This is a genomic window from Streptococcus taoyuanensis (genome assembly GCF_029589235.1).
Taxonomy (GTDB): domain Bacteria; phylum Bacillota; class Bacilli; order Lactobacillales; family Streptococcaceae; genus Streptococcus; species Streptococcus taoyuanensis.
This window is the reverse complement of record NZ_JARQVW010000017.1, coordinates 1-45,240: the sequence shown is the minus strand read 5'-3', so window position 1 is coordinate 45,240 and position 45,240 is coordinate 1. Positions and strand designations below refer to the sequence as shown.

Sequence of the window (45,240 nt, the reverse complement as noted above, 5' to 3'; positions counted from 1 at the left end):
CACATTGGTTCGTCTTGTTCAGTTTTCAAAGGTCTTTGTCGCTCTCGCGCGACAACTATATTAGTATATCATGACCTACCCTTACTGTCAACACTTTTTTAAAAAATTTTTTATTTTTTTGAAAGTTTTTTTGAAATAAAAAAATAGAGAGGGAATCCTCTCTATTTATATTCTTGTCTGTATTTGTTTTCTTCAGCTTTGTTAGCCCATACATAATGACCTGGTTTAATTTCAACCATTTGTGGTTTATCTTCAGAATAATCATGTTGTTCTGGATCGTAGATTTTTAGAACTTTTTTACGTTCTAGAATTGGATCTGGAATTGGGACCGCTGAAAGTAGGGATTGGGTGTATGGATGGATTGGGTGGTTAAATAGCTCTTCAGTTTCTGCCACTTCTACAATAACCCCTTTATAGATAACTGCAATACGGTCAGAAATGAAGCGCACAACTGACAAGTCATGGGCAATAAAGAGATAGGTCAAGCCTAATTCTCTTTGGAATTTTTTCAAAAGGTTCAAGACCTGTGCACGTACTGAAACGTCAAGGGCTGAGATTGGTTCATCCGCAATGACAAATTCTGGTTCCATGACAAGTGCACGGGCAATACCGATCCGTTGACGTTGACCACCTGAGAATTCGTGAGGATAACGTGTCAAATGTTCTGCTAGAAGTCCAACCTCATGCATAATATTTTTTACTTTTTCCTGACGTTCTTCTTCACTGTTAAACAAATGGTGGTTGATCAAACCTTCAGAGATAATATAATCAACTGTTGCACGTTCATTCAAACTTGCTGCTGGGTCTTGGAAGATCATTTGAATTTTTCGGATCAACTCTGATTTTTCACTGTGAGAGTTTCTTCCGTTGATCTTGCGACCGTCATAAATAATTTCTCCAGCACTTGTATCATTCAAACCGATGATCGCACGTCCAATTGTCGTCTTCCCACTTCCTGATTCACCAACAAGAGAGAACGTTTCTCCCTTATTAATGAAGAAGTTGGCGTTCTTTACAGCAACAAATTTTTTACTTCCTTCACCGAAGGAAATTTCTAAATCTTTAATTTCAACTAATTTTTCAGTCATTTCCTTCCTCCTATTCTGTAATGTGAGTAAAGCCCATTTTTGAGCCAATCTTTTCGTGAAGGTTTTCGATTACTTCTGGTTTATGAACTGTCGGTGCATCTGGATGGAGCAACCATGTCTTAGCCCAGTGAGTATCGGTTACTTTGAAAGCAGGTGCCTCTTCTTCAAAATCAATCTGCATCGCATAGTCTGAACGAAGTGCGAAAGCATCTCCTTTAATCGGAGCATACAATGAAGGCGGAGTTCCTGGAATAGAGTAAAGATCACCATCTGAGGTTGACAATTGAGGCAAGCTTGAAAGCAAGCTCCATGTGTATGGATGTTTTGGATCGTAGAAAATTTCTTCTACTTTACCAAACTCAACAATTTCTCCAGCATACATAACGGCTACTTTATCTGCAATACTTGCAACCACACCTAAGTCGTGGGTGATAAAGATAACTGTAAATTGGTATTCTTTTTGAAGGGATTTCAACAAATCAATGATTTGCGCTTGAATGGTTACGTCAAGGGCTGTTGTTGGTTCGTCACAGATTAAGATATCTGGACGGCAGGCCAAGGCGATGGCAATAACGATCCGTTGACGCATCCCACCTGAATATTGGAATGGATACTCATCAAAACGACGTTCCGCATCTGGAATTCCAACTTTCTCCATATAGTCCAAAGCCATTTCTTTGGCTTCTTTAGCTGTTTTCCCTTGGTGTTTGATAATGACTTCTGTAATTTGTGAACCAATTGTGTTGATTGGGTCCAAACTTGTCATTGGGTCTTGGAAAATTGTAGCGATCTTAGATCCACGAATATTTTCCCAATCTTTATTCGATTTCAAATCTGTCAATTCTTGACCACGGTATTTAATCGAACCTTGGGCAATACGGCCGTTATCTTCTAACATTCCGGTGAACGTTTTTGTCAAAACTGATTTCCCTGAACCTGACTCACCAACTAAGGCAAGAACTTCACCTTCTTCTAGCTCAAGCGATACGCCACGAATAGCTGTCAATACGCGATCGCGCACGTCAAATTCCACTACGATATCTTGAGCAGATAAAATAATATTGTTATTTGATGTCATATCTACTCCTCCTATCTATGTGTACGTGGGTCGCTGGCATCGGCCAAGTTTTGTCCGACGATAAAGAATGACAAGGATACTAAAATCAAAACAGTAAGCGGAATCCAGAATAGGTAGGCATTTGTAGTTACGTTTTGAGAATAGTCAGAAATCAACCGTCCCAAACTTGGAACTGTGATTGGAAGACCAAGTCCGAAGAAGGAAAGGAAAGCTTCGTAAGAAATAAAGCTTGGAAGTAACTGTGATGTTTGTGTCACGATAACAGATACCAATTGAGGCAAAATATTTTTCGTAACAATTTTCAAAGTTGGTGTTCCTAATGTTCGGCTGGCCAAGTTGTACTCCAAATCACGGTAACGCATGATTTGGACACGAATGGTATAGGCAATTCCGATCCATCCAGTTAAGGACATGGCAAGAATCAAGTTCCAGAAACCAGATCCCATTGAGTAAGTCAAGACGATAACGATCAACATAAACGGAATGTTTGAAATAACGTTATAAACTTCCATCATGATACGGTCGATGGATTTTGAGATCCCCCAAATTCCACCAACGATAACTCCGACAACCACGTTAATAACAGTGGCGATGAAGGAAATGATAATTGAATTCCGAGCACCAAACCAAACTCCATCAAAGAGGGATTTACCGTTATTATCTGTACCAAAGAAAGCTTTGGCACTTGGTGGATTCAAACGTGCTGAAAAGTCATTTACCTTACTTACGTCGTTGTAATCAAAATTTGAAAACATAGGATAGACAAAACTCATCAAGAGAATCCCAATCAAAATAGCAAGCATAATGATAGTGGTTCTTTTTTTCAAGAATTGTCTGAATACAGATTTCCAGTATGAATACGCTGGAGCATCGATTACTTCAGAGGCAAAGTCATCACGTTTTACAAACTGAAATTTATTTTTATCGATTGTAGCCATTATTTGCCTCCTTTCGTATTCGTTAATTTAATCCGTGGATCAAGCACTGTCATCAAGATATCACCTAACATGGCAGCAAAGATACCAAGTGATGTGAAGATGAAGACAAGTCCGATGACCATGGTGTTGTTTGATGCTTTAATAGAGTCAATCAACATTTTACCCATACCTGGGAAAGCGAAGACTGTTTCAGTCAACGTCGCACCTGAGATAACTCCAATGATAGCCCCTGGAATTCCAGAAACTAGTGGAACCATCGCATTTTTGAAGATGTGTTTTCTTGAGATCTCACGTTCTGACAATCCTTTTGAACGAGCAAAACGGACGAAATCCTGAGAGTGAATATCGATCATATAACGACGAATCCAAACGGCGATAAATGGCGCACTCAATAAACCAAGAATCAGAGACGGCAATACATATGAACGCCAGTCCTGTGCTCCAAGTACTGGGAATGAGTCTGGAAGTCCAAAGAATGAACCTGCTAGACGCACGATATAGACAAGGGCAATGGTTGGGAGAGACATCATAAATGTCAAGGCCGCAGTAGAGATGCTATCAAACCATGAGTTCTTGAAAAGAGCCATATAAGATCCTAATGGGATCGCAATCAAGTAGGCAATCGCAATACCAATCAAACCAATGATTGAAGAAGATGCAATCATGGATGGATTCTCATAGTTGCTCAACGTTGCTGTATAGGCATCCCCTTTACCAAATCGACTGATATCTTGTGAGTCTGCCTTACTTGGTGATTTGTAGGTACGTGAGTAGATATCGATGGAAGATGTCTTTTTACCTGTTGGGAAGTTCACTTCACTCTTCTTAGTCGTTCCTTGTCCTTGGGTAATAACTTGAAGAACAGGGGTATTTGAATAAGTTGGATATGAATTTCCAAGGTTTAAGGTCACAAAGTTTTGGTGTACATATGGGAACTGACCATTAAAGTACAAGAGGTATTTGTGTTTCGTACCAGAACCCACTACAGACCATCCAATAGATGGATCATTTTCAATACGGATATAGCGTTTGAGATTTGGATTTGAGGCATCTTTCACCCAACCTGGATGATCAAACTGAATCAAATTCGCATAGAAGCTGATGACACGTTCAAAAACCGGAATTTCACGCACCGCATAGAAAGACTTACTTTCCGGGAAACGTTTCAACTGCCAACCATGACCTAATTTTTCAATATATTTTTTGTAGATCTTTTCATTAGCAGTTGTCGCATCAACCGTTACGGAAGAATCTTCTTTACTTGCTTTTTGTTGCAAGCTCTTTGAATCCATGTATTCCAAATAACCCATGCGATCGTAGACAGTATTTTCGTAGTTGATCTTCGAATCTTTTGTCTTCGCTACTTTATTGTAGTTGGGGTCATTTTTAAAGATGAGATTTCTCGGTGTTAGCGTATAGATAATCATGTAGGTTAATGTCGTGACGAGAAAGATCGACACTAACGAACGCAAAATACGCATAAAAACATATTTTTTCATATTTCATTCCTTTAATGTCCAAAAGAACTTTCTCCCCTAGAAGAGAAAGTTCTAATGAAAAGCAATAATTTAATTATTTAACGTGTTTTTCAAGATCTTGTTGAGCTTTTTTGTTTGACTCAGCTTTTTCTTTTTGCCATTTCTTAAGAGCTTCATCGTATTGTTTCTTAGTAACAGGTTCATCTTGAACTTCTACATATTTGAAGTATGCTGAACCTTTGTTACCAGCTTGAGCTGAAGCACCAGAGAATGGTACCACTTTAGAGATAACAGTTGCTGCGCCTGATGATGACATTGTAGGTACTACAATCGCGCTATCTGTCAACCAAGCTTGAGCTGCTGCATATTTTTCATAACGTTTCACAACATCTTGTGTTTCGTTGTTTGCATCGTCAAGAAGTTTTGCAAACTCATCCAAACCGACAGCTTTAGCTGATGGGTTATCTACACCACCTGCAAAACCAAGGTAGACTTTTGTTTGGTCTTCAGAAGATGGTTGGAGAGTATCAAGGTAAGTTGATGGATCTTGATAGTCTGGGTTCCAACCGACCATACCTTGAAGATCCCAATCTGCATCTGCAGCTGATGGAACATTCAATGTGATGTTCAACACTTCGTCTTGGTCCATCATTTGAAGGTCAACAACTACGTTGTCTTTACCAAGAGTTTCTTCTACCGTTTGTTTCAATGATTGCATACGTGTAACTATACTTGTTGCATTTTGAATAACAGGAACGTCAATATGAATTGGGAATTGAACGCCGTCTTTTTGAAGTTCAGCTTTGGCTTTTTCAAGTTGTGCTTTCGCTTTATCTTTGTTGTAAAGACCATCTTGACCATCTGCAAGGTTGATACCTTTCCATTGGTCTCCATAAGTAGTCAACTTATCTGCAACTACATTTCCGAAGTCTTTTCCATCTACTTGTACGAATGCAGGTGCAACATATGTATTACGGATAGCTGGTTTAGCAAATTCTTTACCATTGACTTGTGCTGAGTAGTTTTCACGATTCAAGGCAAAAGTGATGGCTTGACGGAAATCTTTGTTCAAGATTGCTTTCTTAGTAGAAGATTTTTCAGCATCTGATTTCTTTGCAGTATGTTTGTAAGATTGACGATCGATGTTGAAACCAAGGATTGCTACACCTGAACCAGCTGGTGTGTTATAGATATTGTCCTTGTATTTTTTCTCTACTGTTGCAAAGTTTGAGCTTGATGGGAAAAGACGAGCAGCTGTATAAGCTCCATCAGAGAAACCACGTGCCAATGAATCTTGGTCTGATCCATCGTAATAAGTAAGTTTTACTTCCTTGACGTGAACGTTTTTCTTATCCCAGTAGTTGTCATTCTTTTCAAATACAACAGATGATTTTGATGTAATAGATTTCAAAAGGAATGGTCCGTTTGCAAGTACTGATTTCACATCGTTTGGTTGACCAAAATCATCTCCCTTACTCTTCAAGAAATCTGTGCTAATTGGGAACAAGATTCCGTTTGTTGTTTTAGAGTTCCAGAAGGTTTCAGGTTTGTTCAATGTATATTGAAGTGTGTAATCATCAACCGCTTTGACACCAACTTGGCTGAAGTCTGTAGTTTTTCCTTGCACATAATCATCCAAGCCTTTGATTGAGCCTTGAACTAGTGGAAGTTCTTCTGATTTTTTATCAGCAGCATGTTTCAAACCAGTCACGAAGTCTTTGGCAGTCACTTCACCGCGTTCTTCACCATCTGCATCGTACCATTTAACACCCTTACGAATCTTGTAGGTATAAGTCAAACCGTCTTTTGAAACAGACCAATCTTCCGCAAGTGATGGCACAAGATTTCCATACTTGTCATTTTCCATCAAACCGTCTACGATGTTTGTAGTGAGATCTTGAGTGGCAGATTTAGAAGACACAGTATAGTCCAAAGTTGTTGGGTCAGTAGTGTAGACATAACCATAGTTTTTGTCTTCGCCTGAGCTTGCTTTGCTAGTATTTGAACTAGAACATGCAGCTAACAATCCAGCTGCAAGGAGTGTTACTCCGGCAACTGCGAATACTTTACCTTTTTTCATAGGAATTCTCCAATAGTTTTTTTAGATTTGTTTAAGATTATATCACAAGTAGAAAAAAAAGTAAACTAAATTTTCTGAATATTTGATTTTTCACTATTCAAAAACCTTGCTATGACTGACTTTTTAGGCTAATTGATGATTTTACAATTTTCCATTAATCATTTGTATGATACAATAGAGAGGACTAAGCAACGAGGAAACAACTGTGAAAAAATTCTTTCTTTCTTTTTTAACCTTCATCCTGCTGTTATGCAGTTTACCTTATCATGTCGTTCTAGCAGACGATCTAGATCTTCCTGCTCAAAGTGCTATTGCTGTTGAAGCTGATACAGGTAAAATCTTATATGAAAAGGATTCAGAGAAAAGGCGAGATGTGGGGGGACTATCTACACTCTTGACCACTTATCTGATTTTCGAAGCCATTCATGAAAAAAAACTTTCTCTGAAAGATCCTATTAAATTGTCTGAGAAAGCTCTGGCCTTAAATGATATCGAAGGTGCTGGTACTCTTCCTATGGAGGCGAACCAATATACGGTTGATCAGCTATTGACTGCTCTTTTAGTTGGAAATTCTAGCACCGCTGCCTTGGCCTTAGCTGAGAAAGTGGGGGGCTCTGAGAAAAGCTTCGTTGAAAAAATGAAGCAAAAACTTTCTGAATGGGGCATTCAATCTCCTCATTTAATCAATGCTACCGGATTAAATACTCAAACCATCAATGGAGATCCTGACGGGAAAGAAGACGAAAATCAATTGAGTGCTTATGATATTGCTGTTATTGCCAAGCACTTACTCCAGGATTTTCCTGAAGTGACCAAATATACTTCAAAACCCACTGCTCTTTTTTCAAACACGCAGATTGAAAACCCCAATCTGATGCTAGAAGGCATGCCGAATTACCGTTCAGGCGTTGACGGCCTTCGGGTCAGCAACTCTACCAAAGGAGGCATCACCTTTGCTGCATCAACGACGCAAAATGGCATCCATATGATCACAGTTGTCATAGGAGTTGAGGCAGTTGACGGTGATCCATACGCACGCTTTGTGGCTACTTCTTCTCTGATGAACTACGTGGTACGGACCTTTGTTTCTTCCATCGTCGTCAAAAAAGGAGATCCCTACGGAAAAAGTAAGGCAACTATCATGGATGGGAAGTCAGAGACTGTTTTAGCTGTTGCAAAAAAAGACTTCTATATCGTCGAAAAGCAAGGCAGCCAAGCGGAACCAAAAATTCAATTCAAGAGTAACCAAGAATCATTCCGAGCACCTGTCAAATCAGGCACAAGTCTTGGAAAATTACACTACACTGATCCAGATAAAATCGGACGTGGCTACTTAGAAGATCAAGAACCAACAGTCGATATGGTAGCAGGAAGAACCATTGAGAAAAGCTTTTTCTTAAAGGTTTGGTGGAATGAATTCGTCCGTTATGTCAACGAAAAATTATAAGCAAAAAAATCACAATGGAGTCAAATCCATTGTGATTTTATTTTGCTATTAAAACGAATTATCCTACAGATCCTTCCATTTCGTAGCTAATAAGTCGGTTTAACTCAACGGCATATTCCATTGGAAGTTCTTTTGTAAAGGGTTCTACAAATCCCATGACAATCATTTCTGTCGCTTCTGATTCAGACAGACCACGACTCATCAAATAATAAAGTTGCTCTTCTGAGATTTTTGAAACCTTAGCTTCGTGCTCCAAAGCAACTTGTGAGTTGTGGATTTCATTAAATGGAATCGTGTCTGATGAAGATAAATCATCCATGATAATAGTGTCACACTCAATGTGAGAAACTGATTTCTTAGAGTTCTTGTTGAAGGTCACTTGTCCACGGTAGTCTACCTTTCCGCCACCCTTCGCGATGGATTTGGATACGATAGACGAGCTAGTGTGAGGGGCATTGTGGATCATCTTGGCACCTGTATCTTGGTGTTGACCTGCATTCGCAAAGGCAATGGACAACATGGTCCCACGCGCTCCTTCTCCATCCAGATAAACAGATGGGTACTTCATGGTTGTCTTCGCTCCTAAGTTCCCGTCGATCCACTCAACTGTGGCATCTTTTTGAGCTTTGGCCCGCTTGGTGACCAAGTTGTAGACATTGTCCGACCAGTTTTGGATGGTCGTGTAACGCATATAAGCACCATCTAAGGCAAAGATCTCAACAATCGCTGCATGCAGGCTATTGCTTGAGTAGGTCGGCGCTGTACAGCCTTCCACATAGTGAACACTTGCTCCCTCATCCACGATAATCAAGGTGCGCTCAAACTGACCTGTATTTTCATTGTTGATACGGAAGTAAGTTTGAAGGGGGACATCTACTTTTACGCCTTTTGGTACATAAATGAAGGTTCCACCAGACCAGACTGCTGAGTTGAGGGCAGCCAATTTGTTATCCGTTGGTGGCACTAACTTCGCAAAATACTGTTTGAACAGGTCTGGATATTCTTTTAGGGCAGAATCCGTATCGGTAAAGATAATCCCCAACTTTTCAAACTCTTCTTTCATATTGTGGTAAACCACTTCTGATTCATACTGAGCAGAAGCCCCCGCTAAGTAAGCACGTTCTGCTTCAGGAATCCCGATACGCTCAAAGGTTTCCTTGATTTTCTCTGGAACTTCGTCCCATGAACGGGCAGGTTTATCCGAAGGTTTTTGATAATAGATCAAATCATCAAAGTCAATCTCTGATAGATCGGCTCCCCAGGTTTGCATGGGCATCTTTTTGAAGGTTTCAAAAGATTTCAAACGGAATTCGAGCATCCATTCGGGTTCATTTTTTGCTGCAGACAATTCACGAATAACCGCTTCATTCAATCCCTTCCCGGTAGAGAGAATGGGTTGAACATCATCGTGAAATCCAAATTTATATTCACCGAGATCAATTGGTTTCGGTTCGACTCTTTCTTCAGCCATAATTTCCTTTCTTTCTCTGTTTCTTCTTTTAACTATTTGCTACGTTCGATCGCTTTTTTAAGAGCATTCCATGAGAGGGTCGCACATTTAATCCGTTGTGGGAATTTTGAGACTCCAGATAAGAAGGCTGCGTCTCCCAATTCCTCTTGGCGAGGATCTGACTGGCCTTGGACCATTTCTGAAAAGACCTGCGCCAATTCTTCGACTTCCTCTTTTGTTTTTCCCATTACAGCATCCGTCATCATACTAGCTGAAGCGGTTGAGATCGTACATCCTGAATTAACAAAGGCGATATCTTCCACCCTGTCATTCTCATCAAATTTCACACTTAACTGGATCACATCTCCACAAGTTGGATTGTTGAGTTGGATCTGATCAACATCTTCAATCTGGCCCTGATGGTGAGGGTGTTTTGAATGGTCAGCTACGACCGCCATGTACAGCGAATCTAATTTAGAAAGTGCCATTGAAAAACTCCTTTGCTTTGATCAATGCCTCAATTAATTTATCACAGTCCGCTTTGGTGTTGTAGATATAAAAACTTGCTCTCGTTGTCGCTGGAACTTGTAGGTATTGAAGGAGCGGTTGTGCACAGTGGTGACCTGCACGAACAGCAATCCCTTCATAATCTAATGCTGTTGCTAAGTCATGCGGATGGAGATCTCCTAGATTGAAGGAAATGACGCCAGAACGTTTTGCTAAGTCTTGGGAACCATAAATGGTCAAGCCTTCGATCGCCTGTAATTTTGGAAACACATAGGCAATCAATTCTTGCTCATGCGCTTCTACCTGGTCCATCCCCAGCTCTTCTAAGTAATCGATTGCTGCACCGAGACCAATTGCTCCCGCCATATTAGGTGTTCCAGCTTCAAATTTCCAAGGCAATTCCTTCCAAGATGCAGATTGTTCGTAAACAAAGTCAATCATCTCGCCCCCAAACTCGATCGGAGACATTTGCTCTAAGATTTCTTCCTTCCCATAGAGGACACCAATCCCTGTTGGTGCAGCCATCTTATGGCCAGAAAAAGCAAAGAAATCCGCATCTAAGTCTTGTACATCAATGGCCATATGAGGGGTTGATTGAGCCCCATCTACGACCATGATCGCTCCAACTTCATGAGCTAATCGAGCAATTTCCTTGATCGGATTGACCACCCCTAAGACATTCGAAGCATGGGTGATGGAGACAAATTTTGTCTTCTCACTAAGCTTGCTCTTTAAGTCCTGCATATCCAGTAAGCCATCTTTTAGATAGACATAGACCAGTTTTGCTCCTGTCTTCTTGCAGGCTTGCTGCCAAGGAATGATATTGGAGTGATGTTCCATGATGGAAATCAGGACTTCATCCCCTTCCTTTAGGACTTCTTCTGCATAGCGGGCTACCCAGTTGAGCCCAGTCGTTGTCCCTCTTGTAAAGAGCACTTCCTTGGTTGATGAAGCGTTGATAAATTTTCTGACTTTCTCACGCGCCGCCTCATAGGCTGCTGTCGCTCGTTCAGCCAAAGTATGGACTCCACGATGGACATTGGCGTTATCTTGCAAATAATAGTGATTAACTGCTTCAAGAACACGTTTAGGTTTTTGCGTCGTCGCTGCATTATCTAGATAAACCAAAGGCTCATCATGGACTAGTTGATCGAGAATGGGAAAATCTTGAGCAATTGTATTTTTATCTAGCATTGTTTCTCCTTAGCGTTGAGATAACTTTTCTTCAATGGTGCCAATCATTTCATCACGTACTTCTTTAACTGGGATTTCAACAATAACAGATCCCAAGAAACCACGCACCACTAAGCGTTCCGCTGTGTGTTGATCCAGACCACGACTCATGAGGTAATACATATCTTCTGGGTCCACTTGACCGATCGATGCAGCATGGCCTGCTGTGACGTCATTTTCATCAATCAAGAGGATTGGGTTGGCATCTGAACGTGCTTGATCCGATAACATCAAGACACGGCTTTCTTGCTGAGCATCTGCTCCTTTAGCCCCCTTGATAATATGACCAATTCCATTGAAGGTCAAGGTTCCTTTTTCAAGAATAACCCCGTGTTGCAAGATATTTCCGATCGAGTTGCAACCAAAGTTGGTCACGCGGGTGTCAATTCCTTGAACCTGACGACCGCTTGATAAAGCAACGACTTTCAAATCTGCATGACTTCCGTTTCCAACCAAGTCACTGTCAAAGTCTGCAACCACGTTACCTTCGTTCATAACACCGATAGCCCAATCAATGCTGGCATCCTGACCTAGTTTCCCACGTCGACTGATGTAGGCTGTGACATTTTCACCCAGACGGTCAATCGCCGCAAATTTCACTTGGGCACCTGAGCGGGCGATCACCTCAACCGTCACATTCGCAGTTGCTGTTGCTGAGCCTTCACCTTTTGATTCTAGGCGTTCCAAATAGCTAAACTTGCTGTTTTTGCCTGCAATAATCAAAATGTGTTTATTAAAAGGTACATCACTATCACTATCCTGGTAGAAAATACCTTCGATGGGTTCTGAAATTTCGACATTTTCTGGAATATAAAGGACAGCCCCACTATTAAAATAAGCCGTGTGGTATGCTGCTAGCTTGTCGTCATCGTATTTGACTGAAGACATGAAGTAGTCTTCTACCACCTTCGGAATTTCTTCTAGGGCAGAATGGAAATCTGTGAAAAGAACTCCTTGGTCTGCCAAGGCTTGTGGCACCTGTTCAAATACAGTTTGGGTTCCAACTTGGACTAATTTTAAATTTGAATCGAGGGCTGTAAAATCGGGAACATTGGCAGAAGCCTCGCTTTCTGTGATCGTCCCATCTCCAAGATTCCAGCGGTGGAATTTGACACGTTCAATGGCTGGCAATTCCAACTGATCGATCTTGTCAAAAGCTTTTTTTCGTAAATCTTGCAGCCAGCTTGGCTCAGCATGCAGTTCCGAAAAGAGGGTAATATTTTCAATACTCATTTTTTTCTCCTAATAAAGATACTATCTGTTTGATTTTATGACAACATTAGATCACTTGTCATCAGGTTATAGTTCTTCTTTATAGTCGTAACCGAGTTCTTCTGCGAGTTGGGCATATCCTTCACGTTCCAAGCGTGCAGCCAATTCTGGTCCACCTGAAAGCACGACACGACCTTCCATCATCACATGAACGACGTCAGGAGTAATATAGTTCAACAAACGTTGGTAGTGGGTGATGATCATCGCTCCAAAACCTTCACCCCGCATTGCATTAACCCCTTTAGATACGACCTTAAGAGCATCGATATCCAAACCAGAGTCAATTTCATCCAAAAGGGCAAATGTTGGTTCCAACATCAACAATTGAAGGATTTCATTGCGTTTTTTCTCACCACCAGAGAAGCCTTCGTTCAAATAGCGTTCTGCCATTTCTTCTTTCATGTTGAGCAGTTCCATCTTTTCATCCAATTTTTTGATGAAATCACGAATAGAGATCTTCTCGTCCTCTTCTTTACCAGCATTCATGGCTGCACGTAAAAATTCTGCATTGGTAATTCCTGGGATTTCTGAAGGGTACTGCATAGCAAGGAACAAGCCCATCCGTGCACGTTCGTCTACTTCCAATTCCAAGATGTTGACACCATCAAAGAGAATCTCCCCTTTGGTTACTTCATAATTTGGGTTTCCCATAATGGCAGCTGACAGAGTAGATTTCCCTGTTCCATTTGGTCCCATGATGGCTGCGATCTCACCAGTTTTTAGGGTCAGGTTTACACCTTTTAAAATTTCTTTGCCTTCAATTTCAACGTGAAGGTCTTTAATTTCTAATGTCGACATTGCATTCCCTTTCTTTTTACTTTGAAGTCTAGAAGGTTCTCAAAGCATCGATTCCTTCATCACAAAGTATTTTTTTACCTTTCAAGTATATCAAAAAAAAGCCTAAATGGCTTTTCTTTTGATTAGAACTATTCTTATTTAGTTTTTTCTTTTCGTTTTTGACGAACTTCCTCCCGATAGGAAGAATTCCCTATATAGCGCAGAACATTTAACAAAGGACTATGATGTGGCCCTAAAACCCCAATCAATTCTGCTAACAACTCTACTCCAAACAAGAGCCCGATCACAAGTAGGACACCCCCAATACGACTCGAGATGTTGAGCAAGAGAGAAATCAAGGAGAAAATCATCGAAATCCCATAGATCACCAATACAGTTCCCCGATGTGTCAAGCCCAGAGAAAGAAGTCGGTGGTGCAAGTGATTGCGATCCGGTTTATAAAATTTTTGACCAGATAGGGTCCGACGGATAATGGCTAAAAAGGTATCTGTAATCGGTACTCCGAGGATAATCATTGGTGTGACTACCGCAACAGCTGTCGCATTTTTCAAACCTTGCAAGGACAAAACAGAAATCATGAATCCGATAAACAAGGCACCGGTGTCTCCCAAATAGAGAATGGCCGGATGGTAGTTAAAGGGAAAGAAACCTGCGATGGACGCAACCAAGACAAAGATCGTCATGGTCAGAAAGAGATTGGGGACTGGTAGAAAGAAATAGGACACAATCCCCATTGTCACTAGGGAAATAATAGAGACCCCACTCACCAAGCCATCTAATCCATCAATCAGATTGACCGCATTGGTAATAGAAACAATCCAAATCACCGTCAAAAGATACGATAGCCATGGTTCAAAATGAAGTAAGGGACCACCGAATGGAATCTTAAAATCATTCAGCCGAAAATCTGTCAAAAACCAGACCAGACTCGCTGCCAGCAGGATGCCGATCATCTTTTTCTTGGCAGACAACTCTTTTACATCATCGATCAAGCCTGTGAGAGCGATAATCCATCCTGCGCCCACGACCGGCAAGGTATAAGATAGGTAACTTTTGATTGGTGCGGTAGTGGATGTCAGCATAGGAATAAACACAAGAGTCGCAATTGAAAAAGCAATCACAATAGACAGTCCACCCGCACTTGGCATGGGCTTGGTATTGATCCGACGCGCATTCGGATAATCTACAGCATCAATCTTAAAGGAGAACAAGCGAACCAAGGGCGTCAATACCAAGGCAATCATAAAAGTTCCAATCAGCACCAGAACAAATTGCAAGGAAAAGGACATCATAAGCTAGCAACTTTCTTCAAATTCTCAATCGCACCAGACACCATTAGTAAGTGACCATGTTCCTGCAGAACAGCTCGTGTCACTTCTGAATCATCTGCATACTCCCGAATGATGGCAAGCAACCAGGTTGGATATTGATTTGGTTGATCCTCTGTATCGATCAAGACAGTTAAATAATAATCAGACCCCATTTTGTATAATTCAGAGGTATCCACTGGAAAGCTGACCGTTTTTGAAAAGGCAACTGCTTGCTGGATATTTGAAAAACGCAAAATGTAATAAATATACTGACTTACTGGTGCTTCAGATGTCTGATCTTGTTCTTGATTGTCCCGCAACTCTTCTTGTTCCAAATGGTGAATAGCTTCTGCATCCCCTTTTGTCTTATCAGAGATCGTTTTTTCCAAGGTTTTGATAAATTCATCTGGCGTCATGCGCGACAACTCTTCCATATCAGGAAGATCTGACAAATCCTCAAAATCCAATTGTTGATCAATTTTTGATTTGGTAACAAAAACATCCAATTTATCCGGTTTTGGTGTCACACGAAAGCTCAGCATCCCGCTATCCAGAAAGCTTTCTGGCATTTCGAGTTCATCCAAAATGGCATAGAAAAATTCTTCTGTTTTTTCTTGTGGGACAAGGAAATCAGCAATTTCCATTCCTCGTTCTTCTAAGTCTTCTAGTTGGATCGTGATCTTAATGGTTGAATCACTAATTTGCTTCATCTTCATAGTATAACCTCATACTTCTAGTCTTACTATTATACTAAAAAAATGGATAGAATTCAAAAAAAGGATGCATAGAAAAGAGGTCGGGACAAAAGTCTCCAACCTCAATAAACAATTTGATCGAGTTCAACCGTTCTCTTAGAAAATAACACGGAAGAGTCCATACAATAGCAAGATGGAACCAAGAACAATCCGGTATTTCCCAAAGACAGTGAAATCATGATTTTTCACATAATCTGTCAAGAAGCGGATGGCGTACATGCTGACCACAAAGGCCACTCCCATCGCTACCAGTAGAATAAAGAATTGCCCAAGTGCTAGTGAATGTCCGCCAAGAGCGAATTTCCCAACCTTTAAGAGGCTAGCCCCAAACATGGCTGGAATCCCCAAATAAAAGGTAAATTCTGTCACCACTGGGCGGCTAACACCATTGATCAAACCACCTACAATCGTAGCACCTGAACGGCTTGTTCCTGGAAATAGCGATAAAACTTGGAAGAGTCCAATATAAAGAGCTGTTCGATAAGGTAACTTATGCAATTCCGTTACTGCTGGCTCAACTTGTTCCCGTCTTTCCAGATAGATAAAGGCAATCCCGTAGGTGATCAACATAATCGCAACGGAAATCGAATTGTGGAAATGCGCCTCAAACCAATCATCCAATTTAAAAACAAAGACAAGAGGGAGCGTTGCAACCGCAACTTTTGCCCATAATTGCCAAGTTCGACGTACTTCTAGTGGAGATTTACCAGGTTTGAAGGGATATAATTTATCGAAATAAATCACCACAACCGCTAGGATTGCACCCAATTGGATCACGACATTGAACATCTCCATAAAGGCCGGATCTTGATTTTTAAACTGCACAAAATCCTGTAACAGAATCAAGTGACCTGTACTTGAGATCGGTAACCATTCTGTAATCCCCTCGACAATCCCAAAAAGAACCGCCTTGATTAATTCGATCAGAAACATCTTTTTCTCCTAAACTTACATTTGCTCTATTATATCATAAATCTATGGACTGGACCAGGCCTTCTAAACTAGAAGGGAAAGAGCTACCAAGACCATTCTTAGTGCTACTTAGAAGGCACCAAAGCCTCCTCCGCCTCCTCCGCCAGAGAAACCTCCTCCACTACCAGAGGAAACTGTGAAATGACTAGCTGTCGATGCTGTCGATCCATAAGTAGACATGGCATGACTTGAGTGGGTCACATCATGATAGAACGGGGTGTAAACGAAGGCGTTTAAGGCTTGATTTTCTAAATGAATATTCCGAAGCTTCATGACCTTTGTGACCTGATCAGCTACACCATACAAGGCCGCATAGACCAATAAGCGATTCCATAGGACCAGAGACTGCAACTCTGCATCGTTGAGGTGGGCAATCTCTTTCAACATCCGACCAAAACTATCCCAGTAATAGCGTTGCTCAGCACCCGCAAGATTGACAACACCATCTCGTAGGCAGGCTTTAAAGACACCATTGAAGCGCACTGGCATAAACCAAAGTGTGAGGATCCCTATCAAACAAGGAACAGAGAACCAACCCATCCCAAAGATGGCAAAGATTTCTGCTCCAAGGGCGATAAACCAAGCAGCCCAACCAAAGAAGAGACTTCGTCTAGCTTGCGCTTCTTCTTTTGCTTCTAAAGGGCGATAGTAGCTTGGCAAATGGAGATCTTCCACCTTGCGATGAACATCTCGGGCCACTTGGTTGACAGCCGTATCAAAACGAGCCTGAGCCTTACTTCCTAGTGAACGAATCGCATCTTGATCTGCTTTTTTGGCATGTTTGTATACATCATCACTGAATTCATAATTCTCAAAGAGACGGTTAACAGGACAGGAAACTTGATCCCCAAAAGCCATATTCATAAAGGAGCGTTCAAAATCATCCACATGTCCATGAGACTTTCTGGTCAAAACGACTTCATTTCCTTGTTGCTCATAGACAATCACTCCACGATCCATCAGATCCAGCAAAGTAGCTTGAAGCATTTTTTCAAATGTGAATACTGGCGGAGTCGCCTTCTCTTTATTGGTTGGGGAAGCCTCGTCTAATTCGGCTGAATAAACAACCGAGCTCATAACAAGAGGTGCAATATCCTGTGGAATCTCATAAAGACGAGTATTGGTCGGATAGGTCACACCAGGCCAAATCATTTTTTTGAACCGATTGCGGCCCAAGAGAGCAAGAAGCCAGAGTGCAATAATGAAGGCTGGCAAGATCCAGTTCCAAAACATGCGTGTCCAGTATTTTTCCTGTTCAATTTTAGCTTGGTTCTTGTGAAATTCATCCAATTTGGTTAATCCTGTATTTCGACCAGAATCATACAAAGTAGTTAGATCTGACTTCAACCAGTAACCATACAACTCCACAGCCTTTCCTTTGCCTAGGTTATAGAAAGTGGCAGAATAGATTCCATCTTCTTTCTTTACAGTCACATCCGGTCCCATAAAGGCTGTATGGATATACAGTTCCGATTGGGCATTAGCTGGTGCAAACTTAGGAATAACACGAAATTGAACCTCGTCCACCTTCTGATCACCATCTGTGATCGGTTTCCAGTTCAACTCCAAGATATCCTTGTGTGAATAGAGGAGATTTTTTAATTTCCATGTAACTTTAATTTTGACAGTATCTGTCGCTACACCACTGTTATAAATTTTCACTCGGTAGCCATCACCTAGATTCGTAATCTCAGGTTCTCTTTGAAGCTCACGACCTTCCACCTCAACCTTTGGCGGTATCTCAATCGCAAAGCCTTGTGGCATGTTCCCTGCCGTTCCTAGGCTAACATACTGCCCTCTATAAGAATCTTTGAAATAATAAACCAGTTCTTCCTCATAGGTGGCGTCGTCCCAGGTATCCAAGGTCAAGGTTCCACCATAGTAAAGTACATCATAAGATGGGCTAGATGCATGGACATTCTGACTGACAAAAAGGCAGGCCAGAAAGGCGAAAAAAACATACAAATACTTTTTCATTTGATCACGCTCCTTTGTATTATTATAGCATTTTTTAAATAAAAAGAGGACCATGTTTGAAATGCAGCCTATTTTACTGTACAATAGGAGAAGTTAAAATAAGGAAGAGGAGAAAAAATGAAAAAAACATTATTCGCGCTCTTAACAGGGCTTTTCATTTGCCTGGGGATCACACAGGTTGCTCATGCAGATGACTATTTACGAATCGGAATGGAAGCAGCCTACGCTCCTTTCAACTGGACCCAAGAAGATGATGCAAATGGAGCTGTTAAAATTGACGGTACTAATCAATATGCCAATGGGTACGATGTCCAAATCGCCAAAAAAGTTGCTGAGGAGTTAGGTAAAAAACCTCTGATCGTAAAAACATCTTGGAACGGTTTAATTCCAGCCCTCACTTCTGGTAAAATCGATATGATTATCGCTGGGATGAGTCCAACCGCTGAACGTAAAAAAGAGGTCGCCTTCTCCAAGAGCTACTATACCAGTGAACCGGTCATGCTCGTTCGTAAAGATGGAAAATATGCAAATGCTACTAGCCTAGATGACTTTAAGGATGCAAAGGTAACCTCTCAACAAGGGGTCTACCTCTATTCTCTCATTTCCCAACTCAAGGGTGCGAAACAAGAAACTGCAATGGGTGATTTTGCCCAGATGCGTCAAGCTTTAGAATCGGGTGTTATTGATGCCTATGTTTCTGAACGTCCCGAAGCCCTAACCGCCGAGTCCGCTAATTCTAAATTTAAGATGATTCAATTCAAAAAAGGATTTGAAGTTGGGGAAGAAGATGCGACCATCGCTATCGGGATGAAGAAGGGTGACACTAGAATTGACCAAGTCAATGCCGCACTAGCTAAGATTTCGTCTGAAGACCAAGTCAAACTCATGGATGATATGATTAAGAAGCAACCAGCTTCCAGTGATGCTAGTGATGATAAGCAGACATTCTTTAGCCAAATGATGAAGATTTTAAAGGATAATGGCCCACAGTTCTTACGGGGAACTGGAATGACCCTCTTAATCTCTATGACTGGAACTATCGCTGGGTTGATTATCGGTTTGTTAATCGGTGTCTTCCGGACAGCTCCGAAGGCTAAAAATAAATTCCTTGCTGGATGCCAAACTGCCTTTGGTTGGTTCCTCAATGTCTACATTGAAATTTTCCGTGGAACTCCGATGATCGTTCAATCAATGGTCATTTTCTACGGTTCCGCCCAAGCCTTCAACATTTCCTTGGATCGTACCTGGGCCGCCATCTTTATCGTATCAATCAATACCGGAGCATATATGAGTGAGATTGTTCGTGGTGGGATCTTAGCAGTGGATCCAGGTCAGTTTGAAGCAGCGACTGCTCTAGGAATGACCCATGGACAAACCATGCGCAAGGTCGTCCTTCCACAGGTTGTTCGCAATATCTTACCAGCAACAGGGAATGAATTTGTTATTAACATCAAGGATACATCTGTTTTGAATGTTATCTCTGTAGTTGAACTGTACTTTACAGGAAATACGATCGCAACCCAAAACTATCAATACTTCCCAACCTTTACGATCATCGCTGTGATTTACTTCGTTCTCACCTTTACCATCACACGAATTCTTCGCTACATCGAACGTCGCTTAGATTCTGATACTTATACTACAGGTGCCAATCAAATGCAAGTCAATGAGGTGAAATAATGGCAGAAAAAATTCTTGAAATTCAACATTTAAAAAAATCTTATGGTCAAAATGAAGTCTTGAAAGATATTTCCCTTACGGTTGAAAAAGGAGAGGTGATCTCCATCATCGGGAGTTCTGGTAGCGGAAAATCAACCTTCCTTCGCTCCATTAATCTTCTAGAGACTCCTACAGCTGGAGAGATTCTCTATCGTGGACAAAATGTTCTTGATCCTGAGTATGATCTTACCCACTACCGCGAGAAATTAGGGATGGTTTTCCAAAGCTTTAATCTCTTCGAAAATTTAAACGTCTTGGAAAATACGATCGTTGCACAAACGACCGTCCTCAAGCGCGATCGTGAAACTGCAGAGAAAGTTGCAAAGGAAAACCTTGAAAAAGTCGGTATGGGATCTCAATATTGGGCTGCCCGTCCGAAACAACTTTCAGGTGGTCAAAAGCAACGGGTCGCCATCGCACGCGCCCTCTCTATGGATCCTGATGCCATTCTCTTCGATGAACCAACTTCTGCCCTAGACCCAGAAATGGTTGGGGAAGTCTTGAAAATCATGCAGGACCTCGCTAAAGAAGGACTCACCATGATTGTCGTCACCCACGAAATGGAATTTGCCCGCGATGTCTCTAGCCGGGTCATCTTCATGGACAAGGGTGTCATCGCTGAGCAAGGAGATCCAAAAGAAATCTTTAGCAATCCAAAAGAAGAGCGGACCAAGGAATTCCTTCAACGCTTCTTACATTAATCTCTTGAAACAGTTTGCTTACCAGTATGGAAGCAAGCTGTTTTTTGTACCACTTCTGCTTGTGAGGCATCAAAAAAACCAGAGAGCAAACTCTCTGGTTTTCAATTGGAACAACAAATTAATCTTCAAATTTTTGATGATTTTTGTCATAAAAATCAATCAATCCAAGTGCAGTTTCAAACGAGATATTCTTTACTTTTGCACGTCCTTGAGCCAAGGCAATGATAGACATTTCACGGGCATTTGTTTCTTTGCTGATACGATACCCTGTAATTTTCTTATCACGTACCCATCCAACAACTGATTCTACTTTTTCAAAGTTCGATTTAGCCATGATCTTTCTCCTATATTATTATTTCCAATACTAATATAAATTTTTTTGCACATTTTGTCAACTAAAATCGCTGAAAATACGAACCTTTTTTAAAAAATGATAAAAAGTTTACTTTGCTTTCAGGGCTGATAATATTTGTGTACGAATGTTTTCAACGCCATCAGGGTTTGCTGGTAGGAAAATCGTATTATTCCCTTCTTTATCTGCAAAATTATTTAGGGTATCCAAGTACTGGTTGGTTAAGAGAATTGACATGATTTGTTCTTCGGTCAAGTCTACATTCGCACCTTTTAACTCTTTAATAGAGTCTGCCAATCCATCGACAATGGCCTTCCGTTGCTCGGCAATACCAACCCCGTGCAAACGGTCTTTTTCCGCCTCAGCTTCGGCAGCAGTAACGATCTTGATCTTGTCTGCTTCTGCCAACTCCTGAGCTGCCACGCGTTTTCTTTGCGCTGCATTGATCTCGTTCATGGATTGTTTCACTTCGGCATCTGGCTCAACTTTGGTGATCAAGGTTTTAACAATAATATATCCATAAGTTGACATTTCTTCTGCCACTTGTTTTTGAACTTCAAGAGCGATTTCATCTTTTTTCTCAAATAATTCATCCAAGGTCAACTTAGGCACAGAAGAACGAAGAGCATCTTCAATGTATGATTTAATCTGTGATTCTGGACGCATGAGTTTGTAGTAGGCATCCTTTACGTTGCTTTCGTTCACTCGGTATTGTGTTGCCACATTCATGGTAACGAATACGTTATCCTGAGTTTTTGTTTCAACCACGATCTCGCTCTGCAAGACGCGCAATTGAACTCGCGCTGCAATTTTATCGATACCAAAAGGCGCTCGCATATGAATGCCACTATCGCTAATTTTTTGATAACGTCCGAAACGCTCGATGATGGCAACAGATTGTTGCTTGACCACATATAGTGAGCTGATCACAATGAATCCTGCAACCATTAGCAAGAATAAAATAAAGATAAAAAATCCAGGCATAAAAAGTTCCTCCTTTTAATTTACGCATATCATATCACAAGTCTTCATAAAAAAGCAATATATTCCATAAAAATATATTGCTTAAATAGTTGATTGTTTCTGTATGATACTCAGACCAGCATATTATAGAGAGTTTCATTTCCGTTCAAGTTAATGAAAGACGGATCAAAACGCTCAATACGATTGACCAAACCTGCATAGTCATGCTTATTGGCTAAAGTAACCCCAATCAAGACAGGGCCTGTTCCTTTACTAGCACGCTTGATGTATTCAAAACGTGTAATATCATCATTTGGCCCTAAGATATCATTTACAAATTCACGAAGGGCCCCTGGACGTTGTGGGAAATTGACGATAAAGTAGTGTTTGACCCCATCGTAGATCAAAGCCCGTTCTTCCATCTCAGGCATACGGTTGATATCATTATTCCCACCTGAGATAATACAACAAATGGTTTTCCCCTTGATGTATTCGCGCAAGATTTCAAGGGATGCTACACTGGCCGCTCCTGCTGGTTCAGCTACGATCCCTTGTTTGGAATAAAGATCAATCAAAGTCTCTGAAATCAAGCCTTCATCGACCCCAACCAAAGTTTCCACATGTTGACGGGTCACTTCATAAGTCAATTGTCCCACTTTTTGCACAGCAATCCCGTCTGCAAACTTATCAATTTCTGGTAATTTGACGGGACCACCTGCTTCAAAAGCAGCCTTCATGGAGCGCGCTCCTTCGGCCTCTACCCCAATGACTTCAATCCGAGGATCTGTTTCTTTGATATAGGTAGAAACACCTGAAATGAGGCCTCCTCCACCGACAGGGACAAGGACAGCATCAAAGGCAATCGATTCTTTTCGAGCTTCCTCAAGAATTTCATAGGCCACTGTCCCTTGGCCAGCCTGTACGTGTGGATCATCAAACGGGTCAATAAAGGTCCGTTTTTCTGCAAGAGTAAATTCTTGGGCCGCCTTAGCTGATGCATCAAAGGTATCCCCGACCAACTTAATCGTTACATAGTCCCCACCAAAGAATCGGACTTGGCCGATCTTTTGTTGCGGTGTTGTAATCGGCATGAAGATGGTCGCTGGAATCTTCATTTCATTACAAGTATACGCAACTCCTTGCGCGTGGTTTCCCGCAGATGCACACACTACCCCACGCTCACGCTCTTCTTTTGAGAGTTGAGAAATTGCAAAATACGCTCCACGAATCTTGAACGAACGAACACGTTGGGCGTTTTCTTTTTTCAAATAAATCTTTGCCCCATATTTTTCAGATAAATAGTGGTCGTATTCAAGGGGCGTATTGACAACGACTCCACTTAATATTTTATGGGCCTTGGCCACATCTTTTGCTGTTATCATTTCATACCTCTGTTGCTGTGTATTGATCAAAAAAGCAAGCCAGGGTGTCCCAACTTGCTTAGTCTTCTACAGACAATTAGTTGTAGATTTTGAAGGCGTCATCGTCGTTTTGACCAACGAACGGCATCGCTTTACGCAATTCAGCACCAACTTTTTCAATTTCAAGGTTAGCAGCTTGTTCACGGTAAGCAGTTAATTTTGGACGTCCAGCTTTGTAGTCGTTAACAAAGTCGTTAGCGAAGTTACCATTTTGAATATCAGCAAGAACAGCTTTCATATTTTCTTTCACTTGTTCAGTGATTACACGTGGGCCTGATACATAGTCACCGTATTCAGCAGTGTTAGAGATTGATTGACGCATTTTCTTGAAGCCACCTTCGTAGATCAAGTCCACAATCAATTTCATTTCGTGAAGAACTTCAAAGTATGCCAATTCTGGAGCATAACCGGCTTCAGTCAATACTTCAAAACCAGCTTCGATAAGGGCAGTCAAACCACCACAAAGTACAGCTTGTTCTCCGAACAAATCTTCTTCCGTTTCTTCTTTGTAGGTTGTTTCAAGAAGACCAACGCGTGCCGCACCAACACCTTTACACCAGTCCATAGCGATATCTTTCGCATTACCTGTAGCATCTTGATAGACTGCGTAAAGTGCTGGTACACCAAATCCTTCAGTATAAGTACGACGAACCAAGTGACCTGGTCCTTTCGGTGCACACATAAAGACATCGACATCCGCTGGAACTTTGATGAATTCAAAGTGGATATTGAATCCGTGTGCAAAACCAACAGCATTACCCGCTTCAAGATTTGGCGCAATTTCTGTTTCGTACAATTCTTGTTGGATTTCATCCGGAGCCAAAATCATGATCACGTCTGCCAATTTAGTCGCTTCTGCTACTGTATAGGTATCAAAACCATCTTCTTTTGCTTTATCGAATGATTTACCTGGACGTACACCGATGATGACATCATGACCTGAGTCACGCAAGTTTTGTGCATGCGCATGTCCTTGTGAACCATAACCGATCACAGCAATTTTCTTACCGTTTAATGCTGCAACTTTAACGTCTTTTTCGTATTCCATTTGAACTGCCATAAGTAAAATCTCTTTTCTATTTTATTATTTGCCTTTTTAAGGCGGAGTTGACAATGTTAAGGTGAGAATTAATCTCGAGTAAATCCGGTTGCACCGGTGCGGGCAATGTTTTTAATCCCATAAGGTCGAATAACACGAATGAGGGCTTCGCTCTTTTCTGCATTTCCCGTCATTTGAACGGTGATAGAGCTTGGAGCTACATCGACCACGGTCGCACGGAAAGGTTGGATAATGGCCAAGATTTCTGCCCGCTTCTCAGCTGGTGCAGAAACTTTCACCAGGATCACTTCGCGCTCCAAGTGTGGTTTGTCAGTGATATCACGAATGCGAATCACATCAATCTGGCGGTTGAGCTGTTTGATGATTTGCTCTACTTCATCATGCGAAGCAACATCAATGATAATGGTAATCCGCGATACATTAGGGTTTTCTGTTGCGCCAACAGAGATACTTTCGATATTGACTTGACGTCTCGACAAGACTCCAGTAAAGCGGTTCAGAACACCTGATCGGTTTTGAAGTTTGGCTGTTAACATTCTACGCATTAAACTTCACCCCCAACATCTCATGATTACTCTTACCAGCTGGTACCATCGGCAAGACATGCTCTTTCCGAGAAATGTCTACTTCGATGAACATTGGTACATCTTCTGTGATGACTTCCAAATCCTTCTCCAGAGTTTCAGGATTATCAAATTTATAATTCTTGATCCCGTAAGCTTGCGCCATCAATTGGAAATCCGGAAGGCTATCAAAGACTGACTCTGACGTCCGACCATCATAGAAGGCTTCTTGCCATTGACGGACCATTCCAAGCGAGTGGTTGTTGAGCATAACGACCTTGATCGGAACCTTATAAATATTTAAGATCGCCAATTCTTGGTTGGTCATTTGGAAACCACCATCTCCGACAAAGAGAACAACTTCTTTATCTGGATTGGCAATTTTCGCTCCGATAGCTGCAGGAACACCAAATCCCATCGTTCCTAGACCACCAGATGTTACCAATTGGCGCTCATTTTGGTAAGGATAGTATTGAGCTGCCCACATTTGGTGTTGTCCAACGTCTGTGACGACAATAGCGTCCCCCTTGGTCAACTCTCCAATGCGTTCAATCACAGCTTGTGGTTGCACAACCCGTTCCTTCTTATCGTAAGAACGAACCCGGTTCTTATCTTGGGTCACCTTTTCGATCCACTTTTCAGTGTTGTTATGAACCGTTGGCTCTGCTAGCAACTGTTGCAAGGCTTTCTTTGCATCGCCAACCACAGGAATGTCGATAGCAATGATCTTCCCAATCTCTGCAGGATCAATGTCGATATGGGCAACCTTAGCATTTTTAGCGAAAGTCTTTGGATTCCCTGTCAAACGGTCGTCAAATCGACAACCAACACTGATCATGAAATCCGTCTCTGTCATAGCGATATTGGCCGCGAAGGATCCATGCATTCCTCCCATCCCTAGGAAAAGAGGATGACTGGTTGCAATCGTTCCTTGACCTAACAGACTGGTCACTACTGGAATCTGATAGCGCTCTGCTAGAGCAATCAACTCTTTTGCGGCTCCAGCGTAACTCACTCCACCACCAGCAAGAAGAACTGGTTTTTTAGCCTTACTCAATTGCTTCAAAATCTTTTTGATCTGCAATTCATTGGGTTCAATGGTAGGCTGGTAGCTTGGAAGCTTCACACTTGGTTCATAGATAAAATCTGTCTCTAAAGCAGACACATCCTTTGGAAGGTCAATTACCACAGGGCCAGGGCGTCCAGTCGTCGCAATATGGACAGCTTCGGTGATAATTCGCGGAATATCTGCCGTCTCACGTACTTGATAGTTGTACTTGGTGATGGGCATGGTAATTCCCACAATATCTGCTTCTTGGAAGGCATCCTTCCCGATACCGGAACGGTTGACCTGACCAGTAAACACAAGAAGAGGGACACTATCACTCATGGCATCAGCAATACCTGTAATAGCATTGGTTGCCCCCGGCCCACTAGTGACGACTGCGACACCCAGCTTTCCAGTTGATTTAGCGTAGCCTTCAGCCTCATGCAAGCATCCTTGTTCATGACGACCCAAGATATGCTGGATACCCTCAAAGCTATAGATGGCATCGTATAAAGGTAAAACCGCTCCACCAGGATAACCAAAAATCGTGTCAATGCCCAAATCACGCAGGGTTTCAAGAACGAGCTCTGAACCGGTTTTTGCAGTTTCTAAGGTAATTTTCTCCATGTCTCTCCTTTCCAGTACTTTGTATATCAAATTAGCATGCTACTATCATACCATTTTTAGAAAATATTTCAAGGAAAAATAGTAAATTTTCTGAATTTTCTATCCAAATCTGAAGAATGAGAGTTTTTCTAAAAATGCTAGGTCTATCAGAAAAAAGTCTCTAGGAACTCCTAGAAACTTTTTTTCCTTATAACCAACCCTTTTCTTGGGCAATTTTTGCCGCCTCGGTCCGGTTTTCCGCATCCAACTTGGTCAGAATGGCTGACATATAATTGCGGATGGTCCCGTTTGAGAGAAATAAGCGATCAGCAATTTCTTGGTTAGAAGCCCCTTTTGCGACTTCTTTTAGAACTGCCTTTTCTTGAGGGCTTAGAGGATTGGGATGGGTCAAAATCCCTTCCATTAATTCAGGCGAATATTCTTTTTGCCCTGCTAAAACGGTATGCAGAGTGGCCATCAAATCCGTAATGCGGCGTTCTTTTAAGACATAGGCATCGACTCCAGCCTTCAGGGCCCGCTCAAAATAGCCCGGTCGCTTAAAGGTGGTAACGATGACGACCTTGAGCTGGGGTTGTTGACTTTTAGCCCATTCCAACACTTCTAACCCAGTTTTGATGGGCATTTCGATATCTAAAATCGCAATATCGACTGGATGTGTTTCGAGTAAACGAATGGCCTCTTGCCCGTCTCCAGCCTGCAAGACATCTTCCACATCCTCTTGTAGGAGCAAGAGCTGGCAGAGCGCATCGCGTAACATACTTTGGTCTTCAGCAACTAATAAGCGCATCTTATTTCCTTTCTTGATAGGGGATCCGTATTTCTATGCGGGTTGGCTTGTGACGACGACTGATCTCTAACTCTCCTCCCAATAAGGCAATCCGTTCGCGGATCGAGTGCAGATCCTTATCGGAAACTTTACTAAAGCCGATGCCATTGTCTTCTGCAACCATTTCTACACCTGTCTCGGTGGAGCAATAAGAGAGAAAGGCCTGCGTCGCTTTGGCATGTTTGATCATATTAGTGGCTAATTCCAGAGACACCATGGCCAGAGCAGACTCTAGGATCGGCGAGATGCTGGCTGTATCAAGCTCATTTTGAATCTCCACTTTTACTAGCGCCACTTCTAGCATTTGCTGGACGGTCTCTAGCTCTCTTGCAAGGGTTCGCTGCTTCAAGTTCTCGACAATCTCTCGAACTTGGTGCATGGACTCTTGACTGATGGTTTGAATCTCTTGCACCTGCTCCTGCGCCTTCTCAACCTGACCCAATGCTAAGAATTGATCAGCTAGGTCCGCCTTGACACTGAGCATGGCAAAGGTGTGTCCTAGACTGTCATGCAGATCGCGGCCAATCCGATGGCGCTCGTTTTCTGCCAACAAGAGATTGATCTGGGCATTTTGCTTGGCATGGTCAGCTTTCAACTCTTCCACCATCCGAATCCGAATCATGCCGTAGGTCATGGCATGGGTAAAAAAGAAAATAATGATTAAAAATACCCATTCATACTCCATCGCACTCTGTTTGAAAAAGATGGTCCCAAAAAGCAGGAATTGCGATAGAAAAACTGTCCAAAGATAGGGAGAGCGAAAATTGCGAATCTCAAAGTGATAGACCAATAGGTTGCTGATGAAGAAATAAAACCAAAAATAGTTGGCGTTAATAAAAAGAGTATTTCCTGCTACATAGGCTAGGAGGTATAGCCAACAAATCCAGGTCAGCTTTTTGTTTTCAGTAATCAAGACTCCTAGATAGGAAGCAATAAACAAGAGGGCTAAAAAGAAGTGCCAGTAGGGGACCTCCCCTAATAAAATAGAGATAAAGGGAAAGCCCATAAAGACTAGGCTAGCGTAAAACATATAATGGATACGCTTGAGTTTTTCAATCATGAACGAACCTCAGAATGACGACGATAAACAATGACAAGGGTAAACAAGACCAGGGTAAACAAGGTTAAATAGACACTCGCAAAGACATTGACCTGCCCCTTGTTTAAAAAGATCTTGATCAGTTCCATCAATTGATAGGTTGGCAAGCATTTGCCGATGGCTTGCATCCATTCTGGAAAGAGGCTAATGGGCATCCAAAGACCACCCATGACAGCCAGCCCCATGTAAAGGAGATTGCCCACAACAGACATCAATTGACTGGAAGGAAGCAGGGTCAAAACCAGACCGAGAGCCACAAAAGCTAGACTTCCTAGGATGAGAATAAAGGCTGCTAAGACCCAATCCTGTAGGGACATATTCACATGCCGCACCACATGGCCCACGGTAAAGACAACTACAATCGATAGGAGAAAATCGACAAAGAGACCCACAACCTTTATTAGATAATATTCTACCATAGATACGGGGGTATGGCGCAAGACTTTTTGCCAATTATTGAGTCGATCGGTTTCAAGAACGGTTGGAAAAGAAAAGATAGCCGTAGACATCATAGAAAATGCCGTCATAGAAAGGAGATAATCCCTCATAAAGTGAGCGGGTGCCCCTGGTGTGTCCTGGTACATCCCTGAAAAGAAGAGATAAAAGGCCGTGGGCATCCCAATTGATAACAAGTAATAAATGGCTTGGCGACTGGTCAAATGCCACTCAACCACGCCGAGAGCTTTCATGCGTTTCATCTTCTCTACCTACTTCCTTTGTATTTTCAAAAATAGAATCCAATAAACTTCGATTGCTTACTTCGATTTCTTGGATCGAACATCCTTCTTCTTGCAAGCGAGTCCACAAACGATTGGCGTCGCGTGTCACAACCTGAAGAGCATCGGGTTTAATGACCACTTGACCAACACCTTCCATCTCTGCCACTAGAGCTTGGTAGCGTAGAGGTAGGGTGAAATGTTTTTCTACCTCTTCGCTTCTCATAGCGAGAGGTGTCGTATCCCGAAGCAAATGGCCCTGATGCAAGACCAGGATCCGATCAGCTGTATGTTCTACTTCCTCGATGTAATGCGAAGAATAGACAATGGTCACGCCTTCTTCCTTTAAATGCCCGACGATCTCCCAAAAGCGTTGGCGGGTGGAAGTATCCATTCCAGCAGTTGGCTCGTCCAAAAACAAAAGACTCGGACGACCAATTAAGGTTAGAACAAAAGATAAGAGACGCTTTTGACCACCAGACAACTTACTAGCCAATTGCTTCTTTTGTTCTGAGCTAAAACGTAATAAATCATCAATTTCTTCCCCTGTTAAGGGATTAGGATAAATAGAGCGAAAGAAGTTGATCAGTTCCTGCACGGTTAACTTTTGAACGATAGCATTCTCTTGAGGGAGATAAGAGACACTAGCCTTTAATCGAGGATGACCAGGCGCCTTCTCCTCTACTTCAATGATTCCAGAAGTCACCTTCCTATCTCCCAGAAGACAGTTCATCAAGGTTGTTTTCCCAGCTCCGTTTGGCCCGATCAAGGCCAGACAATCCCCCCGTTCAACCGCAAAAGAAAGATCTTCTAAAATGACTTTTCCTTTGATACTTTTTTTCAAGTTCTCTACTCTAATGATGCTCATGATACTCTCCTTTCAAGCAGGCTTGGCCATCTGGAATGATGACATAGACGACCAAGGTCACTCCCCAAACCGTTTGGAAAAACCAGCTAGGAAAATGGGCAGAAAACCAGCCCGTCATCATCTCAGTTGCCCAAAGGAGCAAACACAAAACAGCTACCAATCCAATTTCAAACTTCTTTTTCATTGCTCCATCTCCTTTTTAACAGCCTTGATCATTTTCAATCCTTCCTGAACCGCCCAGCTCATGATGCCAATCCCAGCAAATAATTCCCAAGGAAAATGGTAATAGAGACTATCATCCTTTGAAAAGATCAAATAGACGACCATCCCCACCACTGTTAACGTAAACACTTTATAGAACCATTGTTTCATTTTTCCTTACCTCTTACTTTCTGACTATATTATAGCGAAAGAAAATAACAGCCACTAGATAATTTTGTCACTCGCTCACATGACAAAAGTCACTAAAAAAAGCCAAGTGACTTCACTCGACTTTTTCTATTCTTCTTACTGGCCTTCTTCTTTCATGCCATGCAGTTTCAAGGCCTTGACCAAGGCATCTGCCTCCATGTTTTTCAAATCATTGAGACCAGCATCTTTGAAGTAAGAAATTTCTTCTAGAGACTTGGCATCAATTTGGTTGATGTCAATCACACTGGTTGAGAGCAATTTTTTCTCTGGGGTGACTGTGTATTCCAAACTAAAACCGGGAACGGTTTTTAGCTTCTTATAGTCTTCATTTTGCTCCAGCAAAGCTTGAATGGCTGCTGTGAGCTCTTCAGGTGACTTCTCTGCTGCGATAGTTCCAAGTTGTTGGGGCAGATCAGCTGTCACTTCGATACGAAGGTTTTCAACCTTATCTCCCTTAGATTTGATGATATCCCGGTGTTTTGTTCCATTGATATCTCCTACTAAGGTTGTGGTTTTTTCTTCATTTTTTACTTCTTTTTTAACAGAGGAACTGCTAGATGAGCTAGCGGTTGTAGTTTTCTTTGTTTGGGATTGCGAACAACCAGTCAATACCAAAATGGCTAGCCCAAGGGTTACAAAAAATTTCTTCATTTTTATAACTCTCCTTTCACATACTGATACCAGTATAACATATCGCGTCTTTCTTGTCTAAAAACTCCACTTCTCAAAGCATTTCCCCCTCTTTTCAAGCTCTTCCATTTGAATAAAAAACTGATGAATGTGAGACTTTTTGCAGAAACTCCTTTTTCTCACGAACAAAGCCTCAGTGGAGGGTTCACTTCAGTCTCAATCCCTCTGAATCACACTGATTTCATAGGGAATCTCCTCGTTTTTCTATATACAAAAAAAGGTTCCGAAAGGAACCTTCTGTTCAATTATTCTACACTAAACAAGTATGGGTAGACTGGTTGGCCACCTTGGTGGATTTCCACTTCTACATCCTCATACTTCTCAGCAAGGGCTTGGGCTAATTCATTTGCCAACTCCTCACTACCGTCTTCACCGACATAGATGGTCACAATTTCACTATCTTCGTCCAACATCTGAGCGAATGTTTCTTCCAAGGTTTCCATCATATCTGGATTTGAAACGACGATCTTACCATCGACCATTCCAAGATTATCATTTTCATGAATTTCAAGGCCATCAATCGTGGTATCCCGAACCGCTGTCGTCACACTACCAGATACAACATCGCCCAATGAAGCGCTCATGCGTTCATAGTTTTCTTCGATCGATTTGCTTTCATCAAAGGCAAGAAGACTGGTCAATCCTTGAGGAATCGTTTTAGTCTCTACAACTGCCGCTGGTTGATCAATGACTTCTGCTGCTGATTGAGCGGCCATCAAGATGTTCTTGTTGTTTGGCAAGATAATGATATTGCGCGCATTCAATTCTTCAACAGCTTTAACAAAGTCTTCTGTTGACGGGTTCATGGTTTGACCACCAGAGATGATGTAATCCACCCCTTGCGCTTTAAAGATATCCGCTAATCCGTCACCCGCAACGACTGCGATGATGGCATATTCTTTTTCTTCGACTGGTTTGGCTTGGCGTTCTTCTTTTTCAACTTGCGCTTCGTGCTGGTTGCGCATGTTGTCCACTTTCACCTTGACCAAGCTTCCGTACTTAAGACCTTCTTGCATGACAAGACCTGGATCTTCTGTATGGACGTGAACTTTGACAATCTCATCGTCATTCACCACCAATAGGGAATCCCCAAGGTTGTTCAAATAGTTACGGAATTCATCGTAATCGAAGTCTTTGACATAGGTTGGACCTTGTTTCAAAGCGACCATGATTTCTGTACAGTAACCAAACTTGATGTCTTCAGTTGCGACATGGCCAGCGACTGACTTGTGGTGTTCTGCATTGATCATTTCTGACATGGTTGCAGGTGTTGCTTGGAACTCTTCAGAAGCGATGAATTCACCTGTCAAGGCTGACAAGAATCCTTCATAGATGAAGACCAACCCTTGACCACCAGAGTCTACCACGCCAACTTCTTTCAAGACTGGCAACATATCTGGAGTCTTAGCAAGAGCTGTTTTAGCACCTTCAAGAGCTGCACGCATGACTTCTACCGCATCATTGGTGGATTCTGCTTTTTTCTTGGCACCGATGGCCGCCCCACGAGAAACCGTCAAAATGGTACCTTCAACCGGCTTCATAACGGCTTTATAAGCGACTTCTACACCAGACTGGAAGGCTGCTGCAAGTGCTGCTCCATCCAATTCTTCTTTGTCTTTGACACTTTGAGAAAATCCACGGAACAATTGAGAAGTGATGACTCCTGAGTTCCCACGCGCCCCCATCAATAGTCCTTTAGCGAAGATCCCTGCTGCTTCACCAACAGTTGAAGCAGAACGGTCCGATACTTCTTTGGCCCCATTTTCGATGGTCATTCCCATATTGGTTCCTGTGTCCCCGTCTGGTACAGGAAAGACGTTCAAAGAGTTTACATATTCCGCTTGTTTATTTAAGCGCGTAGCCCCCGCTTGAACCATTTCTTGAAATAAACTTGTAGTAATATTAGCCACGATTATTCTCCCACAATCTTGATATTTTGAATATAGACATTCACAGTATCCGTAGTGATTCCAAGTTGATTTTCCAAACTAAATTTCACACGTTCTTGAATATTTTTTGAGACTTCGCTAATTTTTGTTCCATAGCTCAAAACAGTGTAAACATCAACTGCGATAGTTCCTGCTTCCGTTGTTTTGACAACAACACCTTTAGAGAAGTTTTCTTTCCCTAGGAGGGCTTGGAAATTATCTTTGATCGCATTTTTGCTGGCCATTCCAACCACACCGAAGATCTCAGTAGCAGCACCGCCTACAACAGTTGCGATAACCTCATCAGTCAATTCAATTTGACCATCCTTTGTATTGATTTTTACTGTCATAATTTCTACCTCAAAAGTATTTTATATTCTATTTTACCATAAAAGAGGTCAACTGTAAAAGGGTAGGGACTATTCTTCTCCCGCTGTGACAGCTGTCTCTGGAGAAAAAGAAAAGGGAGTGGGAAAGAACTCCGTAAAATAAAAAAAATTGAAAAGGTTCCCCAAACCTTTTCAATTTTCCCACCCCCGCACAGTTGATTAGGAAGTACGAATGTTTCAAACATGAGTAGTTCCAATCAACCACTGCGTCATGCTACTATTCCTATCAAAAAGCGAAGGCTGGACACTTTATGCCCAGCCTTTTTTCTTTATTAAACGCGTTCTACTTTACCAGATTTCAATGCACGAGCTGAAGCCCAAACTTTTTTAGGTTTACCATCGATAAGGACAGTTACTTTTTGAAGGTTTGGTTTTACGGCACGTTTTGTTTGGTTCATAGCGTGTGAACGGTTGTTACCTGATACAGTCTTACGACCTGTGAAATAACATACTTTAGCCATTTCTGTGTTTCCTCCTATTAGATCTAATATAACGGATGTGCTAGCACCACATACCGTACTATATTACCAAAAAAAATCTCTCTTGGCAAGCTTTTGGCCAAAGTTTTTCATTTCTAGCTTAAGAAAACGAATTCGTACCTACATAGATAATTTCCAGATTTCCTAAGGAAACATCGCCCGTAATGTAGAAATCCTTGCTAGTGAGAGCACTTGGATTTTCCTGATGCTGGATCGCTGAAAGGGAATTATCCACATTAACATGGACGCGCCAATCGCTTGGTACATAGAGGCTCAGACTCCCAAGGGAAACATCGACAACAAACTGAGCAGAAGGACCCTCAATCCGGCAATTGTCAAAATAAACCGAAGCTTCTCCCATACTTACATCTGCACTTCCGTGGGTAAAGTGTTGGTCATTGAGATATTTTGTCACTGTGGAAAAAGTGACATCGATGTCATTGCCATCAGACTTACTCATCGAACCAGAAGAATAGGAAGCTAGGCGGGCTTTTGTTTTCTTAGAGGGTTTGAACAAGATGTTGAGCCCAATCACAGCGAGAATTGAAGAAAGGATCACCACCGAATTGGACACTGGAAGGAAATGGTATTGCCCATTGAGACAAAAGAGGGCTAAAAGTCCATAGATGAAGCCCCAACCAAAATGGCGTTTCAAGAAACTAGAGAGAGACAGGACTGCAAGCAAGGTGACCCAAGCTAAGGTCCAGATGCTGATGTCCCATTTTACAAAATAGCCTTGTAAGAGGAGTAAGGCTGCTAATAGGATTAAGAATACTCCGATTAATTTTTTTCTCATAATATTACCTCATTTCATTTAGTCGTTCTTTTAAGAGTTGATAGTAGCGTCTAGATACGTGGACCTGCTTATGGGTCTGGTAGAAATTGACCGTGCTGGTCCCTGAAAAAGACTTTTCCAGAGAGTAGATCTGCTTTGCGTTGACAATGGTGGATTTGGAAATCCGACAAAAGGCGATGGGAAGCAGCTCCTCCAACTCATAGAGCTTCTGCTTGACCTCATAGGCCTCATCCTTGGTGTGTCCAAAAATCTTCTCCCCATCCGTCTCAAAAAAGAGGATCGATGCTACATCTAGAAAATACTCACTTCGATCCTTGTAGAAGGCTAGTGGAGCGATCTTTTGTTCGAGGATGCTCTCTTGCAGCTGGGTCAACTCCGGGGTCAAGCGCGGAGCTCGAATCAAGATCTCAGGCTCGTCCATAGATGGATCCAATTCGATTCTAACTTTCATAAAACTCCTTTCCCAACGTTTTGATAGTACCATTATAACAGCTGTTGAAAACAAAACAAGGGCTTTTCAGTAAGTGGCACGTTTTCCCCATCAAGAGGTAGTTTTTGAGAAGTAAAAAAGCTGATCAAGTGACCAGCCCTCCTTTATTTATTGCTTTCCTTGTCCGGTAAAAGAAAACTAAGACCTACGCAAGCGAGCACACCTGCTGTGATGACCAGACCATTTGAAACCGGCAGGACATCGTAAATCGCATTTGCGATCATAAATGCGATCAAGGCGCAGATAACACTTGCCTTGTAATCTTTTTTCAAGAGATTTTCAAGTGTAAAGAAAGCAAATAAGAGAACAGGGAACATAGGCCAGATATTCACATCGATCTTTGGAAAGCCAACCATTCCCATTGTGACAACCGCAAGAGCAGCAAGAATCAATCCAAGTCCAAGTAATTTTTTCATCATCATATACCTCGTTTTCAATATTCGGAAGTGTTTCTTCCTTTGATGATTCTATGATAGCAGAGAGCCCCAACGGCGACAAGGACTTTTGACTAAGTGGTCAAAAATGGCGCCTATGCGGTCAAAAAAGGAGCGAGACCGAACGAATATGTGATCACCATCATTCGTCGTCTCGCTCCTTTAAAGCAGTTTCTTCCTATGCCGATTGCAGGGATCGAACCTGTGACCTACGCGTTACGAGTGCGTTGCTCTACCAACTGAGCTAAATCGGCGATTACCTTCTTAGTATAGCACTCTGATAGCGGATGTCAAGCACTTTTAGTTGATCTTTTTAATCAGAATCTGACATGGATTCTGTGGATCCCATAGTTGCGGAAAAATCTCTAATTTTTTAAAACCAAGACTGCGATAAAAGACATTTGTTCGGTCATAATCTTTATTTGAACCTTCTGCGACTGTTTTGACCTGTAGGTAGTCCACTTGTTTGACTGCTTCTCTTTCTATAGTCGTAATTAATTCCCTTCCAATTCCTTGACCTTGGAATGATTTTTTCACGCCTAGACAGTCAATTTCAGCACAATCTTCACTCGAATATGATAAACTTATAAACCCTACTACATCACTTTCTTGATAAGCAGCCCAAACTCGTAAATCCTTAGCTCCTTCAATGTAGGCTTGCGTGCTTTCTGGTATTCCAAACCATTCTGGCAAATCCCTTAAAATCTCAGCGACAACTGCCATTTTTTGATCTTCACCCTTGACTTCTTTAATTACAAACATCATAAGTTCCTTTCTTGATTTTAGTCTTACTTTACCTCTTACGAACCAGCACTTTCGTAGGCATCCAATCCCCTGTCCCAAAGTTTGAGGGAAATAATAAAGAAAACAAGGGAAATCAGAATCAAACCACCAATATTAAAGAGTCCATCCTTGTCCTGCAAGAAATAGCTGGCAGGATAGTAGGCCGTAAAGGCGAAAGGTACAATAAAGCTAATTAACCAACGAAGGAGCGAATTGTAAATAGAAATAGGATACTTGGCAAAATCATTAAACATATAGAAAATGTAAATCATGGCACCTGACTGCTTGGTCCAAAAAGCGATGCTGGCTGTAGCAATTTTCAAGGAAGTATAAATCAAGGTCGCAAAAGGAATACAAACTAGAAAAATCAGGAATTTTGGAAGAGTCCAAGCAATGCTAGCCGCCGTTGTCGCTAGTAAAATTCCACCGACCAAAAGTTCACCCAAGGCATCAATCTGAAAGGTCTCAACGAGGATGTGAAAGAGAGGATTGATAGGACGAGTCAGATACTTGTCAAACTCCCCTTTTCGAACTAGTCGTTGACCTAAAGCCCAGAGATTGTCAAAAAAGAGATGATCTAGTCCCTTTGGAATTAAGGAAAATCCATAGATAAAGGCAATTTCTTGAAAAGTCCAACCTTCTAGGGAGGGAATGTGTTGAAAGATGACATTAAGAAACAAGAGGTTCAGGCCTTGAGTCAGAAAGACTCCCAACACACCAACCACAAAATCTACCTTGTATTCCATGATTTGCTTGATGTACTGTCTGATAAAAATCAGATGCATGCGTTGATATTTTTTCATACTAACCTCCCTGAATGGTGATAAATGACTGGACTCGTTTCCAAATCAACTGAGACAAGCCCACCATCACTATAAGCCAGAAAAGCTGAAGCAAAAGTGCTTGAAGAATCTGACTAGCATCGTATTTCCCAACAATAATCATGACCGGAGTGTAAATTAAGGATGAGAAAGGTAAGAAGGACAGAATATCTGAAATGACCTTTGGAAAGAAAGCCAAGGGAATCAAACTCCCAGACATAAAGGCCACTATGGAAGTCTTAAGTAGGTTGGAACCCCAAAGATTTTTAAATACAAAGGCTGAAAATCCAAAGCAGATATTAAAGAAAAAGTTAATCAGATAGGCCAGCGTTAAGCTAAAAAGATAAAGGGTAGTTAGTCCCAACACTTCTACAATTCCTTGCCCAGACAAGATTTTCATCAAAACCATGACACTTAAAAATGGCAGTCCAACAGAGATAAAAATCAACCACCTGGAACCAAGCTCCGTAAAGAGGTAAGAAGCCGCAAAATGCACTGGTCGCAACAAGCGCATGATAATGGAACCATCCTTGACCTCATCACCAATCATAAAGGAAGAATCCGACCTAGTCAGAAGATTAGTCACAAAACTCATGATGATGTAGAGGGTGATATCCGCCATACTGAAGCCCTGAATCAAAGGCTCCTGGGAGGAATCAAAGACAGCCTTCCATAGATAAAAAGCCACAAAAGCACCCATGACATCGCCAATCCGATAAAGAATAAAGTTGACTCGATAGCTAATCAACTCCTGAATCCCTGCATTGATAAAGGGTTTATAACGTCTCCACAATTTGACCATCTTAGAGCTCCTTTCGATAGAAGCGACGGATAATATCTTCAATATCCGTATCTACCATCTTCAAATCACGGACCTCAAAATCAGATAAGGTTTGCTTGATAATATCGGCCGACTGGTAGCGGGAACTATCGAATTCAATATTGAGAGTATTTCCTTGTCTATCAATGGACATATCAGGCAAACCCTCATAATGAGAGACTAGATGATTTTGACCTGGCGTCAGGTCAAAGGAGAGAGTCTTCATCTTTCCAAAGGTCTCCTTGAGCTGGCTCACCGTTCCATCAAAAATCTCTTGCCCCTTATCAATCATAAAAATCCGATCACAGAGTTGCTCAATATCACTCAAATCATGAGTAGTCAAGAGAATAGTTGTCTCTTCCTCCTGATTAATCTGGGTAATGGCCCGACGAATGTTGTCCTTGACAGACACATCCAAACCAATAGTCGGTTCATCTAAAAAGAGAACTTTGGGATTGTGAAGCAAGGAAGCCGCAATATCCGCCCGCATCCGTTGACCTAGTGAAAGAGTCCGCACAGGATCCTTGATAAATTCCTTCAAATCCAAAACTTCATTCAAAAAGTCCATGCGCTTATGGAAAAGCAAGTCCGGTACATCATAGATCTCTTTCAAAACCGTGTAGGTCTCTTGCAAAGCCAAATCCCACCATAGCTGGGTGCGTTGTCCGAAAACGACTCCAATATCCTTGACATAATCTTGGCGATTATCCTGGGGAATCTTGCCGTTAATCCGACAAAAGCCAGATGTGGGCTTCAAAATTCCTGTCAGCATTTTGATGGTGGTTGACTTCCCAGCACCATTTGCCCCTATAAATCCTAGAATCTGCCCTTTTGGAACTTCAAAAGTTAAATCCTTGACGGCTTCAAAGGTCTGCTTTTCAGGATGAATAAAGGAGCGCAAGGCTCCCTTTAACCCCGGCTCCTTAACTGTCTTCACAAAATTTTTCCGAAGATGTTGCACTTCTATCATTGCCATATCTATCTCCCTATCGTAAGAAGCAACATTGTATTTTTGACTACAAATATTCTAAATCCTTACTTTCTACACTTACTCAATATTATTACAGAAGGCTTTATACCAACCTATTATAATCCAATAAAAAAAAGAATGCAAGCGTTTGCTTATAGATTATGAAATTAGAAATTTCTCTCTTGAAATAATGCTTTTGAGTCAGAAATTCTGGTTTAATAGTTTCCTTAAAACACCAAAAAACCTGCCCTTAGGGGCAGGCTTATTGTTAAGAAAAAGAATTTTTTTAATCGAGAAAATTAACGATTCTACTGTTAATCCTTCAGCATTTAATTATTATCATCAGTCTCAATGGATTTTTAAGCCCTCAATTATTCTCTAAAAATTCTTTAATACGAGAAACAATAGCATCGCTTTGATAATGATAGAGGTCGTGAGGCGCATCCATATAGTCGACTTGAACATTAGACTGGTCGCTTGCAAATCTCTCTGCATAACGTTGCCACTCTGATTGGCTAAAGGTCGTGCCTTCACCGTTAGAAACCAGGAGTAAGGCTGGAATTTTCGGATTAATGCTAGATGGAACTTTCTTGGCATTTTCCTTTGCCAAACGGGATTCATGAAGCATGGCTTGTGACATCAACTGCTTATATGCTAGTAATTTATATTGTTGTCGTTCAGTTTCAGTCAGAGTTGGATTTTTTATATAAAAGGACTCAGGGAAATAACGGAGCAGGCCAATCTTACTCGTCCAATAGGCTAAGGTTATGAGAGTTGGGTGTTCTTTTAAATCTTCATAACTCGCTGGCAAGGCCCAATCCAGGCCAATCAAAGCCTTCACTTCATTCGGATATTTCTCTTGCCAAGCAAGACTCTCTAAACTAGCCATAGAATGCGAAATAATCACATAAGGACCTGAAACATGAGCTTGCGCCAAAGCTTGACGGGTCTCAGAAAGGACCTCCATCACATCTCTTGAACGATCACTATCTTGGCTAAAACCATATCCTGCTCGCTCCACGACAACAACTTTGTATTTTTGGGATAGGGAATCTGATAAATTCTTAAAGTCTAAAATAGGAGAGGCGATACCTGCACCGGAAAGAAAAACGATTGTTTGAGGTCCTTCTCCTTTAACAGAGACATTCATTCGATGTCCGTTGACCGTGACCTCTTTACCGATAGGAGTGAGAAGCTTACTTTCTTTTTGCAAACTAAGTTGGTGAAAACCAAATGTACCTCCTAGAAAAAGGATAAGAACAACAAAAATGATCCAGCTCCACAGTTTGAATTTTTTCATAGGCATATTGTACAAAAATTAAATCCTGGAAGCAACCTTTTCCATACAAAAAAACAAGATCCACATGAGACCTTGCTTTCCTGTTTTTAATTAAGCTTTGCCTTCTGAACCGAATACGTCGATACGTTCTTCAACAGCTGCTGTAATTGCTTCGAAACCTGGTTTCAAGAATTTACGTGGGTCGAAGAGTTTCTTCTTGTCGTATTCTGCTTCGTTTGCATCATATTCACGTACGAATTGACGAGTAGCATTTGCAAATGCGATTTGGCATTCAGTGTTCACGTTAACTTTCGCAACACCAAGTTTGATCGCTGCTTGGATTTGATCATCAGGGATACCTGATCCACCGTGCAATACGATTGGGAATCCTGGAACAGCTTCAGTCAATTTTTGCAAGTGGTCAAGGTGAAGACCTTTCCAGTTTGCTGGGTAAGGACCGTGGATGTTACCGATACCTGCAGCCAAGAAGTCGATTCCTGTAGCAACCATTGCTTTAGCGTCTTCGATTGGTGCCAATTCACCGTCACCGATGATACCGTCTTCTTCACCACCGATAGTACCAACTTCAGCTTCTACTGAGATACCTTTAGCATGAGCTTTTTCAACGACATCTTTCGCCAATTTAAGGTTTTCTTCAACTGGAAGGTGTGAACCGTCAAACATGATTGAAGTGTAACCAGCTTCGATACATTCAAGAGCATCGTCGTAGTGACCATGGTCAAGGTGAATAGCAACTGGTACAGTAATACCCATTGATTCTACAAGGTTTTCAATAAGGGCTTTACATACTTTGTAACCACCCATGTATTTAGCAGCACCCATAGAAGTTTGGATAAGTACTGGAGCTTTCTTAGCTTCTGCTGCACGCAAGATAGCTTGAGTCCACTCAAGGTTGTTTGTGTTAAATCCACCAACTGCATAACCATTGTCACGAGCTGCTTGGACAAATTTTTCTGCTGAAACGATTGCCATTTGTTATAGGCCTCCTATAAATTTTTGTGGGGTTAATCCCACTTACATTGTTTATTTTATCACTTTTTAGATGAAATTGCTAGCTTTTCCTGTAGCTTTAAGCGATTTCTTACGATAAATGAGGAGGAACCCTCTCCCTCCTAAGACTTCCATCCTATTCAAAAAGCAAAAAAGGAGCTTAAGCCCCTTTCAATCTTTCTCTTTAAAATTTTTTAACGAAAGGAGAAAAGCAATCCCGCAAATCACAAAGGATACCGCTGCAACCCATTGAGAATAGAAATAAGCAGCAAATAACTGACTGTCAGTAAACATTTTCCCAAGAAGTTCGTTTACCAAACCCTCAAGAACGGGAATATTCTCACCCACAGCAAGGATTGACGCAAGAAAGAGAATACTGCCCGCTATCAGAAAAAGATAAAGAATCCATTTTTTGATTCTTTTTTCATCTCTGAGCAGATACTGAGACGCCATCGCAATTAGAAAAATGAAAACATTCCATATGTTTAAGGCGATAAAGTATCTAAAGGTATATTTGTATGCGCCTATCCCCATCGCTAAAATCAGGATAGGACCGAAAAAATTAATGGCACTTCCCAATAGTGCAAAGAGGCCATCGACCAAAACCAGATACTTCTTCTTCATGTTCTCACCTCATCTCATACCTATTCTACCACAAAGATATTTGAAAACAAAAAAAGATAGCAGAAGCTATCTTGATCCGATGCGGAGAGAGGGACTTGAACCCTCACGACCTAAAGCGGTCACAGGATCCTTAGTCCTGCGCGTCTGCCAATTCCGCCATCCCCGCGATTGAGTACTTTACTAGTATATCAATCAACGACTTTTTTGTCAAGATTTTTTTCAAACTTTTTTCAGAGTTTGTCATTTTTTCACAAAAAGGGAGCAGGTCGAAGGACCTGCTCCCTTGATTTTTATTTGCTATCATGGTTTTCAACTGCCGCTGTGATAAAGGCTGTGTAAAGTCCTTCTGGGCGGTTTGGACGGCTTGACAATTCTGGGTGGTATTGGCAAGCAACAAAGAATTTGTTTTCTGGGATTTCAACGATTTCGACCAAACGGTTGTCTGGTGAAACGCCTGAGAAGACAAATCCTGCTTCTTCGAACTGTTCACGGAAAGCATTGTTAAACTCATAACGGTGACGGTGGCGACGTTGCACCACTTCTTGATTGTCATAGGCAGCGGCTGCTTTTGATCCTCGTTTGAGTTTAGATGGGTAAAGACCGAGACGGAGCGTTCCTCCCATGTCTTCCACATCGATTTGGTCCCGCATGATATCGATAATTGGATACTTGGTTTCTGGATCCAATTCGGATGAATTGGCCCCTTCCAAGCCTAAAACGTGACGGGCAAATTCGATACAGGTTAACTGCATACCCAAGCAGACACCCAACATTGGGACGTCCTGTTCACGCGCATACTTAATGGCTTGAATTTTTCCTTCTGTTCCCCGTTGACCAAAACCACCTGGGACGATGATTCCATCCGCATCTCCAAGAAGTTCTGCTACATTTTCGGCTGTCACATCATTGGCATTGACCCAATTAATCTTGACTTCTGCATCGTTGGCATACCCTGAGTGCTTCAAGGCCTCAACGACAGAAATGTAGGCATCTTGCAATTCTACGTATTTTCCAACCAAGGAAATCTTAACCTGTTTCTTGAGGTTCATGACCTTGTCGACCATCGCAGACCATTCTGTCATATCTGCTGCAGGAACATCCAATTTCAAATGGTCACAAACGATTTGGTCCATATTTTGTGCTTGCAAGTTCAATGGGATTTGGTACAAATGTTCCACATCAAGTGACTCAATGACAGCTTCTGGTGCGACATCACAGAATTGAGCCAACTTGTTCTTAATTCCTTGACCAGCTGGTTTTTCTGTACGGATGACCAACATATTTGGTTGAATCCCAAGACCACGCAATTCTTTCACTGAGTGTTGGGTCGGCTTGGTTTTCATTTCACCAGCAGCCTTCAAGTAAGGAAGAAGGGTGGTGTGGATGTACATAACATTTTCAGCCCCAACATCTGCCTTCATTTGACGAAGAGCTTCAAGGAATGGAAGGGACTCAATATCTCCAACTGTTCCTCCGACTTCTGTGATGATAACATCTGAATCTGTCGTCGTCGCTGCCCGTTTGATCTTCTCTTTCAAGGCATCTGTGATATGAGGAATGACCTGTACCGTCGCGCCCAAGTATTCTCCATGGCGTTCCCTACGAAGGACCTCACTATAAATTTTCCCTGTCGTCACATTTGAGTACTTATTCAGATTGATATCAATAAAGCGTTCATAGTGACCAAGGTCCAAGTCTGTCTCTGCACCATCGTCTGTGACAAATACTTCCCCGTGTTGGTAAGGACTCATCGTCCCGGGGTCGATATTGATATAAGGGTCAAATTTTTGGATCGTCACTTTCAATCCACGATTTTTAAGCAAGCGACCAAGACTTGCTGCGACAATCCCTTTCCCGATGGATGATACGACACCACCCGTTACAAAAATATATTTTGTTGACATGTGCTTTCCTCTTCTTCTAATGTTGTAGAGGCCATTCCTCTTTGCAGAAAAAACAAAAATAGCCCCCTAATCGCTAGGGAGCTCCGACCTCAAAATGAGGTGCCCGAACAATATCTTACCGCAAATGGTCTACTTTGTCAAATTGAAAATTTCATGAAAATATTTTTCGCTGTTTACACGACCTTTTCCACTCCATTTTGTGTGACGAGAAATTTCTCAAATTGAAGCTGAGGCATGCAAAGAGCAAGGTCCTTGTGGATTCGTTCCAGCGCTTCTATACGCATCTCGACTGACGTCTCAGCATTTCCTTGGATGACAAAGAGGGCGTTTTGCGTAGTCTCCTCAAATTTGTAATGGTCACTATCGCGTACATCCAACCAAGCCAGAACTCCTTTTTGATCCCGGTAGACAGGATCTGTCGGTGCGACATGTTTTTCACTAGAAAGGATCGGGAGGAAGAGATCGTCTCTTTGACTCAGTGTAAATTCAATCGGTCCCTCAATCTTATCTAGGTCATGTCCTCCGATCGCGAGAAAAGACTTCAGAGATTCGACATTATAGATATCGATGATGCTATTGATCTGAGGAAAAGCTCCTCGATGCTGGATGTTTCGGATGAGAGCTAGGACCGTTGGGGGATTTTTCTTGATGCTACGCCCTACTTTTTGCAAGAGGTCTGTATACCCTTTGATGACAGGAGATGCCACTACTTCTTCTGTCTGACACTGGAGCGCCCATTGTTCAAGCTCTTTCTTCTTTTCAAGAAAAGAAGGGGGCAAAACTGCTTGAGGATCCACATTTCTAGCAATTCCGACCACAACCGTATCAATACCAAGAGCTACTAAACTTTGATCTAAACGAAAGTCCATCTGGAACACCTCCTATTGGGAAACCTTACACGTTTATCATATACCATTTCGCCACTTTTTTCAATGCAAACAAAAAGAGAGTGGGACAGAAATCGGTCATTCGTTAGAATTCGATTTCGTCGTCCCACCTCCGCACAGTTGAGTAGGGCTGTAAAAGCTGATGAAAGCAGCGTAGTAGAGCCCACTCAACCACTGC

The 45,240-nt window shown here is 41.8% G+C and carries 45 protein-coding genes and 2 tRNA genes; 3 read left to right on the top strand and 44 right to left on the bottom strand.

Annotated features, from left to right (window positions below; translation table 11 throughout):
• Positions 1-161: 161 nt before the first annotated feature.
• From P5Y91_RS09540 to P5Y91_RS09520, 5 genes are all read right to left on the bottom strand, one after another.
• Positions 162-1,088, bottom strand: a complete 927-nt coding sequence (locus P5Y91_RS09540; RefSeq protein ID WP_021154496.1) for an ATP-binding cassette domain-containing protein — start codon at positions 1,086-1,088, stop codon at positions 162-164.
• Between the two features lie 10 nt (positions 1,089-1,098).
• Positions 1,099-2,166, bottom strand: coding sequence for an ABC transporter ATP-binding protein (locus P5Y91_RS09535; protein WP_003010293.1), 1,068 nt, complete (start codon positions 2,164-2,166; stop codon positions 1,099-1,101).
• Between the two features lie 11 nt (positions 2,167-2,177).
• Positions 2,178-3,104, bottom strand: coding sequence for an oligopeptide ABC transporter permease OppC (gene oppC / locus P5Y91_RS09530; protein WP_003010290.1), 927 nt, complete (start codon positions 3,102-3,104; stop codon positions 2,178-2,180).
• Positions 3,104-4,603, bottom strand: a complete 1,500-nt coding sequence (locus P5Y91_RS09525; RefSeq protein ID WP_118397440.1) for an ABC transporter permease — start codon at positions 4,601-4,603, stop codon at positions 3,104-3,106. Before P5Y91_RS09525 ends, oppC begins: the two co-directional genes overlap by 1 nt.
• Before the next feature lie 73 nt (positions 4,604-4,676).
• Positions 4,677-6,662, bottom strand: coding sequence for a peptide ABC transporter substrate-binding protein (locus P5Y91_RS09520; protein WP_118397437.1), 1,986 nt, complete (start codon positions 6,660-6,662; stop codon positions 4,677-4,679).
• Between the two features lie 205 nt (positions 6,663-6,867).
• On the opposite strand from P5Y91_RS09520, the gene P5Y91_RS09515 reads away from it, so the two are divergent.
• Positions 6,868-8,109: a serine hydrolase gene (locus P5Y91_RS09515; RefSeq protein WP_277839337.1), complete on the top strand. Its 1,242-nt coding sequence runs from the start codon at positions 6,868-6,870 to the stop codon at positions 8,107-8,109.
• A 58-nt stretch (positions 8,110-8,167) separates the two neighbouring features.
• On the opposite strand, the gene sufB is transcribed toward P5Y91_RS09515, so the two are convergent.
• The 9 genes from sufB to P5Y91_RS09470 all read right to left on the bottom strand — a co-directional run bounded on the left by sufB (position 8,168) and on the right by P5Y91_RS09470 (position 18,383).
• Positions 8,168-9,580 carry a Fe-S cluster assembly protein SufB gene (gene sufB / locus P5Y91_RS09510; protein ID WP_118397432.1) on the bottom strand — a complete coding sequence of 471 codons (1,413 nt, stop codon included), beginning with the start codon at positions 9,578-9,580 and terminating at the stop codon, positions 8,168-8,170.
• A 32-nt stretch (positions 9,581-9,612) separates the two neighbouring features.
• Positions 9,613-10,047 carry a Fe-S cluster assembly sulfur transfer protein SufU gene (gene sufU, locus P5Y91_RS09505; RefSeq protein WP_003010276.1) on the bottom strand — a complete coding sequence of 145 codons (435 nt, stop codon included), beginning with the start codon at positions 10,045-10,047 and terminating at the stop codon, positions 9,613-9,615.
• Positions 10,034-11,260: a cysteine desulfurase gene (locus P5Y91_RS09500; protein ID WP_024056228.1), complete on the bottom strand. Its 1,227-nt coding sequence runs from the start codon at positions 11,258-11,260 to the stop codon at positions 10,034-10,036. Before P5Y91_RS09500 ends, sufU begins: the two co-directional genes overlap by 14 nt.
• 9 nt (positions 11,261-11,269) lie before the next feature.
• Positions 11,270-12,532: a Fe-S cluster assembly protein SufD gene (gene sufD / locus P5Y91_RS09495; RefSeq protein ID WP_277839336.1), complete on the bottom strand. Its 1,263-nt coding sequence runs from the start codon at positions 12,530-12,532 to the stop codon at positions 11,270-11,272.
• 66 nt (positions 12,533-12,598) lie between these two features.
• Positions 12,599-13,369, bottom strand: coding sequence for a Fe-S cluster assembly ATPase SufC (sufC, locus tag P5Y91_RS09490; protein WP_003004238.1), 771 nt, complete (start codon positions 13,367-13,369; stop codon positions 12,599-12,601).
• A gap of 134 nt (positions 13,370-13,503) precedes the next feature.
• Positions 13,504-14,661 (bottom strand): glycosyltransferase family 4 protein, encoded by a 1,158-nt coding sequence (locus P5Y91_RS09485; protein WP_049475088.1) that lies wholly within the window; start codon positions 14,659-14,661, stop codon positions 13,504-13,506.
• Positions 14,658-15,395 (bottom strand): adaptor protein MecA, encoded by a 738-nt coding sequence (gene mecA / locus P5Y91_RS09480; protein WP_118397426.1) that lies wholly within the window; start codon positions 15,393-15,395, stop codon positions 14,658-14,660. The genes P5Y91_RS09485 and mecA overlap by 4 nt, the downstream gene beginning before the upstream one ends.
• Before the next feature lie 135 nt (positions 15,396-15,530).
• Complete coding sequence (locus tag P5Y91_RS09475) at positions 15,531-16,367, bottom strand: undecaprenyl-diphosphate phosphatase (protein WP_118397423.1); 837 nt, start codon at positions 16,365-16,367, stop codon at positions 15,531-15,533.
• Between the two features lie 108 nt (positions 16,368-16,475).
• On the bottom strand, positions 16,476-18,383 hold the full coding sequence (locus P5Y91_RS09470; RefSeq protein ID WP_049505895.1) for a DUF2207 domain-containing protein: 1,908 nt from the start codon (positions 18,381-18,383) through the stop codon (positions 16,476-16,478).
• 117 nt (positions 18,384-18,500) lie between these two features.
• Between P5Y91_RS09470 and P5Y91_RS09465 the strand changes: the two genes are divergently transcribed.
• Positions 18,501-20,063, top strand: a complete 1,563-nt coding sequence (locus tag P5Y91_RS09465; protein WP_049505896.1) for an ABC transporter substrate-binding protein/permease — start codon at positions 18,501-18,503, stop codon at positions 20,061-20,063.
• Entirely contained in the window at positions 20,063-20,803 is a 741-nt protein-coding gene (locus tag P5Y91_RS09460; RefSeq protein WP_003010256.1) for an amino acid ABC transporter ATP-binding protein, read from the top strand. Before P5Y91_RS09465 ends, P5Y91_RS09460 begins: the two co-directional genes overlap by 1 nt.
• A gap of 118 nt (positions 20,804-20,921) precedes the next feature.
• Here P5Y91_RS09460 and P5Y91_RS09455 read toward each other — a convergent pair whose 3' ends face one another.
• From P5Y91_RS09455 to P5Y91_RS09310, 30 genes are all read right to left on the bottom strand, one after another.
• A complete protein-coding gene (locus P5Y91_RS09455) occupies positions 20,922-21,137 on the bottom strand; it encodes a capsule biosynthesis transcriptional regulator (RefSeq protein ID WP_003004771.1) in 216 nt (71 codons plus the stop codon).
• 108 nt (positions 21,138-21,245) lie between these two features.
• Positions 21,246-22,139, bottom strand: a complete 894-nt coding sequence (locus P5Y91_RS09450; RefSeq protein WP_003010253.1) for an SPFH domain-containing protein — start codon at positions 22,137-22,139, stop codon at positions 21,246-21,248.
• A gap of 110 nt (positions 22,140-22,249) precedes the next feature.
• Complete coding sequence (gene ilvA / locus P5Y91_RS09445; protein WP_101770829.1) at positions 22,250-23,500, bottom strand: threonine ammonia-lyase IlvA; 1,251 nt, start codon at positions 23,498-23,500, stop codon at positions 22,250-22,252.
• Positions 23,501-23,576: 76 nt separating this feature from the next.
• Positions 23,577-24,599, bottom strand: a complete 1,023-nt coding sequence (gene ilvC, locus P5Y91_RS09440) for a ketol-acid reductoisomerase (protein ID WP_003010246.1) — start codon at positions 24,597-24,599, stop codon at positions 23,577-23,579.
• 68 nt (positions 24,600-24,667) lie between these two features.
• On the bottom strand, positions 24,668-25,144 hold the full coding sequence (ilvN, locus tag P5Y91_RS09435; protein WP_023919316.1) for an acetolactate synthase small subunit: 477 nt from the start codon (positions 25,142-25,144) through the stop codon (positions 24,668-24,670).
• The gene (locus P5Y91_RS09430; RefSeq protein WP_277839335.1) at positions 25,137-26,837 is read right to left on the bottom strand and encodes an acetolactate synthase large subunit; all 1,701 of its coding nucleotides are present in this window, start codon (positions 26,835-26,837) and stop codon (positions 25,137-25,139) included. Before P5Y91_RS09430 ends, ilvN begins: the two co-directional genes overlap by 8 nt.
• Positions 26,838-27,024: 187 nt before the next feature.
• Positions 27,025-27,624: a response regulator transcription factor gene (locus P5Y91_RS09425; protein ID WP_118095852.1), complete on the bottom strand. Its 600-nt coding sequence runs from the start codon at positions 27,622-27,624 to the stop codon at positions 27,025-27,027.
• Between the two features lies 1 nt (position 27,625).
• Positions 27,626-28,723: a sensor histidine kinase gene (locus P5Y91_RS09420; protein WP_277839334.1), complete on the bottom strand. Its 1,098-nt coding sequence runs from the start codon at positions 28,721-28,723 to the stop codon at positions 27,626-27,628.
• Positions 28,720-29,460 carry an ABC transporter permease gene (locus P5Y91_RS09415; protein WP_277839333.1) on the bottom strand — a complete coding sequence of 247 codons (741 nt, stop codon included), beginning with the start codon at positions 29,458-29,460 and terminating at the stop codon, positions 28,720-28,722. Before P5Y91_RS09415 ends, P5Y91_RS09420 begins: the two co-directional genes overlap by 4 nt.
• On the bottom strand, positions 29,429-30,346 hold the full coding sequence (locus P5Y91_RS09410) for an ABC transporter ATP-binding protein (RefSeq protein WP_277839332.1): 918 nt from the start codon (positions 30,344-30,346) through the stop codon (positions 29,429-29,431). Before P5Y91_RS09410 ends, P5Y91_RS09415 begins: the two co-directional genes overlap by 32 nt.
• The gene (locus P5Y91_RS09405) at positions 30,333-30,530 is read right to left on the bottom strand and encodes a hypothetical protein (protein WP_049483530.1); all 198 of its coding nucleotides are present in this window, start codon (positions 30,528-30,530) and stop codon (positions 30,333-30,335) included. Before P5Y91_RS09405 ends, P5Y91_RS09410 begins: the two co-directional genes overlap by 14 nt.
• Complete coding sequence (locus tag P5Y91_RS09400; RefSeq protein WP_014712940.1) at positions 30,527-30,718, bottom strand: hypothetical protein; 192 nt, start codon at positions 30,716-30,718, stop codon at positions 30,527-30,529. The genes P5Y91_RS09405 and P5Y91_RS09400 overlap by 4 nt, the downstream gene beginning before the upstream one ends.
• A gap of 135 nt (positions 30,719-30,853) precedes the next feature.
• Positions 30,854-31,408 (bottom strand): SP0191 family lipoprotein, encoded by a 555-nt coding sequence (locus P5Y91_RS09395; RefSeq protein ID WP_277839331.1) that lies wholly within the window; start codon positions 31,406-31,408, stop codon positions 30,854-30,856.
• Positions 31,409-31,692: 284 nt separating this feature from the next.
• Positions 31,693-33,357 (bottom strand): DAK2 domain-containing protein, encoded by a 1,665-nt coding sequence (locus P5Y91_RS09390; protein ID WP_277839330.1) that lies wholly within the window; start codon positions 33,355-33,357, stop codon positions 31,693-31,695.
• A gap of 2 nt (positions 33,358-33,359) precedes the next feature.
• On the bottom strand, positions 33,360-33,725 hold the full coding sequence (locus tag P5Y91_RS09385; RefSeq protein WP_003004393.1) for an Asp23/Gls24 family envelope stress response protein: 366 nt from the start codon (positions 33,723-33,725) through the stop codon (positions 33,360-33,362).
• Between the two features lie 311 nt (positions 33,726-34,036).
• Positions 34,037-34,225, bottom strand: coding sequence for a 50S ribosomal protein L28 (gene rpmB, locus P5Y91_RS09380; protein ID WP_001140948.1), 189 nt, complete (start codon positions 34,223-34,225; stop codon positions 34,037-34,039).
• A 118-nt stretch (positions 34,226-34,343) separates the two neighbouring features.
• Positions 34,344-35,039: a LiaF transmembrane domain-containing protein gene (locus P5Y91_RS09375; RefSeq protein WP_070674908.1), complete on the bottom strand. Its 696-nt coding sequence runs from the start codon at positions 35,037-35,039 to the stop codon at positions 34,344-34,346.
• A gap of 4 nt (positions 35,040-35,043) precedes the next feature.
• Positions 35,044-35,490 carry a LytTR family DNA-binding domain-containing protein gene (locus P5Y91_RS09370; RefSeq protein WP_155125232.1) on the bottom strand — a complete coding sequence of 149 codons (447 nt, stop codon included), beginning with the start codon at positions 35,488-35,490 and terminating at the stop codon, positions 35,044-35,046.
• Between the two features lie 143 nt (positions 35,491-35,633).
• The gene (locus tag P5Y91_RS09365; protein WP_070674961.1) at positions 35,634-35,945 is read right to left on the bottom strand and encodes a LiaF transmembrane domain-containing protein; all 312 of its coding nucleotides are present in this window, start codon (positions 35,943-35,945) and stop codon (positions 35,634-35,636) included.
• A 199-nt stretch (positions 35,946-36,144) separates the two neighbouring features.
• A tRNA-Thr gene (locus tag P5Y91_RS09360) sits at positions 36,145-36,217 on the bottom strand.
• Between the two features lie 46 nt (positions 36,218-36,263).
• Entirely contained in the window at positions 36,264-36,725 is a 462-nt protein-coding gene (locus P5Y91_RS09355) for a GNAT family N-acetyltransferase (protein WP_003017336.1), read from the bottom strand.
• Between the two features lie 38 nt (positions 36,726-36,763).
• Entirely contained in the window at positions 36,764-37,549 is a 786-nt protein-coding gene (locus P5Y91_RS09350) for an ABC transporter permease (protein WP_049503469.1), read from the bottom strand.
• Between the two features lies 1 nt (position 37,550).
• A complete protein-coding gene (locus P5Y91_RS09345) occupies positions 37,551-38,369 on the bottom strand; it encodes an ABC transporter permease (protein WP_070674900.1) in 819 nt (272 codons plus the stop codon).
• Position 38,370: 1 nt separating this feature from the next.
• Complete coding sequence (locus P5Y91_RS09340; protein WP_070674897.1) at positions 38,371-39,363, bottom strand: ABC transporter ATP-binding protein; 993 nt, start codon at positions 39,361-39,363, stop codon at positions 38,371-38,373.
• A gap of 361 nt (positions 39,364-39,724) precedes the next feature.
• On the bottom strand, positions 39,725-40,663 hold the full coding sequence (locus tag P5Y91_RS09335; protein ID WP_155125240.1) for an alpha/beta fold hydrolase: 939 nt from the start codon (positions 40,661-40,663) through the stop codon (positions 39,725-39,727).
• 84 nt (positions 40,664-40,747) lie between these two features.
• Entirely contained in the window at positions 40,748-41,629 is an 882-nt protein-coding gene (locus P5Y91_RS09330; protein WP_003004573.1) for a class II fructose-bisphosphate aldolase, read from the bottom strand.
• A gap of 189 nt (positions 41,630-41,818) precedes the next feature.
• Positions 41,819-42,271, bottom strand: coding sequence for a hypothetical protein (locus tag P5Y91_RS09325; RefSeq protein ID WP_070674891.1), 453 nt, complete (start codon positions 42,269-42,271; stop codon positions 41,819-41,821).
• A gap of 80 nt (positions 42,272-42,351) precedes the next feature.
• Positions 42,352-42,437, bottom strand: a tRNA-Leu gene (locus P5Y91_RS09320).
• A 124-nt stretch (positions 42,438-42,561) separates the two neighbouring features.
• Positions 42,562-44,175, bottom strand: a complete 1,614-nt coding sequence (pyrG, locus tag P5Y91_RS09315; RefSeq protein WP_049490437.1) for a CTP synthase — start codon at positions 44,173-44,175, stop codon at positions 42,562-42,564.
• A 173-nt stretch (positions 44,176-44,348) separates the two neighbouring features.
• On the bottom strand, positions 44,349-45,044 hold the full coding sequence (locus P5Y91_RS09310) for a B3/B4 domain-containing protein (RefSeq protein WP_247923461.1): 696 nt from the start codon (positions 45,042-45,044) through the stop codon (positions 44,349-44,351).
• Between the last annotated feature and the right edge of the window lie 196 nt (positions 45,045-45,240).

Excerpts from the sequence above, each read along its gene's own strand:
- sufB (WP_118397432.1), bottom strand. The coding sequence starts at position 9,580 with ATGGCTGAAGAAAGAGTCGAACCGAAACCAATTGATCTCGGTGAATAT.
- P5Y91_RS09395 (WP_277839331.1), bottom strand. The coding sequence starts at position 31,408 with ATGAAGAAATTTTTTGTAACCCTTGGGCTAGCCATTTTGGTATTGACT.
- P5Y91_RS09355 (WP_003017336.1), bottom strand. The coding sequence starts at position 36,725 with ATGTTTGTAATTAAAGAAGTCAAGGGTGAAGATCAAAAAATGGCAGTT.
- P5Y91_RS09340 (WP_070674897.1), bottom strand. The coding sequence starts at position 39,363 with ATGGCAATGATAGAAGTGCAACATCTTCGGAAAAATTTTGTGAAGACA.
- mecA (WP_118397426.1), bottom strand. The coding sequence starts at position 15,395 with ATGAAGATGAAGCAAATTAGTGATTCAACCATTAAGATCACGATCCAA.
- P5Y91_RS09370 (WP_155125232.1), bottom strand. The coding sequence starts at position 35,490 with ATGAAAGTTAGAATCGAATTGGATCCATCTATGGACGAGCCTGAGATC.
- P5Y91_RS09365 (WP_070674961.1), bottom strand. The coding sequence starts at position 35,945 with ATGAAAAAATTACTTGGACTTGGATTGATTCTTGCTGCTCTTGCGGTT.
- P5Y91_RS09375 (WP_070674908.1), bottom strand. The coding sequence starts at position 35,039 with ATGAGAAAAAAATTAATCGGAGTATTCTTAATCCTATTAGCAGCCTTA.
- oppC (WP_003010290.1), bottom strand. The coding sequence starts at position 3,104 with ATGGCTACAATCGATAAAAATAAATTTCAGTTTGTAAAACGTGATGAC.
- P5Y91_RS09535 (WP_003010293.1), bottom strand. The coding sequence starts at position 2,166 with ATGACATCAAATAACAATATTATTTTATCTGCTCAAGATATCGTAGTG.
- sufU (WP_003010276.1), bottom strand. The coding sequence starts at position 10,047 with ATGGCACTTTCTAAATTAGATTCGCTGTACATGGCGGTCGTAGCTGAC.
- rpmB (WP_001140948.1), bottom strand. The coding sequence starts at position 34,225 with ATGGCTAAAGTATGTTATTTCACAGGTCGTAAGACTGTATCAGGTAAC.
- P5Y91_RS09450 (WP_003010253.1), bottom strand. The coding sequence starts at position 22,139 with ATGCCTGGATTTTTTATCTTTATTTTATTCTTGCTAATGGTTGCAGGA.
- ilvN (WP_023919316.1), bottom strand. The coding sequence starts at position 25,144 with ATGCGTAGAATGTTAACAGCCAAACTTCAAAACCGATCAGGTGTTCTG.
- P5Y91_RS09465 (WP_049505896.1), top strand. The coding sequence starts at position 18,501 with ATGAAAAAAACATTATTCGCGCTCTTAACAGGGCTTTTCATTTGCCTG.
- P5Y91_RS09335 (WP_155125240.1), bottom strand. The coding sequence starts at position 40,663 with ATGCCTATGAAAAAATTCAAACTGTGGAGCTGGATCATTTTTGTTGTT.
- P5Y91_RS09500 (WP_024056228.1), bottom strand. The coding sequence starts at position 11,260 with ATGCTAGATAAAAATACAATTGCTCAAGATTTTCCCATTCTCGATCAA.
- P5Y91_RS09405 (WP_049483530.1), bottom strand. The coding sequence starts at position 30,530 with ATGAAAAAGAAGTTTGAAATTGGATTGGTAGCTGTTTTGTGTTTGCTC.
- P5Y91_RS09415 (WP_277839333.1), bottom strand. The coding sequence starts at position 29,460 with ATGAAACGCATGAAAGCTCTCGGCGTGGTTGAGTGGCATTTGACCAGT.
- P5Y91_RS09460 (WP_003010256.1), top strand. The coding sequence starts at position 20,063 with ATGGCAGAAAAAATTCTTGAAATTCAACATTTAAAAAAATCTTATGGT.
- P5Y91_RS09475 (WP_118397423.1), bottom strand. The coding sequence starts at position 16,367 with ATGTTTCTGATCGAATTAATCAAGGCGGTTCTTTTTGGGATTGTCGAG.
- P5Y91_RS09470 (WP_049505895.1), bottom strand. The coding sequence starts at position 18,383 with ATGAAAAAGTATTTGTATGTTTTTTTCGCCTTTCTGGCCTGCCTTTTT.
- P5Y91_RS09350 (WP_049503469.1), bottom strand. The coding sequence starts at position 37,549 with ATGAAAAAATATCAACGCATGCATCTGATTTTTATCAGACAGTACATC.
- P5Y91_RS09420 (WP_277839334.1), bottom strand. The coding sequence starts at position 28,723 with ATGATTGAAAAACTCAAGCGTATCCATTATATGTTTTACGCTAGCCTA.
- ilvA (WP_101770829.1), bottom strand. The coding sequence starts at position 23,500 with ATGATAACAGCAAAAGATGTGGCCAAGGCCCATAAAATATTAAGTGGA.
- sufD (WP_277839336.1), bottom strand. The coding sequence starts at position 12,532 with ATGAGTATTGAAAATATTACCCTCTTTTCGGAACTGCATGCTGAGCCA.
- sufC (WP_003004238.1), bottom strand. The coding sequence starts at position 13,369 with ATGTCGACATTAGAAATTAAAGACCTTCACGTTGAAATTGAAGGCAAA.
- P5Y91_RS09525 (WP_118397440.1), bottom strand. The coding sequence starts at position 4,603 with ATGAAAAAATATGTTTTTATGCGTATTTTGCGTTCGTTAGTGTCGATC.
- P5Y91_RS09425 (WP_118095852.1), bottom strand. The coding sequence starts at position 27,624 with ATGCGCTTATTAGTTGCTGAAGACCAAAGTATGTTACGCGATGCGCTC.
- P5Y91_RS09385 (WP_003004393.1), bottom strand. The coding sequence starts at position 33,725 with ATGACAGTAAAAATCAATACAAAGGATGGTCAAATTGAATTGACTGAT.
- P5Y91_RS09400 (WP_014712940.1), bottom strand. The coding sequence starts at position 30,718 with ATGAAACAATGGTTCTATAAAGTGTTTACGTTAACAGTGGTGGGGATG.
- P5Y91_RS09330 (WP_003004573.1), bottom strand. The coding sequence starts at position 41,629 with ATGGCAATCGTTTCAGCAGAAAAATTTGTCCAAGCAGCTCGTGACAAT.
- P5Y91_RS09310 (WP_247923461.1), bottom strand. The coding sequence starts at position 45,044 with ATGGACTTTCGTTTAGATCAAAGTTTAGTAGCTCTTGGTATTGATACG.
- pyrG (WP_049490437.1), bottom strand. The coding sequence starts at position 44,175 with ATGTCAACAAAATATATTTTTGTAACGGGTGGTGTCGTATCATCCATC.
- P5Y91_RS09430 (WP_277839335.1), bottom strand. The coding sequence starts at position 26,837 with ATGGAGAAAATTACCTTAGAAACTGCAAAAACCGGTTCAGAGCTCGTT.
- P5Y91_RS09325 (WP_070674891.1), bottom strand. The coding sequence starts at position 42,271 with ATGAAGAAGAAGTATCTGGTTTTGGTCGATGGCCTCTTTGCACTATTG.
- P5Y91_RS09520 (WP_118397437.1), bottom strand. The coding sequence starts at position 6,662 with ATGAAAAAAGGTAAAGTATTCGCAGTTGCCGGAGTAACACTCCTTGCA.
- P5Y91_RS09345 (WP_070674900.1), bottom strand. The coding sequence starts at position 38,369 with ATGGTCAAATTGTGGAGACGTTATAAACCCTTTATCAATGCAGGGATT.
- P5Y91_RS09540 (WP_021154496.1), bottom strand. The coding sequence starts at position 1,088 with ATGACTGAAAAATTAGTTGAAATTAAAGATTTAGAAATTTCCTTCGGT.
- P5Y91_RS09455 (WP_003004771.1), bottom strand. The coding sequence starts at position 21,137 with ATGGCTAAATCGAACTTTGAAAAAGTAGAATCAGTTGTTGGATGGGTA.
- P5Y91_RS09410 (WP_277839332.1), bottom strand. The coding sequence starts at position 30,346 with ATGAGCATCATTAGAGTAGAGAACTTGAAAAAAAGTATCAAAGGAAAA.
- ilvC (WP_003010246.1), bottom strand. The coding sequence starts at position 24,599 with ATGGCAGTTCAAATGGAATACGAAAAAGACGTTAAAGTTGCAGCATTA.
- P5Y91_RS09485 (WP_049475088.1), bottom strand. The coding sequence starts at position 14,661 with ATGATGTCCTTTTCCTTGCAATTTGTTCTGGTGCTGATTGGAACTTTT.